We start from the raw sequence: 57421 nt of genomic DNA, 5'->3' as shown, positions 1-57421 counted from the left end.
AGGCAATGTCCTGCGTCCGGCTATAGGCACACACGTGCTCATTGAACATGTAGATGATGTCGATCAGCTTCAACTTGTCCTTGGTAACCATAATCAGCGGGACGATGATGTAGTTCTGGTTTGAATTGGAATGCGAACTCTCGATCGCGAGGATGTCATCATTGGCGCCGACGGCGAGCTTGCCGGGTTCGCGGAAATAGGTGCTGCGGTCGAGGGCGACATTGGCAGCGTCGAGCAATTTCGGCTTGCCCGTAATGTCGTACAACGCCAGCACCGCATAGCCCTCGGCGCTATCGGAGGAATCACCGAGATCGAACAGCATGGTCAAGCGGTCCTTGCCGCCAGCCCTGATGGCAAGCACCGCGGCGTTGGAAAAGCCCGAGGTCTCGGGAGGCGAGCCGCCGCTGCCGGGCCCCTCGATATGGCGCATCTTGATCGGCAGCCCGCCCCTGTAAAAGCCATTCTTGTCGGCGGCAAGATCAGGAATGACCATCCTGGCGAGGTCGAGATAGGTGACGTCTTTTTGGCCGGGCAGTGGGCTGCCGAGTTCCGGAAGGCTGGCATCTTGGGCAAGCGCTGCGGTCCATAGCAATGGCAGCAGCATCACGGCGAGGATGAAGCGAAGCAGGTTCGTTGGCATGGTCGTCGCCTCAGGCTGTCGGGCGCGGAACGTAGCACAGCCCACCAAGCCGTCCAGTCGGGACGATGATCAGTGGATCGGCACCAGCCCGGCCAGTTCGCGCATGTCGTCGAACAGGATGCCGCCGGCCTGGATCAGGCCGTCGCGGTCGGAATAGGGATCGGCATGGTAAGAAAACACCCGCATGCCGGCGGCAATGCCGGCCTGCGTGCCGGCGACGCTGTCCTCGATGACGATACAGTCGGCGGGCGCGAAGCCCATGGTCTTGGCCGCAAGTAGGAACAGGTCGGGAAACGGCTTGCCGCGCCCGACCATGGTCGAAGAAAACATCGCGTGTTCGAACAGCGGCAACAGCCCGGTCTGGCCAAGCGTGATGTGCATCTTCGACACCCGGGCCGAGGTGGCGACGCAATAGGCGATACCGGCGGAACGCACGGCTTCGACAAACTCGCGGACGTAAGGGATCGCCTCGACGCCATGGGCGAACAGGTCCGGCAGGCCGGCATTCCAGCGATCGACGAAATCGGCGCCGAGCCTGACGCTGGTCTCTGCTTCGATCTCTTTCTGCACCGACGCCATGCTGCGGCCGGAGAAATTCTTGCGGCAATATTCGAAGCTTGTCGGGTAGCCGGCAGCGGTCAGCCATTCGGCGAGGCGCCGATTGGCCAAGTTCTCTGTATCGACCAGGATACCGTCGCAGTCGAAGATGACAAGTCTAGGCAGTTCAGACATCAGGCGGTGCCGGTCGATCCGAACCCGCCCGCGCCACGCGCCGTGCCGCCGGCCAGAGTGCGCTCTTCCACGGCAGCCTGGGACACCGCCGCGAAGACGATCTGAGCGATGCGCATGCCGCGCGTCACGGCAAAGTCCTCGTCGCCGAGATTGATCAGCAGTACCTTCACTTCGCCGCGATAGTCGCTGTCGATGGTGCCGGGCGTGTTGAGAACGGTAAGCCCATGTTTGAAAGCGAGGCCCGAGCGCGGCCGTACCTGACCTTCCATGCCTTCCGGAATTTCCAGGATCAGCCCGGTCGGCACCAGAGCGCGCTTTCCTGGCAGGATCAGCAGCGGCCGGTCGTCGGGCACCGCGGCGCGCAGATCCATGCCGGCCGCACCGGTGCTTTCATAGGCAGGGAGGGGAAGTCCTTCACCATGCGGCAACCTGACGAAGCCGACGGTCGGACCGATGACGGAGGGAGTTTGAAGGGCTGGGCGCATAAAATCGATCCTATCGGCGCGAACGGCGATTCGGTCAACTCGACTGTAATTCTATCAACGGCTTTCTTTTGGGCGGCACTGTGACCCGGTTTCGGGCACAGGAGTTTTGATAAGTTTGTTGCGCTGAAGGATTGCGTGCTTTGGCGATTGGCGAAACGTTCATGCTTCGTCATCCTCGGGCGGAGCAAGGAGCGTAGCGACGCGGCGCAGACCCGAGGATCCATGCCGCGACTTCAAAGCGTCGCTACGGTGCAGAGTTCTGCTCCGCTGCATTCCTTGGTCAAGGTCGCGGCATGGATCCTCGGGTCTCCGCGACGGACCTTCGCTCCTGCTCCGCCCGTGGATGACGAAGGTGGAGAGGCTTTGGCTAATTTCGAACGTCTGAGATGGTTGGCTGGAAATGACGAGATGTTGGCTGCCGACAGCGTCCAACCTGTCGTCCCAGGTGCACCGCCATTACCTCAGTTCCATCGGAACCACCGTAGTCTCCTTGATCTCCTCCATCACGAACGACGCGGAAACGTCGGACAGCGCCACCTTGGCGATCAGCCGCTGGTAGAGCCGATCATAGGCCTTCACGTCGGCGACGCGGGCGCGCAAGACATAGTCTAGGTCTCCGGACATGCGGTAGACGCCGGTGATCTCGGGAAAGCCGGTCACCGCCGCCCGGAATCTCTGCAGCCACTCCGGATCGTGGTTGGACGTGCGGATCAGGATGAAGACGGAAAGGCCAAGCCCGAGCTTTTCGGCATCGACAAGCGCCACCCGGCCGGTGATGACGCCATCTTCCTCCAGCCGCTTCACCCGGCGCCAGCAGGCATTGCGCGACAGCGCCACCCGTTCCGACAGCTGGTCGACCGACAGCGTACCGTCGCGTTGCAACTCGGTGAGCAATTTTCGGTCGATTTCGTCGATTTCTAACGCCATGTGGGATGTTTGTCCCAACAATAGGCTGATTACAAGGATAATTTGAGACCAATGAACCGTCGAAGCGTGTCAGGATACTCATATCAGGAACTTCCAGCGCTGAAGGGGAACCAGCATGTCGGTCGCAAGCATCTTCACCTCTCACCCGGCCAAGGTCGGCGAAACCTATTTCGGTCACATGGCTTTTGCCGCCTGGTTCTCGTCGCGCCTGTTGCTGGCGGCGGGCGCCGCGCTCGTTCATGCTTTCTTGCCATTTCTGTTTGAAACTACCGCCAGCCGAATCGTTCGCGAACTTTACGAGCGGACGCACAACAGAGGCACACACGCGACCAAGGAGCCTTCGGCTCTTATGGATCGCGCCTAGAGGACGACAGAAGCGATGTGCCGGTGGGCGGCCTATCTGGGTGAAGCGGTCTTTCTCGAAGACATCCTCACCGCGCCCTGTCACTCGCTGATTGCCCAGAGCCATTGCGCCCAGGAAGCGAAATCGCCGACCAATGGCGACGGCTTCGGCCTTGCCTGGTATGGCGACCGCCCGGAGCCGGGTCTCTATCGCGATATCCTGCCGGCCTGGTCGGACCCCAATCTGAAGAGCCTGTGCCGGCAGATCAAATCCGGCCTGTTCCTCGCCCATGTGCGTGCGTCGACAGGCGGCGCCACCAGCCGTATGAACTGCCATCCGTTCATCGCAGGTCCCTGGTCGTTCATGCATAACGGCCAGATCGGCGGCTTCGAAAAGATCCGCCGCGCGCTGGAGAACTCGCTATCCGACGCCGTCTTCGACCAGCGCGAAGGCACCACCGATTCCGAACTCTTTTTCCTGCTGATGATCGACGAGGGATTGGCCACCGATCCGCAAGGCGCCGTCTCCCGCGCCACCAGCCGCGTGCTCGAAGCCTCGCGTCGCGCCGGCCTCGAACCGGCGCTGAAACTCACCGCCGCCTTTTCCGACGGGCAGGCGCTGCATGCGGTGCGCTACGCCACCGACGCTCATGCGCCGACGCTCTACACTTCTGTCCTCCGCAAGGGGGGCGGCCGCTGCATCGTGTCCGAACCCTTCGATCGCGAGGGCGGCGACTGGCAGGCGATCCCGCCGGCAAGTTTTGTGACGATGACGCGGGACGGCATCAGCATACGCCCGTTTGCTCCGGCTGCGACGAAGCTGGCGCTGGTCGGGTAGGCGCTATTTGCGGCAACACCGCGGGACAGCGCCCCCCTCTGGCCTGCCGGACGTTCGTCGTTCGGAAAGCCAAGCAATTGGCTTTCCGTCCGCTACGCGGACCACTCCTCAACCCCCACAAGTGGGGAGATTGGCTGTTATCGCGGCTTTCGCCAATCTCCAACGTTTGAAAGATGACGCGGCCAGCGAAGCTGCCGATCTCCCCACTTGTGGGGGAGATGTCCGGCAGGACAGAGGGGGGCGCCGTAGAGCGCCGACATTGGCAGCACAATTCCGATCAAACGCCGTAGACTCTCGAATGCTCAACTCCGCTTGAAATCGCGGCGCTATCCGCCATCTTGATCAGGCGAGCGCGGCCAAGCTGGAGCATTCGCATGGACCTCGTCTTCTCCTCAACCGTCGATCTCGCCGCCGCCATCGCCACGCGCAAAATCTCCGCCGTGGAAGCACTCGACGCGCATCTGGCGCAGATCGATGCGCACAACCAGGCCGTTAACGCCGTCATCTCGCTCGACAGGGAAGGGGCTCGCAGCCAAGCCAGAAAGGCCGACGCAGCCCTGGCGCGCGGCGAGGCCCTCGGACCTCTGCATGGCGTGCCGTTCACGCTGAAGGACATGCACGAGACGGCAGGCATGAAGACCACGGTCGGCTTCCCACCCTTCGCCGATTATGTCGCCAGGCAGGACAGCCCGGTCGTTATCAGGTTGAGGGCGGCCGGCGGCGTGCTGATGGCCAAGACCAATGTCGCCACGATGCTTTCGGACTGGCAGTCGAACAATCCGCTGTTCGGCCGCACCAGCAATCCCTGGAATCTCCAGCACACGGCAGGCGGTTCCAGCGGCGGCGCGGCGGCGGCACTTTGCTCGGGGATGACGACGTTCGATGTCGGCACCGACATGCAGGATTCGATCCGGCTGCCGGCCTCTTTCTGCGGTGTCTACGGCCTGAAGCCAACGGAGCATCGCGTCTCGCTGGCCGGCGCCTTCCCCGATCCGGGAGGTGCTGCACGCAGCGTGCGGCTGATGTCCTGCCTCGGGCCGCTGGCGCGCAGCGTGGAAGATTTGGCGCTGATCTACCAAATCATCGCCGGTCCGGACGGAAGCGACACCGATCTTGCGCAGGTGCCGGTCGAGGACATGTCGAAGCTCGACCTCAGGACATTGCGCATCGCCTTCGCGCCGTCCTTTCCCGGCTTTCCGGTAGCCGGTGACATCAGTGCCGCGGTCGAAAACCTCGCAAGGCAGCTGCAGGGCGCCGGCGCCGTCGTCGAAGCAGCAAAACTGCCGAAACTAGATCTGCACGACGATCTGGAGCAGGGCGGCGCGCTGATCGGCATGATGATGGAGGCCGCCCAGCCGGAGCCGCCAGAGGAACCGACACCGGTTTCGCGCTGGTTCGAGGCGCTCGCCCGCCGCGACGGGTCCATTCTCGCCTGGGAGCGGTTTTTCGAAACCTATGACGCGCTGCTTTGCCCGGTCGCCATGACAACAGCTTTCCCGCATTGCGAGCCAGGCACGCCGATCGAGGTCGACGGCACGGAGCAGAGCTACTGGATGCTGCCGGCCTATGGCGCCGTGTTCAACTATAGCGGCCATCCAGCCCTTTCCATCCCATGCGGACAGGACAGCGATGGCTTGCCGATCGGCCCTGCAACTGGTCGGCAGACGCTGGTCGGAGTCGCGGCTGCTCGGCATCGCCAAGGCAATCGAATCTTTGGCCGGCGGCTTTCGTCGTCCACTCGGCTATTGAGCGAAGCGCGACAATCCATAGGGAGCAAGCAGCGGGTCGCGCTCGCCGTCGAGGATTTCCCTTGCGGCGAACAGTCCGACGGCCGGCGCCAGCGTGATGCCGGAATGCATGACCGCGACATAGACACCGTCCACGCCCTCGGCGCGGCCGATGATCGGAAAGCCGTCGATCGGCGTCGGCCGGTAGCCGACAGTGTGGAAATCGAGTTTCAGCCCGTCGCTGTCGCGCAGCATGGCTTTCATGGCCGCAAACAGCGCATGGGCGGTGGCTTCGGCATCCATTCCCGGGTCGGCTCCGCCGAAATCCGAGCCGGCGATGATGCGACCTTCCGGTGTCTGGCGCATGTGCAGCCGCTCGGCCAGCACCAGTCCGTTGAGCAGCTTTTTGGAGGGCCGCGAATGGACGATCAGGCCGGGCGGTGTTTCGATCGGCAGGTTGATCCCGGCCGTCGCGGCAATCTCCGGCGAGCCGACGCCGGCAGCGATCACCACCTCGTCTGATGCAATCAGGCCATGCGATGTGTCGACGCCGGTAATCCTGCCGCCGGTCTGGACCAGCGCCGTCGCCGTGCTGGAGATGACGCGAGCGCCGCGTCCTTCGGCATCTGCCAGCAGTGCTTTCGTGGCTGCGACAGGCTCGGCCACACCCTCTTCAGCGACGTGCAAGGCAAAATCCGGAAGCTCGGTGAGATTGGGCTCGATGCGCGCAGCCTCTGCGCGGTCGACTTGGCTGATGCCGTAGCCCCAGGCGGAATGCCCGGTGGCATAGGCTTCCATATCGGCCGCCGACAAATCCCAGCACAGGCCGCCGCACCAGGACAACGGCAGGCCCGGCAGGTCCCGTGCCAGCCGCGTCCACTCAGCCATCGCGCGGGTTCGCAGCCGGAAATAGGGCTCCGGATTGCCCCAGCTGGCGTTGATCCAGGCAAACGAATTTGGCGTCGCCACGCCACCGGCAGGACTGTCGGCGATGACCGTCACCCGCGCACCCGCCCGGCTCAGATGCCAGGCGATGGAGGCGCCGATGATGCCGGCACCGATGACGATCACTTGTTTCGCCGCAGTCATGCTTGCTCCTCTTCCTCGTGACGCACACCCAAGTGCCACCGTGTTCGCCACTTGCCAACATCGAGCAGCGCAAAATATTCGGCAATGCGCCGGCCTCAGCCACAGTGTGACGAGCTGCATGGCTGTAACGGAGAGGGTGGTCCGCGCCGGACCGGTCGACAGCCCGGCACTGCGCTGCTAGAAGCCCGGCCTGTCACACGGAAATCCCAGAGAATGCCCGAAGCAATAGAAGAAGAAGTGGCGCGCCGCCGCACCTTCGCGATCATCGCGCACCCGGACGCCGGCAAGACCACGCTCACCGAAAAGCTGCTGCTGTTCGGCGGCGCCATCCAGCTCGCCGGCGAGGTCAAGGCCAAGAAGGACAAGATCCAGACCCGGTCGGACTGGATGAAGATCGAGCGCGAGCGCGGCATTTCGGTCGTCACCTCGGTGATGACCTTCGAGTATGAGGACAATGTCTTCAACCTGCTCGACACGCCCGGCCACGAGGATTTCGCCGACGACACCTACCGCACGCTATCGGCGGTCGACTCGGCCGTCATGGTCATCGACGCCGCCAAGGGCATCGAGCCGCGCACGCTGAAACTGTTCGAGGTCTGCCGGCTGCGCGACATCCCGATCATCACCTTCGTCAACAAGATGGACCGCGAAAGCCGCGATCCGTTCGAGATTCTCGACGAAATCGAACAGAAGCTGGCGCTCGACACCGCGCCGATCACTTGGCCGATCGGCCGCGGCAAGACCTTTTCCGGCACCTATCACCTTGCGCTGAACGCCGTGCGCAAGGGCGACGATGAGAAGGAACGCACACCGGTCAACGGCCCCGATTCCAACCGCGTCGCCGGGCTGCTGCCGGAAAACGAGCGCGAGGCCTTCATCGAGGAACTGGAGCTCGCGCGCGAAGCCTGCCGGCCGCTCGACATCGAAGCCTTCCGCGAGGGTCACCTGACGCCGGTCTATTTCGGCTCGGCGCTGCGCAATTATGGCGTCCGCGACCTGATCGAGGCGCTCGGTGCCTTCGGCCCGCCGCCGCGTGCGCAGGAGGCCGACACCCGCAAGGTCGAGGCGACGGAGGAGAAGATGACGTCCTTCGTCTTCAAGATCCAGGCCAACATGGACCCCAACCACCGCGACCGTATCGCCTTCGTCCGCGTCTGCTCGGGCAAGCTCGAGCGCGGCATGAAGGCCAAGCTGGTGCGCACGGGAAAGCCGATGTCGCTGTCGGCGCCGCAGTTCTTCTTTGCCCGCACCCGCGTCACCGCCGACGAGGCTTTCGCCGGTGACGTCGTCGGCATTCCCAACCACGGTACGTTGCGCATCGGCGACACGCTGACCGAAGGCGAGGAGATATTGTTCCGCGGCGTACCGAATTTCGCCCCGGAAATCCTGCGCCGCGTCCGCCTGGGCGATGCCATGAAGGCCAAGAAGCTCAAGGAAGCGCTGCACCAGATGGCCGAGGAGGGCGTCGTGCAGCTGTTTTCGCCCGAGGATGGATCGCCTGCCATCGTCGGCGTCGTCGGTGCGCTGCAGCTCGACGTGTTGAAGGAGCGGCTGAACTTCGAATACACGCTGCCGGTCGAATTCGAGATGTCGCGCTTTTCCGTGTGCCGCTGGATTTCGGCCGACGACAAGGCCGAGGTCCTGCGCTTCATCGAGGCGCATCGTGGCGACATCGCCCGCGACCTCGACAACGACCCGGTGTTTTTGGCCCAGCACGCCTTTTCATTGAACTACGAAGCCGAACGCTGGAAAGCGATCCGCTTCGCCACGATCAAGGACTATCAGGTCCGCGACAAGGCGGCTTGAAGTTCTCCCTTCTCCCCGTTTTACGGGGAGGTGAGGAGAGGCCCGCGCAGCGGGGGAAAAGCCAATTGCTTGGCTTTTCGAACGACGAACGCCCGAAGAGCGGATGAGGGGCAGCGCCGACCTCAAGGACCAATGGGCTCCTATGCCCCCGGCCCGTCGCAGGCTCCCAGCCCTTCGGGCTGAAAGCGGACCGGGTCTTCACCGTTCGAAGCTCGAAAAGCCAAGCAATTGGCTTTTCGTCCGCTACGCGGACCGCTTCTTACCCCTTCGCTGCCTCTTCGATCTTGGCGATGTCGATCTTGCTCATCTGCATCATCGCCGACATCACGCGGCCGGCCTTGGCCCGGTCCGGATCCAGAAGCAGGCGCGGCAGTTGCTCCGGCACGACTTGCCAGGAGATGCCGAACTTGTCCTTCAGCCAGCTGCATTGCGACGGTTCGCCGCCACCTTCGATGAGCTTGTCCCAGAAATAATCGACCTCTTCCTGCGTCTTGCAGTCGATCGACTGCGACATCGCTTCGGTGTGCTTGAATTGCGGTCCGCCATTGAGCGCCTGGAACTGCACCCCGTCGAGTTCGAACGTGGTCACCAGCACTTTGCCTTCATCGCCGTGGCCTTCGGGCCAACGCATCACGCTCAGCACCTTCGAATTCTTGAAGATGGACACGTAGAAATTCATCGCCTCTTCGGCCTGGTCGTCGAACCACAGGCAGGTGGTGATCTTTTGCATGTCGTGCTCCTCGGGATGTTTTGGTTGCGGTTACGGTGAAACGGCTGACTCCGGGAATGGTGCCATTCCTTGCCGTCTGCCCCAAGGACGGCCATGCGCGGCGCGATCCGACAGCGGCCTGCAATTTTTTTCGGCATCCGGTTTTTGGAGGAATCTGGCGCATTGCAAAATTGTGGCCAGGCCGGGCTTGCGCGTCTATAACGCCTGCGGTCCGAATTCAGCTCCGCCGCGCCATTCCCAGGCTGCGGCCAGCCACCAAGGAAAAAACATGCCTGCCTATCGTTCCCGCACCACCACCCATGGCCGCAACATGGCCGGCGCCCGCGGCCTCTGGCGCGCCACCGGCATGAAGGACTCGGATTTCGGCAAGCCTATCATCGCGGTGGTCAATTCCTTCACCCAGTTCGTGCCGGGCCATGTCCACCTGAAAGACCTCGGCCAGCTGGTCGCGCGCGAGATCGAGAAGGCCGGCGGCGTCGCCAAGGAGTTCAACACAATCGCCGTCGATGACGGCATCGCCATGGGCCATGACGGCATGCTCTATTCGCTGCCGTCGCGCGAGTTGATCGCCGATTCCGTCGAATACATGGTCAACGCGCACTGCGCCGACGCCATGGTCTGCATCTCCAATTGCGACAAGATCACGCCCGGCATGCTGATGGCGTCGTTGCGCCTCAACATCCCGACCGTCTTCGTTTCCGGCGGGCCGATGGAAGCCGGCAAGGTGGTGCTGGCCGGCAAGACGCAGGCGCTCGACCTGGTCGACGCCATGGTCGCGGCCGCAGACGACAAGATCTCCGACGAGGACGTCAAGGTCATCGAGCGCTCGGCCTGCCCGACCTGCGGCTCCTGCTCGGGCATGTTCACCGCCAATTCGATGAATTGTCTGACCGAGGCGCTTGGCCTGTCGCTGCCCGGCAACGGTTCGACATTGGCGACGCATGCCGACCGCAAGCGGCTGTTCGTCGAGGCCGGCCATCTCATCGTCGATCTCGCCCAGCGCTATTACGAGCAGGACGACGAGACGGCGCTGCCGCGCAACATCGCCTCGAAGGGCGCCTTCGAGAACGCCATGACGTTGGACATCGCCATGGGTGGTTCGACCAACACCGTGCTGCACATCCTGGCCGCCGCGCATGAGGGCGAAATCGACTTCGATCAGGATGACATCGACGCGCTGTCGCGCAAGGTGCCGGTGCTGTGCAAGGTTGCTCCGGCCAAGTCCGACGTCCACATGGAGGACGTCCATCGCGCCGGCGGCATCATGGCCATCCTTGGCCAGCTCGACAACGCCGGCCTGCTCAACCGCGACCTGCCGACGGTGCATACGTCAACGCTCGGCGAAGCGCTCGATCACTGGGATATTTCGCGCACGACCAGCCAGAGTGTGCGCGATTTCTTCCTCGCCGCGCCTGGCGGCGTGCCGACGCAGGTCGCCTTCAGCCAGGACCGCCGCTGGGACGAGCTCGACCTCGACCGCGAGAAAGGCGTCATCCGCTCGGCAGAACACCCCTTTTCCAAGGATGGCGGCCTCGCCGTGCTGAAGGGCAATCTGGCGCTCGACGGCTGCATCGTGAAGACGGCCGGCGTCGATGAATCGATCTTGAAGTTCACCGGCCCGGCCCGCGTGTTCGAAAGCCAGGACGCCAGCGTCAAGGCGATCCTGTCCAACGAGATCAAGGCCGGCGATGTCGTCGTCATTCGCTATGAAGGACCGCGCGGCGGCCCCGGCATGCAGGAAATGCTCTATCCGACCAGCTATCTGAAGTCGAAAGGCCTCGGCAAGGCCTGCGCGCTGGTCACCGACGGGCGCTTCTCCGGCGGCACGTCGGGCCTGTCGATCGGCCATGCGTCGCCGGAAGCCGCCGAAGGCGGGCTGATCGGGCTGGTGCAGGAAGGCGATACGATCGAGATCGACATCCCGAACCGCAGCATCCGCCTCGCTGTCGATGACGCGGAACTCGCTGCCCGCCGGGCGGCGATGGAGGCCAGGGGCGCCCTGGCCTGGAAGCCCGAGGAAAAGCGCAAGCGCAAAGTGACGACCGCCTTGCGCGCCTATGCCGCCATGGCGACCAGCGCGGCCAAGGGCGCTGTCAGGTTCGTGCCGGAATAAATTAGGCTGCGGTCCGACCTCCCCCTTGTGGGGAGGTCGGACCGAAGGTCCGGGTGGGGGGTGGCGCCGCCCCCCGCTGCTTCGCAGCTACCCTCCCCACAAGGGGGAGGGTAGGCTCGTCTCACGGCATCAGCTGATACTCGTAAAGCTTCTGGTAAAGCCCGCCCTGCTTGAGCAATGCCTTGTGCGAGCCGCTTTCCACCACCTTGCCGGCTTCGAGCACCACGATGGTGTCGGCCTGGTGCACGGTCGACAGACGGTGCGCGATGACGATCGTCGTGCGGCCTTCCGTCAATTGCTGCAGCGCGTCGCGGAACAGCGCTTCCGATTCGGCGTCGAGCGCGCTGGTCGCTTCGTCCAAGAGCAGGATCTCGGCATTGCGCAGCATGGCGCGTGCGATCGAGATGCGTTGGCGCTGGCCGCCCGACAGCAGGCCGCCATTCTCGCCGACATCCGTCTCGTAGCCTTTCGCCTGAGCGCTGATGAAGTCATGGGCGTTGGCCGCCTTGGCGGCGGCGATCACCTCTTCGTCGGTCGCGCCCTCGCGCCCAAGCCGGATGTTGTGCATGATGGTGCCGGCAAACAGGAACGTATCCTGGCTGACATAGGCGATCTTTTCCCGCAGCGACGCGAGCGTCGCATGGGAGATGTCCTGGCCATCGAACAGCACCTTGCCGCTCTGCGGATCATACATGCGCATGATCAGGTTCAGAACGGTCGACTTGCCGCCGCCGGAAGGCCCGACCAGCGCCGTCATCTTGCCGGGCGCAAGCGTCAGGTCGAACCTGTCCAGCACCGGCGGGCCATTCTGGTAGGCGAAGTCGACGGCGTCGAACCGGATCTCGCCCGGCCCGGCCAGAAGCGGCTTCGCGTCCGCCTTCTCGACCAGGGTCAGCGGCTGGTCGGCGAGCTCGAACATCATGCGCACGCCGACAATGCCGCTTTCCAACGCTATGCGCACGCGCGCAAGGCGCTTTGCCGGCTCATAGGCAAACAGGAGCGCTCCGATGAAGGCCATGATGTTTCCCGGCATCTGGCCGCCCTGCAAGACCAGGAAGCCGCTGACGAAGATTGCCCCGGCGATCGCCAGTCCGGCCAGCGTCTCCATCACCGGGCTTGTCGCAGCCTCCAGCGTCGCGATGTTGTTGGCCCGGTTCTCGACGTCCGACACGGCCTTGTACATCCGGTTGCGCATTGCACCTTCGAGGTTGAAGGATTTGACGACGCGCACGCCCATTGCCGTTTCCTGCATCACCTGCACGATCTGGCCGACCGAGCGAAACTCCATCGCGGCGAACTTGCGAACACGTTTCAGGATGCGGTTGACCCCGTAGATAGCCAAGGGGCCGACGACGAAGCAGATGAGAGACAGGGCTGGCTGCTGCCAGACCATGACCCCTACCAGGACAACCAGCGACACCAGGTCGCGCACATAGGACGTGACAACGAGGTCGAGCACGTTGCGCGCCGCCTGCGCATTGTTGGTCATGCGGGTGATCAGGTCGGACGACGAGGTCGAATGGTAGAATTCGATGCCTTGCGCCAGGACGCGATCGTAGATCTTGCGCTGCCGCTCGGCGATGATGGCGTTGCCGACCCGGCTCATGAAATAGGCCTGGATGAAATTGGCGAGGCCCTTGAGGATGAAGATCGCGGCGACCCCCGCCGCAATCAGGTTGACGCGGTCCATCCGCTTGAAGACCACGAATTCGTCGGTGATCTCTTTGAGAATCCAGGCGCTGGCGCCGGTCGTCGCGGCCACCACGAGCATCGACAAGATCGCGGCGCCGTAGCCAAACCTGTGCTGGTAAAAGGATTCCCGAAGCAGCCTGGCAACAAGGCGCTGGTTTTCCGTCGAGCGGAAGAAACGAAACAAACGGCGGATCCTTGAAACCGGGACAACGAAGGCGGCTTATAGAGGGAGTTGCGGCCGGATGGAACCATGCGCGGCCGCCGCGGACAAACCGCTGTTGCAAGCGGCATCGACGGGATGCGATTTTCAGCCTCGGCCATATCAGATGATTCTTTTGACGGGATGACGACAGATGGATTTCGACCTTATCGTTCGCGGCGGCACACTGCCTGATGGCAGGGTTGCCGATATCGGCATCAGCGGCGAGACGATCGCGGCGATCGAGCCCAGTCTGCAGGGTTCCGCGCGGACCGAGGTTGACGCCCATGGCAATCTGGTCTCGCCGCCCTTCGTCGATCCGCATTTCCACATGGACGCGACGCTCTCCTACGGCATTCCGCGCATCAACGCGTCGGGCACGCTGCTCGAAGGCATTTCACTGTGGGGCGAATTGAAGCCGCTTTTGACGCATGACGCGGTGCGCGACCGTGCGCTTGCCTATTGCGACTGGGCGGTGTCGATGGGCCTGCTCGCCATCCGCACCCATGTCGATGTCTGCGATGACCGCCTGCTGGCGGTCGAGGCGCTGCTCGAGGTCAAGAAGACGGTCGCCCCCTACATCGATCTGCAACTGGTCGCCTTCCCGCAGGACGGGTTTTATCGCTCGCCGACGGCACGTGAAAACACCATCCGCGCGCTCGACATGGGCGTCGACATCGTCGGCGGTATTCCGCATTTCGAGCGCACCATGGCCGACGGCACGCGTTCGGTAACGGAGCTGTGCGAGATCGCGGCCAGGCGCGGCCTGATGGTCGACCTGCATTGCGACGAGACCGACGACCCGCTGTCGCGTCACATCGAACAGCTTGCCTATGAGACGCAGCGTCTTGGCCTGCACGGCAGGGTGGTCGGCTCGCACCTCACCTCGATGCATTCGATGGACAATTACTATGTCTCGAAGCTGCTGCCGCTGATCGCCGAAGCGGGTGTCTCGGCCATCCCCAACCCGTTGATAAACATCATGCTGCAGGGCCGCCATGACACCTTCCCGAAGCGCCGGGGTATGACTCGGGTCAAGGAAATGCAGGCGCTCGGCATCCGCGTCGGCTGGGGTCAGGATTGCGTGCTCGATCCCTGGTATTCGCTGGGCACCGCCGACATGCTCGACGTCGCCTTCATGGGCCTGCATGTCGCGCAAATGTCGAGCCCGGCCGACATGGCGCGCTGCTTCGACATGGTCACCAACGTCAACGCGTCGATCATGGGGCTCGATCATCTCGGCCTGGCGGTCGGCAAGCGCGCCAGCCTTGTCGTCCTCGACGCCGGCAATCCGGTCGAGGCCTTGCGCCTGCGCGCCGAGCGCCTGTGCGTCATCGCCAGGGGCAAGGTGGTGGCGGAGCGGACGAAGCAGGAGACCAGGCTGTCCATCGGTGGAAGGCCGGGAATGGTGAACCGGCGGCACATATCCGCCTAGATCCAGCCGAATCCCGGCGCTGGCCTTGCCGATTTTCGGATTTCGCCTCGTCAAAGCCGCCGCTTCCGTCTACGACGCGGCTTACGCAAGGGAGGAATCGGGGTCGGCATGACGCAGCCCGTGGCGCAGAATTCGATGATCAGGAACGTGCTTTTGGCCGGCATTCTGTTGATGCTGGCCGGCGACTTCCTGTTTGCGCTGAACGACGCCATGGGCAAGTGGCTGGTCGCCAGCTTCTCCGTCGGCCAGGTCGTGCTGATCCGCTCCATCGGCGCCTTCTTCGTGCTTGGCCCGATGATCGCCCATCAGGGCACGGCCAAGCTGTTTCGCATGGAACGCCTGGAACTGCAGCTGCTGCGCGTTGTCATGACCACGCTCGACACCGCGCTCTTCTACGCCGCCGTGGTCTATCTGCCGCTTGCCGACGTGATGAGTTTCTACATGGCGGGGCCGATCTACGTTGCGGCACTCTCGCATCTGTTGCTTGGCGAAAAGGTCGGATGGCGCCGCTGGATGGCGATCCTGCTCGGCTTCTGCGGCGTGCTGATCATGCTGAAACCGTCCTCGGCGGCGTTCTCGCTGTCATCGGGCTTTGCGTTGGTGGGGAGTATCTCCTTTGCCTTCGCCATCATCCTCAACCGGCGGCTGCGTGGCACCAGCGACACCAATCTGGTGACATGGCAGACCATCGGCACGCTGCTGGTCGGCGGTGTGCTGACCATCGGCGCCTGGCAGACGCCGTCGACGCTCGACCTTGGCGCCATGCTGCTGCTCGGCATCGTCTCCTGCGGCGCGCATCTGATGATCACCAGGGCGCTCAAGCTGGCACCGGCCTCGACGCTGGCGCCGCTGCACTACACGCTTCTGCTGTGGGCGGTGGTGTTCGGGCTGGTGTTCTTCGGCGACGTTCCCGGCCCGCGCATCCTGATCGGCTCGGCTATTGTCGTCCTCGCCGGCATGTTCATCTTCCACCGCCAGAAGGTGGTCGAGACCACGGTGCCACCGGAGAACGTGCCGAAGGGCGTGAACTAGGGGTCAGGCTCAACCCTGACGTATAGCCGCCAGGTGCCGTGAAAACTCCGACGTCTCCATCAGCGCCTTGCAGCGCGCAAACCGCCCGTCGGCATAGGCACGGAAATCGTCGACCGGGTTGTTGTTGGCGAGCTGGATCAGGCCCCACAGCGTCCACAACAGGTCGCACATCGCCTTGTAGATGACGATGCGGCCGCGCTCCGCCGGCCTGGCCTCGCCGCCGAAATAGGCGCGCATCATCTCTTCGTCCTGCACAGGATCGAATTTGCCTTCCACGGAGAGGTCGCCAAGGTCCCAGAGCGGATCGTTCATGCCCGAATATTCCCAGTCGACGATCCACATCCGCTCGCCGGTGTCGAGGAAGTTCTCGCACAGCGGATCGCAGTGACAGGCGACGAGAGGCAGCGGATGGGCGGCCAGCGCCGACCGCACCGTCTCGGCCTCGCGCACCACGTCATGATAACCGGTGGGCAGGGCGACATCCCTCGTCGACAGCACTTTGAGATAGTCGTCGATCATCGCAAACAATTCGAAGCGGAAGGGAAACACCGCGCCTGAATCGTGCAGCTTGCGAAAAGCCTCGCCGGCTCGCGCCGGACTGCCGGCTCGTGTCTTGAATTTTTCCGGTGACATCGTCTCGGCGCTGGCGATGAAACGCGTCACCATCACTCCGGTGCCGGGGTCGACATGCAGCACCTGCGGGCTGACCCCCGCTTTTGCCGCTTCGCGTGCGGCCACCGCTTCGTTGGCCCGGTTGATGTATTCCTCGGTGCCCTTGCCGGGAATGCGCAGGCAGAATTCGCCGGCCTTGAAGACCAGATTGGTGAGGCCGCCGAGCCGTTCCAGCGGCCCGGTGTAGCCGGTCAGCATCGGAATGGCGGCCAATGCCGCACGCGCCTCGTCTGTCACCATGCCTGCGCCCCCACGCTGTTATTTGTCGCGGCGACGGTTCCACAATTTTCGTGCTTTGGCTATCATCCCTGTGAGACCCAAGGAATGGTGGACAGGACAAAAGTGGCGGACAGCAAACATCATGGCGCGCTTGGCGCTGCCTATGCGGCGAAGCGACCCGAAGAGGTGGCGGCACTCTATGACCGCTGGTCGCAAACCTATGACGCCGACATGTCGGCCGCCGGCTATCGTCATCCGACGATCTGCCTGGCACTGCTGGCCCGCCATCTGCCGCGCGGTGCCGCACCGCTGCTCGATGCCGGGGCCGGCACTGGACTGATCGGCGAATGGTTGAACATTGCCGGCTATCCCCAGGTCGAGGCGCTAGACATTTCTGAAGGCATGCTGGCCCAGGCCGCACGCAAGGGCGTCTATTCGGCGCTTCATTGCCTGGCGCTGGGCGGTCATCTGCCCTTTGCCGACGATGCCTATGCCGGAGTGATCTCGGCTGGCGTCTTCACCTCGGGTCATGTCGGCGTCGAGGGGCTGGACGAACTGATCCGCATCTGCCGGCCGGGCGGGGTGATCGTGCTCACGGTCAAGAACACGTTGTGGGATCAGGGCTTTGCCGCGCGCATTGCCGAACTCGAGGCGCAAGGCCTCGTCACCCGCGTCGAGGAAACGCGCCCCTACGTCTCCATGCCGGGCGAGGCCGACACCGTGCCAAGCCGCGGTCTCGCTTTGCGCGTGAACTAAATTAGGCTTTCACCTTGGCGCCTGCCGGATCGTACATCGGCTCGAGATGGATCTTGGCCGGTGTCCGCTCCATCGCGACCACCAGTTCGTAGTCGCCCGAGGTGAGAAAATCGTCGCTCACCCCGTCGGCGTTGCGCACATAGCCGTAGCCGATGTTCCTGCCCAGCGTGTAGCCATAACCGCCGCTGGTGAGATAACCGACGGGCTGGCCATTGCGCAGGATGGTTTCGCGGCCGAGCAGCACGATCTCGGGATCGTCGACCGTGAAGCCGGCAAAGCGTTTCTTCAACGCCGCGCCGCTGGCCGTCTCGATCGCGCGCCGTCCAATGAAATCGGTGTTCTTGCGCAGCTTGACCGCCCAGCCGAGTCCGGCTTCCTGCGGCGTGTCGTTGGGCGTGATGTCGGAGCCCCAGGCGCGATAGCCCTTTTCCAGACGCAGCGATTCCAGCGCCCTGTAGCCGACCGGGCGGATGCCGTGCTTTTTGCCCGCCGCCATCAGCGCGTCGAAGACTTCGCCGGTGGCCGCAATCGGCACATGCAGTTCCCAGCCGAGCTCGCCGACATAGGTGACGCGCAGCGCCCGAATTGTGTGGCCGGCTATGGCGATCTCGCGCACATGGCCGAATGGGAATGCCGCATTCGACACGTCGGCCTCGGTCACGGCCGAAAGCACGTCGCGCGCTCGAGGACCCATCAGCGACAGCGTGCCGAAGTCTTCAGTGACATCGACAAGCGTGGCCCTGAGCCCTTCGCCGATATGGTCGCTGATCCATGAGGAATCATGCGTGCGGAAACCGGTGCCGGTGACGATGTAGAATGTCTCCTCGGCCAGCCGCGCCACGGTGAGATCCGCTTCGATGCCGCCGCGCGTGTTGAGAAGCTGGGTATAGGTCAGCCGGCCGACCGGCTTGCTGACATCGTTGGCGCAGATCCAGTCCAGCGCCTTCAGCGCGTCGGGTCCGCTCAACTCGTATTTGGCGAAGGACGATTGGTCGAAGATGCCGACCTCTTCGCGCACGTGGCGATGTTCGTCGCCGACTGCCGCGAGCCAGTTCTGCCGACCCATCGAATAGATGTCCTGCGGCTCGACGCCTTGCGGCGCGAACCAGTTCGGCCGCTCCCAGCCGAGCTTCGAGCCGAACACGGCATTTTGCTGTTTCAGCCTGTCGTAGAGCGGCGAAACGATGTGCGGCCGCCCGCTGGCATACTCCTCATGTGGGAAGCCGATCGTATAGTGCTTGCCATAGGCCTCCAGCGTGCGGTCGCGGACCCACTGCCGGTCGCGGTGCAGGCTGGAAAAGCGCCTGATGTCGACAACCCACAGGTCGAGCGGCGCTTCGCCATCGACCACCCACTGCGCCAGCACCCAGCCGGCGCCGCCACCCGAGGCGATGCCGAAGGCGTTGAAGCCGGCGCCGACAAACATGTTCGCGCATTCGGGCGCTGTGCCGAGAATGAAATTGCCGTCCGGCGTAAAGCTCTCCGGCCCGTTGATCATCTGCTTGACGCCGACGGTTTCCAGCGCCGGTACGCGCGCGATCGCCTGGCTCATATGCTGTTCGAAATGGTCGTAATCGTCGTCGAACAGCCGGAACTCCCAATCGTTAGGCACGTCGCCCCCCGGGAGACCGGTCGTCCAGGCCTGCGGGTTCGGCTCGTAGCCGCCCATCACCAGCCCGCCGACCTCCTCCTTGAAATAGGTGCGCCGGTCCGGGTCGCGGATGGTCGGCGCGTCGGTCGCCAGTCCGTCGATCTTCTCGGTGATGATGTACTGGTGTTTCACCGGCTGCAGCGGCACGTTGATGCCGGCCATTGCCCCGACCTGCCGCGCCCATTGGCCGGCGCAGTTGACCACCTTGTCGCAGGCGATGTCGCCCTTGCTGGTCTTGACCACCGTGATGCGGCCGTCCTTCATCTCGAAGCCGGTGACGCGCACATCCTCGAACAGTTTGGCGCCATGCATGCGCGCGCCCTTGGCCAATGACTGCGTGATGTCGGAGGGGCTCGCCTGGCCATCGGTCGGCAGCCAGGAGGCGCCGACGAGATCGCCGGTTTCCATGAGCGGCCACATCGCCTTGACTTCCGCCGGCGACAGCAATTGCATGTCCATGCCGAAGCTTTTTGCCGTCGTCGCCAGCCTTTTGTACTCGGTCCAGCGGTCGGCATTGGTGGCGAGCCGCAGGCACCCGGTCATCTTCCAGCCGGTGGCGAGGCCAGTCTCGGCCTCCAGTCCCTTGTAGAGGTCGACGGAGTATTTCAGCACGCGGGTGATCGAGGCCGATGAGCGCAGCTGCCCGACGAGTCCTGCGGCGTGCCAGGTCGAGCCCGACGTCAGCTTGCCCTGCTCCAGCAGCACCACATCGGCCTTGTGGTCGCGCGCCAGATGATAGGCCGTCGAGCAGCCGATGATGCCGCCGCCGATGACGACGATCGCGGCCTGGCTGGGCAATGTCATGATTTCTGTATCCCGTACTTCGTTCTGTAGTTTTCCAGCGCCGCGTCGAGCCGCGTCAGGTTTTCCTCGGTGTAGGCGACGTAGTCGATGCCGGGCGCGTCGAGATAAAGCTCGGACACCATGCTCCACATCGCCTCGCGCAGCAGCGAGGCGCATTGCATGGCCGCGTGCGAACGGCGGATCGCTTCGTCCGGTTCCTTCATGAAATAGGCGGTCAGGAAGGCGAAGGATTCCTCATCGCTCATGCCGGCGTTGGAGGCCACGCCGGCGAGGTCGAACATCGCCGTGTTGAAGCCGGCATATTCGAAGTCGATCAGCCACAGCCTGTTGCCGTCGTCGAGAATGTTGGCCGGCAACAGATCATTGTGGCCAAAGACGATCGGCAACAGTTTCTGCGCGCGCTCCAGTTCGTCGGCCAGCGTCAGCAGGCATGGCAAGTCGCTGCGCTTGCGGCTGCCGCCTTCTTCAAGCGTGCGCGCATAGTCGCGAATGACATGGAACACCCAGAACATGAAGCCGGCGCCCGAGACGTGATTGGGCATATCCCGGTGGAAGGCGCGCATCAGGGCAGCGACGCGGCCGAGATTGGCGCGCACATCCTCGGCGAGATAGGTCTTGGCGCCGAGAAACTCCGTCACCAGGATGCCCGGTTCGGCATGGCGGACGGCTGGCGCGAAACCGGCGGCATGCGCCGCCCGCGCCGTCATGACCTCGCGCTCGCGAAAGACATGGTGGAACGGATAGTCCTTGCCGAAGCGCACGACATGTTTGCCGGCAGCGTCCTTGACGACATAATTGGCATTGCTGAGGCCGCCGGGCAGCGGCGCGATCTCGATGCTGCCGGTCCAGCAAGGCAGGGCGCGGATGCGATCTTCGGCGGTCACGGAATCATTCCTGGTTTGCTGGGCTTCGACAAGGCGCCATGGACAGCGCGACGGCAGCAGGGTGAAACACAAAAAATCTCGTCGGTGCGGGATGCCAGGATCGGTATCCCGCACCGCACCGACGAGCCCCTTGGCCAGGTTTTTGAGCCCGGCATCCGCCCCCGCGGATCTGAAAATTCCTTGCACCAGGCACGTTCCAAACGGCCTGATCACTGAGTTCCGGCTCTGCCATCACCCTCCAGTCGGAGATCCGAACTCTGTTGATGTCCTTGATTTCACGCCAGGGTTGCCCGCTTGTCAACAAAAAGATGTGACTTTTTTTGGGTATTTTGCCCGAAATCAAAAGATAGTTCCTTTAAAAGAACTCGAATTACCTTAGAATCGGTCAAAAGCCTCAGTTCGGGAAACCAGATGGCCCAGTCCAAACGACACGGCGAGATCCTGCGGCTCGTGCAGGAAGAGGGCACCGTCACCATCGCCAGTCTGGCCGACCGGCTGGGCGTGTCGCTCGAAACCGTGCGCCGAGACGTCAAGCCGCTCACCGGTGACGGCTCGGTCCTCAAGATGCATGGCGCCATCGGCCTGCCGTCGATGGTCGGCGAAGCACCGTTCGAGCGGCGCATGCGTGAGAACGCCGACGCCAAGCGCGTCATCGCCCGCATGGTCGCCGCCACCATCCGCGACGGGGAATCGATCATGCTCGACACCGGTACGACGACCTCGTTCCTTGCCCGCGAACTGCTTGGCCACCGGCGCCTGACGGTCGTCACCAACTCGTCTGATATCGCCCGCACGCTGGCCACCATCAACGGCAACAAGGTCTACATGGCCGGCGGCGAGCTGCGCAGCGATTCCGGCGCTGCCTTCGGCGCCTCGGCGATCGACTTCGTCAGCCGCTTCTCGGTCAGCCACGCTATCATTTCCACCGGCGCCATCGATGCGGTGATGGGCGTCATGGACTATGATCTGGAAGAGGCCGAGTTCGCCCGCATGGTGCTGTCGCGCGGCCAGCGTTCACTCGTCATCACCGACCACTCGAAGTTCGGCCGCCTTGGTCTGGTCCAGGTCTGCGGCTTCGACAGCTTTTCCGAACTCGCCAGCGACCGCTCGCCGCCGCGCGACATAGCTGCCGCCCTGGCACAGGCCGGCGCGCGGCTCAGCATTGCCGGCGAGGAAGCCGGGTTTTAGCCGAAGACCGTCTTAGCCGAAGACCAGCGACTGGTGGGCGCACACGCCCGCAAAGGTGCCACCCGATACCGCAAAGGCGATGTTGTGCATCGAGCGTGCCGCGTCGCCGGCGGCGTAGACGCCGGGTACGGTCGTCTGCTGCCTGTCATCGACTGATATCACCGGGCCGAGAAGGCCTTCCGTGAAGCCGCAGCCAAGCTGTTCGGCAAGCGGGCTGGCCATGGTGTTGCGCGGCGCCGTGAACATCGCCCTGACGCCGGCCTTTCTGCCGTCGTCGAGGTGGACGATCAATCCGCCGGAGCCGTCTTCACGCAGCTCGGTCACATCGGTGGGCTCAAACCGCACCTTTCGACTCTCCAGGGCGCGTATCTGCTCGGAGTCGGGTTCGAACAGGCCGTTGCCGAACAAAGTGACATCGCCCCAATCGGCGATCAGCTGTGCCTGATGCAGGGACATCTGACCGGTTGCGAGCACACCGAGCGGCCCGCCGGAAACTTCGTAGCCGTGGCAATAGGGACAGTGCAGCACGCTCTTTCCCCAGAGCTCGGCAAGTCCGGCCACCTCCGGCAGGATGTCGCGCACGCCGGTGGCCAGCACCAGCCGTGCGGCGCCGAATGTCTCGCCGCCATCGGTGGTGATTTCGAAATCGCTGCTGCCGGCGGCAACGGCCTTGTCCGCGCGCCCGTCGACAACCCTTGCTGTCGGATAGGCCAGCAATTGCCGCCTTGCGTCGTCGAGGATCGCGCCCGGCGCGCGCCCGTCCTGTCCGAGGAAGCCGTGCGAATGCGCGGCAAACCGGTTGCGCGGCTGGCCGGCGTCGATCACCAGCACCTTGCGTCCTGCCCGCGCCACCTGGATGGCGGCGGACAGGCCCGCAAAGCTGCCGCCGACGATGGCAAGATCATACTGCATGGCTGGAGACTCCAACGAGATCAAAACGGCGGCGGAAATCGGCGGTCAGGTCGGCTAGCGTTATGCGGCTCAGCTTCTCCGCCAGCAGCCTTTCGGCGGCGATGCGAAAATCGTCGAGCACGGCGATCACCGCTTGCTCGACGAGGCAGCCGGGGCTTTCCGGCTCAGTGCTGAACGGCAGCAGCGTCTCGCCAAGGGCGACGCTGATCTCGGCCAGGGATATTTTCTCGGGTGCCCGCCCGAGCAGCCAGCCGCCGCCATGCCCGCGTGACGAGGTGACGATGCCGGCATCGCGCAAGCCTGCGATGGTGCGGCGGACCACCACCGGATTGGTGTGGATGAAGGTGGCTAACTGCTCGGAGGTCAGTGCCTGTTCGGGCTTCTCGGCCATGTGGACGAGAATATGCAGGGTCGAGGACAGTCTGCTGTTGCGTTTCATGTAACTTAGTTAGTTACGATTCGAACCGATGTCAAACGTGCCTGCACTCACGCGGTCGCCTATGGGGAGCCTAGGCTGGCAAAAGGGCGAAAACTCATCCGGAAGCAGGCGCCATTCGGCCTGCCGTCGAGGATCTCGATACGCCCGCCATGCAATTGCATGATCTCCTGCACCAGGTTGAGGCCGAGCCCCGCGCCGTGATCCTGCGGGCGCAGCCGGTAGAAGGGCTCGAAGACGCGTTCCCGCTCGCTCAGTGGCACGCCGCCGCCTTCGTCCCGCACTTCGATGACGGCGGGAGCTGTAATGCCGACGGTGATCTTGCCCGAGCGGCCGCCATGCTCGATGGCGTTCTGGACGAGATTGGTCACTGCGCGTTCGATCGCGGTGCGGTCACCGGAGGCGAAAACTGTTTCTGCTTCGGGTTCGAACGACACCTCGTATCCGGCCGAAAACGCCATCGGCGCGAGGTCGACAATGACGCCGCGCGCGATCGCCACGAGGTCCACCTTTTCAAAAGACGCGGCCTGCCGGTCGAGACGCTGCAGGTCGAGCAACTGGTCGGTCAGCGTCGAAAGCCTCGCTGCGTCCTGCAGCAGCCGCGCCCGTTCCGGTGTCGCCGGCAGCGCGGCGAGGCGCGTGTTGAGGATGGCGACCGGTGTTCGCAGTTCATGCGCCGCGTCGGTCAGGAAACGCTTGTGGCGCTCGTAGCCCTTGTCGAGGCGCGATAACGCCGCATTCACCGCCTTCACCAGCGGTGTCACCTCCAAGGGCACGTCCTTCAGCGGCAGCTGCACGCCGCGTTGGTCGACGTCGATGCGCCCGGCCTCGGCCGCCGCATGGCCAAGGCCTGAAAGTGCGCCGCGCACCACCCAGGGCGTCGCGAACAGCGTCGCCAGTGCCATAAGCCCGGCGAGCGGCAGTATCCCTTGTAGGAAAAATTGCGGCGCTTGCCCAAGCAGGCGCATGAGCGAAAGCCCGCCCTTGGTGCCGCTGAAGATCTGGACGTTGCCGGCTGCCGTATCGGTCCAGCGGATCTTTCCTCCGGGTGGCGCGGCTTGCCCGAGGGCCTGGTCGATACGGGCATCGCTGATGGTGTCCAGCAGTCCGACAAAGGGCTGGAAGATGGTCGGCACCGTTCCTTCCTGCAGCCGCTGTCCTTGCTTGTCGCGAATGATGAACCAGAGGTCCGGAACTCCAGATCGCAGCTTTGCCATATCCGCCGTCTCGCTGATGACAAGCTTGCCGCCGGCATCGCGCGCCACCGCATCCGCCAGCACGTCCATCGTGCCGTCCTCATAGTCGTGCGGGATGAGGCCGGTGGCCAGCATGGCGCCAAGAATTCCGACGATGATCAGTGTCAGCATCGCGCATTGCAGCAACGCGATGCGCAGCACCAGGCTCCATTTCAGCGAACGCGGGCGCTTGATGGTCATGTCGTCTCGCGCAAGAGATAGCCGACGCCGCGAATGCCGTTGACCGTCACGCCGCCATCGGCGTCGGCGAGCTTGCGGCGCAGGCGCGAGACGTGGGTGTCGAGCGCGTTGGACTGGATCTCGTCGTCGAGGCCGAACACTGCTTCCATCAGCGCCTCGCGCTGCACCATGCGGCCGGTTCGCCGCATCAGTGCCTCCAGCACCAGGAGTTCGCGGCGCGGCAGGCTGAGCGGCTCGCCGCGGATCGACACCTCGCGATGCCCGACATCGAGCACCAGATGGCCGGCGCGGATGAATTGCGACTGCATCGGCACCGGGCGCCTGAGCAGCGCGCGCAACCGGGCCAGCAATTCCTCGAAGGCGAACGGCTTCGCCAGATAATCGTCCGCACCCATGTTCAGCCCGTCGACCTTGTCCGACGTGTCGCCCTTTGCTGTCAGCATCAGCACGGGCGTGGTGTTCTTCGCTGCGCGCAGTCTGGGCACCAGCGACAGTCCGTCGCCATCCGGCAACTGGCGGTCGAGAAGGATGGCGTCGTAGCTGTCGGCGGCAACGAAGCCCTCCGCTTCGATGAGCGAGCCGGCGTGGTCGACCACCATGTCGTGGCGCTTCAGCGCGGCACGCAAGGCCGAGACCATTTCAGGCTCGTCTTCGACCAGCAAGATACGCATCCGCCATCCTCTTACATAGACCACTGCTCGGGCGCTACAGCGCCAACATTGCGCAAGCATGGCAAATCCTGGCGGCGGGCGTCGACGCGCCCTTTCTTTGCATCTGCCACCTTGCGCAATGTCTATGCAATCCAGTCGCGGCAAACAGCGCCGGTCGGCACGAACCGCCATGCCGGCATCAAGGCGTCGGGCCCGACTATGCAACAGGTTCGGGTCCGGCGCTGAAACGAAATCAAATGGCCGCACCAAACTGATTGTCGCGCTGCTGTCCGGATTGAGGTTAGCTATGTCTGCAAATGATGCTCTGTCTTTTCTCATGGCGTGGACCGTGGCGCCGTTCAGGATCGGCTCCGTCACGCCGTCCAGTTCCAGCCTGGCGGCATTGATGACGCGCGACATCGGTCCCGACACCGGCCCCGTGCTGGAGCTTGGTCCCGGAACCGGCCCCTTCACCCGGGCGCTGCTGGCGCGCGGGGTCAGTGAAGAGGATTTGACGCTGATCGAATCCGATCCGGATTTCGCCGCACTGCTCAAGCGCCGCTTTCCGGCCGCCCGGGTCGTCGAAATGGATGCCGTCGGTCTGCGCCACCTGTCGCTATTCCAGGGGCCGGCGGTCGGCGCCGCCATCAGCGGTCTGCCCTTCCGCCTGATCTCACCGCGCAAGACGCTCGCCATTCTCGACGGGGTTTTCGCTAATCTTCGACCGGGCGGCGCGCTCTATCAGTTCACGCTCGGCCGGCGCTGTCCGTTCGACCAGTCGCTGCTCGATCGGCTCGATCTCGAAGTCACGCGGGTTGGCCACACCTTTCGCAACTTCCCGCCGGCGACGGTCTATCGCATCGCCAGGATCAAAACGCCCAGCATCTATGACTGGCGCTTCGCGTGACGGGGCCGCTGGCGGCCATCCTCGGCTTCGGTCTGTTCGGTGTCTTCTGCCTCGCCTTCACCGAAAAGCTCCTGCCAATCCCGCCCTCGCATGTGCTGCTGCTGTTCCTCGGCATGACGGCGGCGCCGGATGGTTCGACGCTGGCGATCCTGCTGCTGGTGACGACGCTTGCCTCCACCAGCGGCTGCCTGGTCTGGTATGCGGTCGGCCGCCGGATTGGACCTGACCGTGCCGACAGGCTGGTCGAGCACTTCGGCAGATACGTCTTCCTGCGCCATGCGACCTACCGCAAGCTCGGCCAGGCCTACCGCCGCAATCATGTCCGGGTCTCCCTGTTGGCGCAGTTCATCCCGACGGTGCGCAATTACCTGCCGATCGCAGCCGGCGCGCTCTGTCTGCCGGCCTTCCCCTTTGCGGCCGCGACGCTGCTCGGCGCCACGCTCTGGAACGCGGGCTTTCTCACCACCGGCTACCTGCTGCGCGGCAGCGGCCGGGATTCGTTCGCGGTGGGCCTGCGCATCATTGTCATCGTCGTGGCTCTGGAGACGGCATTCATGCTTGCGCTGCGCTACGGCCCCGCATGCCGGCGGCGCATCAAGTTGGCGCTCGACTGAGCGCCAACCCGCCGGTCATGGGATAAGCACGGCCGTCGGCTTTCCTTCCCCGGCGTGCCGGTGTTTAGTCCGGCCATGGCCTTCACCATCCGCCAATTGCAGTTCTTCATCGCCGTTGCCGAGCAAGGCACGGTCTCGGGCGCAGCACAAAACCTCTCGATCTCGCAATCGTCGGTCACCGAAGCGATCAAGGAACTCGAAAGCGATCTCGGCGTTGAACTGTTCGAACGCCATCCGCGCGGCCTCAACATCACCCACAAGGGTCATCAGTTCCTGCGCCACGCCACCAAGATCCTCGCCGACGTTTCCGACGCGCGCCGCTCTTTCTCTGGCGAGCAGGCGGTGGCGGGCGGTCGGCTGCAGCTCGGCGTCACCTCGCTGGTCGCCGGTTATGTGCTGTCGGATCTGCTCGCCCGCTACCGTCGCGCCTATCCTGGTGTCGAGGTCTCGGCCATCGAGGACAATGGCGACTACCTCGAGCATCTCTTGATCGGCGGCAAGCTCGACATTGCTGTCATGGTCACCTCCAATTTGCGCGACCGCACCGCGTTGCAGTCGGAAATCCTCGAAGTCTCGGCCTACCGGCTGTGGCTGCCGCTCGGCCATCCGCTTGCCAGCGCCGACATCATCAGCATCGGCGACATTGCCTCCGAAACGCTGATCATGCTGACTGTCGACGAGATCGAGGAAAACACCGGCAAGCTGCTGACGGCGATCGGCGCCAAGCCGCATGTCGCTTTCCGCACCCGTTCCGTGGAGGCCGTCCGCAGTCTGGTCGCGACCGGCGCCGGTGTGGCGCTGCTGCCCGATCTCGTCTACCGGCCCTGGTCGCTGGAAGGCGACCGCATCGAATCGCGCGATATTTCGGGCTCCTTGCCTGTGGTCCAGGTCGGCATGGTCTGGCGGCGTGGCTCCGGCCTTCCGCAGGCGGCGCGCGATTTCATCGGCCTTGCGCAATCGCAGCGGACGGTCCGTCAGCGTCCCTGAGGCATCGGCTGCCGACCTATCGGAAAAACCGATATCGCCTTTCTGATAAATGAATTTGCGAAACCGGAATTTTCAAAGCACCTTTCGGTCCAGGGACCAAAGCCGCCATCAGAGCGGCATCAAGCCCAACGGACGAACTGACAGTTTTTCAGTCCGCGCGTGCCCCCTAGCGAAGACCGAAACCGGCTTTCGGGGTCAGGCGCCAAATGGGAGATCGACAATGAATTCATTCCTGAAGTCATGCACTGCACTGACGGTCGCGCTGACCTTTTCCGGTCAGGCCGTCGCCCAGGTCAAGGAGCTTGGCAAGGGCGAAGGCCAGGTCAACATCGTTGCCTGGCCGGGCTACATCGAGCGCGGCGAAACCGACAAGGGCTATGACTGGGTAACCTCCTTCGAGAAGGAGACCGGCTGCAAGGTCAACGTCAAGACCGCCAACACCTCCGACGAGATGGTCTCGTTGATGAATGAGGGCGGCTTCGACCTCGTCACCGCTTCGGGCGATGCCTCGCTGCGCCTCGTTGCCGGCAAGCGCGTGCAGCCGATCAACACCGATCTCATCCCAAGCTGGAAGACGGTCGACGAGCGCCTCAAGGACGCGCCATGGTTTACCGTCGGCGGCGCCCACTACGGCGTTCCCTACCAGTGGGGTCCCAACGTCCTGATGTACAACACCGACGTGTTCAAGGAGGCTCCCAAGAGCTGGAGCATCGTCTTCGAGGAAATGAAGCTGCCGGACGGCAAGTCCAACAAGGGCCGCGTCCAGGCCTATGACGGGCCGATCCACATTGCGGATGCCGCCAACTATCTGATGTTCCACAAGCCGGAACTCGGCATCAAGGATCCCTATGAACTGAACGAGGACCAGTACAAGGCGGCGCTCGAATTGTTGCGCGTCCAGCGCACGCTGGTTGGCCGCTACTGGCATGACGCCGCCATCCAGGTCGACGATTTCCAGAACGAAGGCGTCGTCGCTTCCGGCTCGTGGCCGTATCAGGTCAATACGTTGGTCGCCGCCAAGAAGCCGGTCGCGTCCACCATCCCGGAGGAGGGCGCCACCGGTTGGGCCGACACCACCATGATGGAGGCCGACTCGGCCAATCCCAACTGCGCCTATATGTGGATGGAACATTCGCTGTCGCCCAAGGTGCAGGGCGATGTCTCGGCCTGGTTCGGTTCGCTGCCGGTCGTACCCGCCGCCTGCAAGGGCAACGAGCTTTTGACCGACGAGGGCTGCAAGACCAACGGCTACGAGAATTTCGACAAGATCAAGTTCTGGAAGACGCCGGTGTCGAAATGCACCACCCAGAACGATCAGTGCGTGCCCTATTACCGCTGGGTATCTGACTATATCGGCGTCATCGGCGGGCGGTGATTTTTCTTACCCTCCCCCTTGTGGGGAGGGTCGACGCACAGCGTCGGGGTGGGGGCTGCTCGGCATTTTTCGAGGCACCTCCACACGCGGCTTCGCCGCGACCTCCCCACAAGGGGGAGGTAGGACGTCGCGCGATATCAACACATCTAAACCGGCAACAGACTGACAGCCCATGACCTCCGCCGTTTCCTTCCAGAAAGCCTCGCGCCATTTCGGCAGCGTGCGCGCCGTCGACGCGGTCGATCTCGACATCGCGCCGGGCGAATTCTTCGCCATGCTCGGGCCGTCCGGCTCCGGCAAGACCACCTGCCTGCGCCTCATCGCCGGCTTCGAGCAGCCGACATCGGGCTCGATCTCGATCTTCGGCGAACGCGCCGAGGGCGTTCCGCCCTATCGCCGCAACGTCAACACCGTGTTCCAGGACTATGCGCTGTTCCCGCATTTGAACGTGCTCGACAACGTCGCCTACGGGCTGATGGTCAAGGGCGTCGGCAAGGCTCAGCGGCACAAGGCGGCGGAAGAAGCGCTGTCACTGGTGCGGCTGCCCGGCTATGGCGCCCGCCGCCCCGGCCAGCTTTCCGGCGGCCAGCGCCAGCGCGTGGCACTCGCCCGTGCGCTGGTCAACCAGCCAAAGGTGCTGTTGCTCGACGAGCCGCTCGGCGCGCTCGACCTAAAATTGCGCGAGAACATGCAAGAGGAGCTGAAGTCGCTGCAGAAGGCGCTTGGCATCACTTTCGTCTTCGTCACCCACGACCAGGGCGAGGCGCTGTCGATGGCCGACCGCGTCGCCGTCTTCAACGACGGCAAGATCATGCAGATCGGCACGCCGGAGGATATCTACCAGCGGCCGAAGACCCGCTTCGTCGCAGATTTCGTCGGCTCCTCCAACGTGCTGCCGCCGGATTTCGTCCAGCGCTATTCCGGCCAGCATCGCTGGGGCAGCCTCCGCCCTGAATCCATTCGCGTCGGGCGCGCGGCCAGCGGTGAAGGCGTTGCTGCCCGCCTTATCTCGACCAATTATCTCGGCGCCACGACCAAGCTGGCGCTCGACGCCGACGGGCTGCGCCTGCACGCCATCGTACCGGCCGGCACCGCCTTGCCGGCCGAAGGCGAGGCGGTCGTGCTCACCTTCAACCGCGAGCACCTGCATTTGATAGACGAGCCGGCATGAGCCTCGACGCCGCCATGATGCGTGCAACGGCGCCCGCCATCCTGCCGGGCAGCGGCGGCTTGCGCGGCGCGCTGTCGGACCTCTTCTGGCGCAAGCCGAAGGTCCTGCTGCTGCTCATGCTGCTGCCGCCCGTGCTATGGCTGGGCATCGTCTATATCGGCTCGCTGTTTGCGCTGCTGGCGCAGAGCTTTTTCTCCATCGACGAGTTTTCCGGCCTCATCAATCGCGAGTTCACGTTGAAGACCTATGGCGACCTGTTCCAGGCTGCCAATCTCGACATCATCCTGCGCACGGTGACGATGGCGGCCCTGGTCACGCTGGCCTCGGCCGTCATCGCCTTCCCGATCGCCTACTACGCGGCGCGTTATGCGCGCGGCCGCTGGAAGGCGCTGTTCTATCTCGGCATCATGCTGCCGCTGTGGTCGAGCTACCTGGTCAAGATCTACGCCTGGAAGCTGATCCTCGCCAAGGAGGGCATCCTCACCTGGCTGCTCGCCAAGCTGCATCTGTTGTGGCTGCTTGACGCCTGGCTGTCGCTGCCGGTCGTCGGCGGCAATTCGCTGTCGGTGTCGTTCACCGGCACCTTCATCGTCTTCGTCTATGTCTGGCTGCCGTTCATGATCCTCCCCGTGCAGGCGGCGCTCGAGCGTGTACCCGGCAATCTGGTCGAGGCCTCGTCCGATCTCGGTGCTTCACCTGGACAGACCTTTCGCAACGTGCTGTTCCCGCTGGCGTTGCCGGGCATCGTCGCTGGCTCGATCTTCACCTTCTCGCTGACGCTCGGCGACTACATCATCCCGCAGATCATCGGCACCTCGCGTCTGTTCATCGGCCAGGCGGTCTATTCGCAGCAAGGCACCGCCGGCAACATCCCGCTCGCCGCCGCCTTCACCGTGGTGCCGATCGTCATCATGGGCTTCTACCTTTGGGGCGCCAAGCGCATGGGGGCCTTCGATGCGCTCTGATGGTTCCCAGTCGGCTCCGCTCGGCCTGAAGATAGCCGCCGCCTGCGGCCTGCTGTTCCTGCATCTGCCGATCCTCTTGATCTTCGTTTATGCCTTCACCACCGAGGAGAAGAGTTTCGTCTGGCCGCCGCCCGGCCTGACGACGCAATGGTTCGCCGTCACCTGGAACCGGCCGGATGTCTGGCAGGCGCTGTCGCTGTCGGTCAGGGTTGCCGCGATCTCGACCGCAATCGCGCTCGTCCTCGGCACGCTCTGTTCGGCGGCGGTGTCGCGGACAAAATTCTTCGGCCGCGAAACCATCTCGCTGCTGGTCATCCTGCCGATCGCGCTGCCCGGGATCATCACCGGCATCGCGCTGCGCTCGGCCTTTTCGTTGGCCGACATCCCGTTCTCGTTCTGGACGATCGTGCTTGGCCACGCCACTTTCTGCGTGGTCGTCGTCTACAACAACGCCGTCGCCCGTTTCCGCCGCAGCTCCGGTTCGATGATCGAGGCATCGATGGATCTCGGCGCCGACGGTTTTCAGACCTTCCGCCACGTCGTGCTGCCCAACATTGCCACGGCGCTGCTTGCCGGCGGCATGCTGGCCTTCGCGCTGTCCTTCGACGAGGTGATCGTCACCACCTTCACTGCCGGCCAGCAGCAGACGTTGCCGATCTGGATGCTGGAAGAGCTGATCCGCCCGCGCCAACGCCCGGTCACCAATGTCGTCGCCATGGTCGTGGTGCTGGTGACGCTGCTGCCGATCCTTGCCGCCTATTACCTCACCCGCGACGGCGACCAGATCGCTGGTTCGGGCAAATAGATTCCTGAGTTCACAAGGGAGAGATGTCCATGGACACCCAGATGCTGATCGGCTCGAAATTCGAGAAGGGCACCGAAACCGAGGAGCCGATCCTCAATCCAAAGACCGGGGCGACCATCCTCAACCTGCCTGAAGCCAGCCAGGCACAGATCGAGGCGGCGGTCACCGCCGCCGAACAAGCGTTCGTCTTGTGGTCGCGCACCACGCCGGCGCAGCGTTCCGGTTATCTCCTGAAGATCGCCGACCGCATCGAGGCCGACGCGAAGGAGTTCGCGACGCTCGAGGCGCTCAATTGCGGCAAGCCGATCAACGCCGTGCTCAATGACGAGATCCCGGCCATCGTCGATTGCTACCGCTTCTTCGCCGGCGCCGTCCGCTCCATGCCGGGCGTCGTTGCCGGCGAATACATTCCCGGCCACACCTCGATGGTTCGCCGCGACGCCATCGGCATCGTCGCTTCCATCGCGCCGTGGAACTACCCGTTGATGATGATGGCCTGGAAGCTGGCGCCGGCGATCGCCGGCGGCAACACCGTGGTCTTCAAGCCGTCCGAGCAGACACCGCTGACGGCGCTGAAGCTTGCCAAGATCCTGGCGGAAATCCTGCCCGAGGGCGTGGTCAATGTCGTGCTTGGCCGCGGCGACAGCGTCGGCAACACGCTGATCAACCATCCCAAGGTCAACATGATTTCAATCACCGGTGATGTCGCCACCGGCAAGAAGGTGCTGCAGGCTGCTGCCAAGTCAGTCAAGCGCACGCATCTCGAACTCGGCGGCAAGGCGCCGGTCATCGTCTTCGATGACGCCGACCTCGGCGCCGTGGTCAGCGGCCTGCGCGCCTTCGGCTATTACAATGCCGGCCAGGACTGCACCGCCGCTTGCCGCATCTACGCCGGCAAGAAGATCTACGACAAGCTCGTCGCCGATCTCTCGTCGGCCGTCTCGACCATCAAGTACAACCGCCCCGACGACACTGAAAACGAGATCGGTCCGCTGATTTCGCGCCGCCAGCGCGACCGCGTGTCGAGCTTCGTCGAACGCGCCGCGGAACTGAAGCACATCGAGATCACCACCGGCGGCAAGCCGGGCGAGGGCTCCGGTTTCTACTACCAACCGACCGTCGTTGCCGGTGCCCTGCAGGAAGACGAGATCGTGCGCCGTGAAGTGTTCGGGCCTGTCGTCTCCATCACCCGTTTCACGGAGGTCGACGAGGCGGTGAACTGGGCCAACGACAGCGACTACGGCCTTGCATCCTCGGTGTGGACCAAGGACGTATCGCGCGCCATGGCGACGGCCGCCCGCCTGCAATATGGCTGCACCTGGATCAACACCCATTTCATGCTGACCAACGAGATGCCGCATGGCGGATTGAAGCAATCCGGCTACGGCAAGGACATGTCGCTCTACGCGCTGGAGGACTACACCGCCGTCCGGCATGTCATGGTGGCCCACGGCTAGCGTCTTTCTTCTCCCCGTGAACGGGGAGAAGAACGCTGATCACTACTCGACAATGCGATAGATGTTCCACAGGCTGGTGCCCGACACGACATAGGGCTCCATCTCCTTGCCCCATTTGGCATGCGCGTCGATTTTGCCGATCTTGGCGAAGAACGCCTCCAACTGGGCCAGGCTTTCGACCTGGTGATGCGACTCGACCGTCGCCTCACGCGCGCCGATCGAACCGGTCATGATCTGGAATTCCAGCTCGTCGATGCCGACCTGCGAGCCGATCTCGCGTTCCCATTTCTTCAACAGGTCGAGCACGGTCTGCTTGTGTCCGAACTTGGCGTCGATCTGCCATCTGGCGCTGAACATCGTCTTCTCCTCCAGGGGTTAAACAGAGCCCCATTCCGATTCAATCGGGATGGACAGGCCCCGCGGTTGACTACTCGTCCCAGGCCTGCACGACGGTCTGCCGTGCGATCCGCCCGTTCTTCAGCTCCAGCATCGCCGCGCAAAACACCTGGGTGCCGTCCGGATAGGCGCAGGCCTGGGTGAAGGCCAGACTGTCGCCGTCGGCGATGGTGGTGTCGACCTTGTGGGTCATCGCCCGGCTGCAGATATCGTCCCAGAATGTCGTGATCGCAGCGCGCCCACGGATCTCGCGCGGCTTGCTCGGTGGGTTGTTGCGGTCGATCACCCGCACCAGGGCGTCGTCGGCATAGAAGCTCGACAGCATCTTGCCGTCACGGGTTTCGATGGCCTTCTTGATCGCCGCGCCATCCACTGTTTGGGTCTTGGTCAGCATTTCATCCTCCATTGGCCCGTCGACCGGGCAGTTGATGGTCGAGTGCTGCCCGGTGCTCATCGCCGGGCAGTGGTTTTACTGCGACTTCGCCTTGACGGCCGCGAACACGTCGTCGGCCTGCTTCTTGAAGGTCGCGAGATCGACCTGGCTGCCGTTGAGCATCGTCGACCAGTGGCGCACGATCGCAGCCATCGCCACCGCCTCCTTGATCTCCTCGTCGCTGGCGCCATTGAGCTTGGCCGCCTCGGTGTGGAAATAGATGCAGTACTGGCATGGGATCTGCGCCGCGACGGCGAGGCCCAGAAGTTCCTTGGTCTTGCCGTTAAGCGCGGTCTTTGGGTTGACAGCCGCTTCAGGAGGCGGCTGTAGCCTTTCGTCTTCCCACTGCAGGTCGAGATTGGAAATGAAGCCCGGCACGAAGACGAGATCGAACGAACCCTGGCCGACCACCTGATAGGCGATCCGCACATCGCCGCTATGGGCGTATCGGGTCCCGATAGGCCTCACGAGGTTTTCCGCCCGGCCTGACGATTTCTGATCGTCAACCATAGCAGAACAGCGCCGACTGCGGCAGCTTAAACTTAGCGATAGCGAATATAAGCCGGTGCGGCTCGACGACTATTCTTGCGAGGCGGCGACGTCGGCAGGGGAGGGCTCGAGCCCGAGTTTGAGGTCGGCCTCAGCCGGCGTGATCGGTCGTCTGATCCTGGCGGAGGCGGCCACCACCAACTCGTTGAAGTTCTGGGTGCCGTCATCCAGCATCTCGAACAGCTGCCGCCGCATCCTCGGCTCCCAGAACTTGTTGATGTGCTCAGCGACGCCGGCAATGCCTTCCTCGCGCGGCTTGGAATGGAAGAAGTCGGCGATCTGGTTCGCCATGCGCACCAGCTTCTCGCCGGTGCTCATAATGTGTTCTTCGTCATGCGACATGCTTGGCAACTCCGCAAACCACCCGGTCGGGGTGGGTGAAAATATCAAAATCGTCGCCGCGAACCAGCGCCACCAGCGTCAGGCCGGCCTCTTGCGCCGTTCGGATGGCAAGTGCGGTCGGCGCCGAGACGGCGATGATGAAGGCCGAGCCGATAGAAGCCGTCTTCTGCACCATTTCGACCGAAACCCTGGATGTCACCACGACAGCACCGGACGCGCCATCGATGCCGGCTTTGGCCAGCGCGCCGGCCAGCTTGTCGAGCGCATTGTGACGGCCGACATCTTCGCGCGCCATGACAATGCCCTTACCAGGCACATAGAAACCAGCGGCGTGCACCGCCCCGGTCTCGGCGTGAAGCGGCTGCACCTTCGACAAGAGCTTGACCGAGCGGACAATATCATTGGCATCAAGCGTAAGCTTTGACGCACCAACCGCATCGACCGAGCGCATCGCTTCCTCGATCGATTCGATACCGCAGAGCCCGCAGCCGACCGGGCCGGCGAGCCTTCGCCGCCGCGCTTCGAAGCGCGTGTTGGCGGTGTCCTTCAACCGGATCTGGATGTCGATGCCAGCGCCATGGTCCTCGACCTCGATCGCTTCGATCTCGTCCGGTAACGAGATGATGCCTTCGGTCAGCGAGAAGCCGAGCGCGAAATCCTCGAAATCGGCCGGGCTTGCCATCATCACCGCATGCGTGGTGCCGGCAAAGGAGAACGCCACCGGCGTCTCTTCCGGCACCATGCGGTCGGCAGCAGCCGTGCCGCTGGCGCGATGCGCCAAGCGGGAAATTTGGCTGAGAGGCTGGCGGGAGCGTGTCACAAGCCGCCACCGTCTGGTCTGCTGGTTATTTCACTTAGGAAGCGTCGAAGGTTTCTTGCTTCAATTGGCGGTTGCTCTCCCAGGCCATCCCCCACTCCGTCGCTGCTGCGCAGCGCCACCTCTCCCCCTCCGGAGGGAGAGGAAGGGTGCCTCCCGGCAAAGGCTCGCGCCTTTCCTCTCCCCCGTCGATCGGGGGAGAGGTGTCGAGCGAAGCTCGACGGAGTGGGGGTCGACCAACCGTCGAGATTGAAGCTCTTGCTGTCGAATGCCTCGACACGGCTACTCCGCTGCTTCCAGCTTCGCGATGCGCCGGCTCTGCTTGGCCTGCTCGTCATAGTCGCGCTGCCATTCAGACGGCCCGTTGGAGGCGCCGACCTGCACCGCCGTCACCTTGTACTCCGGACAATTGGTCGCCCAGTCGGAGAAGTCGGTGGTGATCACGTTGGCCTGTGTGTCGGGATGGTGGAAGGTCGTGTAGACCACACCGGGCGACACCCGGTCGGTGATCAGCGCGCGCAGCGTCGTCTCGCCCGAGCGGCTCGTCAGCCGGACCCAGTCGCCGTCGCGCAAGCCCCGGTTCTCGGCATCGTGCGGATGGATCTCCAGCCGGTCCTCCGAGTGCCACATGCTGTTGTCGGTGCGCCTTGTCTGCGCGCCGACATTGTACTGGCTGAGGATGCGGCCGGTGGTGAGCAGCAGCGGGAAGCGCGGCCCCGTCCTTTCGTCGGTCGCCACATATTCGGTGCGGATGAACTTGCCCTTGCCGCGCACGAACCCATCGATGTGCATGATCGGGGTGCCGAGCGGCGCCTTCTCGTTGCAGGGCCATTGCACGGATCCGACACGGTCGAGCAACTCGAAGGAGACGCCAGCGAAGCTCGGCGTCGTCATCGCGATCTCGTCCATGATCTGCGAGGGATGCTGATAGTTCCAGTCCAGTCCGATGGCGCGGGCAAGCTCTTGCGTCGCCTCCCAATCGGCGTAGCGCGCCTTCGGCTCCAGAACCTTGCGCACCATGTTGATGCGGCGCTCTGCGTTGGTGAAGGTGCCGTCTTTCTCCAGGAAGGTCGAGCCCGGCAGGAAGACATGCGCGTAGTTTGCCGTCTCGTTGAGGAAGAGGTCGTGCACGACGACGCATTCCATCGCGGCGAGGCCGGCGGCGACATGCTTGGTGTCCGGATCGGACTGCAGAATGTCCTCGCCCTGGATGTAGATGCCCTTGAAGCTGCCGTCGACGGCGGCATCCAGCATGTTGGGGATGCGCAGGCCGGGTTCGTCGTCCAGCTTCACACCCCACAGGCTCTCATAGATGTCGCGCACGGCTTCGCCCGAGATGTGGCGATAGCCAGGCAGTTCGTGCGGGAAGGAGCCCATGTCGCACGAGCCCTGCACGTTGTTCTGGCCACGCAGCGGGTTCACACCGACGCCGGGCCGGCCGATATTGCCGGTGGCCATGGCGAGATTGGCGATCGCCATCACCGTGGTCGAACCCTGGCTGTGTTCGGTCACGCCGAGGCCGTAATAGATCGCGCCGTTGCCGCCGGTGGCGTAGAGACGGGCAGCACCCCGGATCAGCTCGGGATCGACACCGGACAATTTGCCGACGGTTTCGGGGCTGTTTTCCGGCAAGGCGACGAACGATGCCCAATCCTGGAACTCCGTCCAGTCACAGCGTTCGCGGATGAAGGCTTCGTTGAAAAGACCTTCGGTGACGATGACATGCGCCAGCGCCGTCAGCACGGCCACATTGGTGCCGGGCTTCAGCGGCAGGTGATAATCCGCTTCAACATGCGCTGACTTGACCATCTCGGTGCGGCGCGGATCGAGCACGATCAGCTTGGCGCCCTGGCGCAGCCGCTTCTTCAGCCGCGAGGCGAACACCGGGTGGGCCGAGGCGGGATTGGCACCGATGATGACGGCGACGTCGGTGTAATCGACCGAGTCGAAATCCTGCGTGCCGGCCGAGGTGCCATAAGTCTGGCCGAGCCCATAGCCCGTCGGCGAGTGGCAGACGCGCGCGCAGGTGTCGACATTGTTGTTGCGAAAGCCCTGCCGCACCATCTTCTGGACGAGGTAGGTTTCCTCGTTGGTGCAGCGCGACGAGGTGATCCCGCCGATCGCGGTGCGTCCGTACTGGTACTGGATGCGGCGGAATTCTTTCGCCGTATGGGCGACCGCCTCTTCCCAACTCACTTCGCGCCAAGGATCGGTGACCTTTTCGCGGATCATCGGCGACAGGATGCGGTCCTTGTGGGTGGCGTAGCCATAGGCGAAACGGCCTTTGACGCAGGAATGGCCATGGTTCGCCTTGCCCTCCTTATAGGGCATCATGCGAATGACCTCGTCGTCCTTCACTTCGGCCTTGAACGAGCAGCCGACGCCGCAATAGGCACAGGTGGTGACGGCCGAGCGTTCCGGCAGGCCCTTGGCAAGCACTGCCTTCTCGCGCAGCGCATCGGTCGGGCAGGCCTGCACGCAGGCGCCGCAGGACACGCATTCCGAATCGATGAACGCCTCGTGCATTCCCGCCGAAACCCGGGATTCGAAGCCACGGCCTTCGATGGTCAGCGCGAAAGTGCCCTGCACCTCTTCGCAGGCCCGCACGCAGCGCGAGCAGACGATGCATTGCGAGGCATCATAGGTGAAATAGGGGTTGGACTCGTCGCGGGCGATGTAGTCGACCGCCAGCGAGCCATGGCCGGGCGCCACGCCGCCTTCCGGCTTGACGTGGTTGCGGCCCTCGATGCCGTAGCGGTTCTCGGTCAGGCCGATCGACTTCGCCACCGCATCGAACTCGCTGGCCCCGGTTCCGGCCTTTTCATTCCAGCCGGTCGGATGGTCGGAGACGTAGAGTTCCATGACGCCGCGACGAATGGCGTCGAGCCGCTCGGTCTGCGTACGCACGATCATGCCTTCGCCGACGGGCGTCGTGCAGGAGGCCGGCGTGCCGCCGCGTCCTTCGATCTCGACAAGGCAGACACGGCACGAACCGAAGGAGTCCAGCATGTCGGTGGCGCAAAGCTTCGGGATCTCGACCCCGCCTTCCATCGCGGCACGCATGATCGAGGTGCCTTCCGGGACGGTGATGCTGCGCCCGTCGACGTTCAGCGTGACCTGCTTCTGCGCCTTCGATTGCGGGGTTCCGTAGTCGATCTCTTCGACGAGGGAAGGGAAGTCGGCCTTGATGTTCATCTGCCAGCTCCTATTCGGCAGCCACGCGCACGGGCGCTGGCTTGAAGTCGTCGGGGAAATGGGTGATCGAGCTCATGACAGGGTAGGGCGTGAAGCCGCCCAGCGCGCACAGCGAGCCGAATTTCATCGTGTTGCAGAGGTCGGTGACCAGAGCGAGGTTCTTCTCCGGCTCGATGCCGGCTGCGAGCTTGTCGATGGTCTCGACACCGCGCGTCGAGCCAATGCGGCAGGGCGTGCACTTGCCGCAGCTTTCGATGGCGCAGAACTCCATGGCGAAGCGGGCCTGTTTCAGCATGTCGGCGGTGTCGTCGAACACCACGATGCCGGCATGGCCGATCAGTCCGTCCTTGGCCGCGAAAGCTTCATAGTCGAATGGCGTGTCGAACAGCGCGCGCGGAAAATAGGCGCCGAGCGGGCCGCCGACCTGCACGGCCTTGACCGGACGCCCCGTGGCAGTGCCGCCGCCGATCTCGTCGACGATCTCGCCAAGCGTCATGCCGAAAGCGGCTTCGAACAGGCCTGCATATTTGACGTTGCCGGCTATCTGGATCGGGATCGTGCCGCGCGAGCGGCCCATGCCGAAATCTTTGTAGAAGGCGGCACCCTTGTCCATGATGATGGGCACAGAGGCTAGGCTGATGACGTTGTTGATCACTGTCGGCTTGCCGAACAGCCCCTTATGCGCCGGCAGCGGCGGCTTTGCCCGCACCATGCCGCGCTTGCCTTCGAGCGAGTCGAGCAGCGCCGTCTCCTCGCCGCAGACATAGGCGCCTGCGCCGACCCGGATCTCCATGTCGAAAGCGTAGGGTGACCCCAGCACGTTGGCGCCAAGAATGCCGGCCTTGCGGGCGGTCTCGACGGCCTTGTTCATCACCGCCACCGCATGCGGATATTCCGAGCGGACATAGACAAAGCCTTTAGTCGCGCCTGTCGCGATACCGGCGATCGTCATGCCTTCGATCAGCACGAAGGGATCGCCCTCCATGATCATGCGGTCGGCGAAGGTGCCGGAATCGCCTTCATCGGCGTTGCAGACGATGTATTTGCGGTCGCCAACGGTATCGAGCACCGTTTTCCACTTGATGCCGGTCGGGAAACCCGCGCCACCCCGCCCGCGCAGTCCGGATTCGGTCACCTGGGCGACAATGGCCGCAGGCGTCAGTCCCAACGCGGTCGTCAGTCCGTTCAACCCGCCATGTTTCTTGTAGGATTCCAGCGACAGCGGATCCGTGACGCCGCAGCGCGCGAAGGTCAGCCGCGTCTGCTTGGCGAGGAAAGGGATCTTGTCCGGCGCGCCCAGCCAGCGCTTGTGATGGCCGCCGGTGAGGAAGCCGCTGTCGAACAGGCTTTTGACGTCGGAGGTTTTCACCGGCCCATAGGCGACGCGGCCATTGGCTGTAGCAACTTCGACCATCGGTTCGAGGAAATAGGCGCCGCGCGAACCGTTGCGCACGATCTTGGCCTCGATCCCGCGCTCGGCGAGTTCACTGGCGATCGCCTTGGCGACCTTTTCGGCGCCAAGCGCCAGAGCACCGGAATCGCCGGGGATGTAGATACGCGGGATCATGAGCGCACCTCGGCAACGATCTCATCGAGCTTTTCATCGTCGAGCCGCCCGATCACCTGGCCATCGAGCATTGCGGCGGGCGAACAGGCGCACAGGCCGAGGCAATAGACCGGCTCCAGCGTCACCGAACCATCGCGGGTCGTCTCATGAAGGCCGATGCCCAGCAACTGCTTCAGTTTGGCGGCGATGGCGTCCGAACCCATCGACTGGCAGGATTCAGCCTGGCAGAGCTTCAGCACATGCCGGCCCGCCGGATGGCTGCGGTAATCGTGATAGAAACTGACGACGCCGTGCACCTCGGCCCTGGAAATGTTCAACGCCTCGGCGATGACCGGCAGTGCATCCTTGGGCACATGGCCGAACTCTTCCTGGATGCCGTGAAGGATCGGCAGCAGCGGGCCTTCAAGGCCTTTCAGCTCCTGGATGATCGCGGCCGTGCGCGACGTGATCTCGGTACTTGCAGGCTGCATCGTCACGCAGCGCCCTCCCTGGTCGATAGCTTTTTATCGCTAAGTCTTTACAAAATCAGAGGAAACCCGCGAAATCAATAAAGCTGTTTCGTTGATCGATAGAAATTTTCTATCAAACCTCATCGGTTCCCATTTCTATATCAGCGATGGGCGTGGAAATCGTCCGCCAGCGCCATTGCCTCGTCCAGCAGCGCCGAGACCAGCGGCGTGTGCGGTTCGCGCGGCGCCGCCACCAGGCCGACCGTGTGGCTGGCATCCGGTTCGACGATTGGAATGGCTCGTATCGGTTCGGAAAAGCCGAATGTTTCCGCAAGGTTGAGTGGCATGATCGAGGACCATTTGCCGGTGCGGATGTGGGAAAACAGCACGATCATCGAATTGGATTCCAGCGTCGGCCGCACCTGTACGCCGGCTTCGGCCAGATGCTGGTCGATGATGCGGCGGTTCTGCATGTCCGGCGTCAACAGGCACAGCGGCAGGCTTGAGAGCTCCGCCCATGTCACTTTGTCGCGATCGGAATAGGGATTTCCCATCGCTGTGATCAGTTGGTAGCGCTCGTCATAGAGCGGCACGCTGGTCACCCGCCCCAGCGGCTCGTTGTCGAGATAGGTGATGCCGGCATCGATGTCGAAATTGCCGAGCAGCGACAGCACCTCGATCGAGGTCCGCGACAGCACCGAGAAGGTGACGCCGGGATGCTTTGCCCGAAACGGTGTCGTCAGCCGCGCCACCATGGCCAGAGCGGTCGGTATGGCGGCGATGCGGATGCGGCCGGAAAGGCCATGGCGCGCCGCGCGCATCTCTTCGCGCATGGAGCGGGTGTCGCCGACGATGCGGCGCGCCCACACCAGCACCTGCTTGCCCTCCGGCGTCAGCCCCTGGAAGCGCGAGCCGCGCAGAACCAGCATGACGCCAAGCTGGCCCTCCAGCTGCTTGATGCCGGCCGACAGCGTCGGCTGGGTCACGCCGCACACCTCCGCTGCCCGGCCGAAATGCTCCTCCCTGGCGAGCGCGATGAAGAATTCCAGCTTGTCGATCATGAAGAGGGCGGCCTACTGCTATTTGATGAGAATGATTTGCATTGTCGCTGTTATTGGGATGTTCGTGTCCCGGACGTGATCTAGTTCGGCGGCAGGCAAGCCACCTGCACGGCGCTGTAGCGAGCGAGCGGCCTTGCGGTGGTCATAGGTGCTTCCGGTAAGAGTCCGATTGAACACCAGCTCGACCCCGGAAGGACGGCTGATGACATGATGCACCGGCGCAATCTCGTGGAGAAGAGTCCCAACGTCGATATCCTGGAAATGATCGGCCGCCGAACGACTGATGGAACTGAAGGTTTGGCGCGTCGACGGACGCCGCTGTGGGACACGATCCTCGAAGTTGCGAAACCGTGAATTCGCGCTATACATCGGAAGCTTCCTGCCTTTGGTTCGGCTTCCATGACATTGTCCGTCGCTACAGATTGCCCCAGCAATTGTGTCGTAAATTACCAAAAGAATAGAGCTTGTCGTTGCAAATCCCTATGAGTGATTTATTGACGCCCCGCATTGCAGTTATCCTGCCCTGCTACAACGAGGCGGCCACAATCGCGCAGGTGATTGCCGACTTTCGCCTTTATTTGCCGGCAGCAAACATTTTTGTGTTTGACAACAACTCATCCGACGACACTGGGCGAATTGCAGCCGCAGCGGGTGCCCAGGTCCTGACGGTGCCTATGCCAGGCAAAGGCAACGTGGTGCGGCGGATGTTCGCCGACATCGAAGCCGATGTCTATGTAATGACGGACGGCGATGCCACGTACAGCATTGCCGATGCTCCGCGCATGATCGATCGCTTGCTTTCGGAGCGGCTCGACATGGTGGTCGGCATTCGGACCAGTGAACTGCCCCAGGGCAGCGAAGCCTATCGCTTCGGCCACCGCTTCGGCAACCGGATGCTAACCCGCTGTGTGGCGGTACTGTTCGGCAGAACGTTTTCGGATATGCTGTCAGGCTATCGCGTGTTTTCCCGCAGATATGTGAAATCTTTTCCAGCACATTCCACGGGCTTTGAGATCGAAACAGAATTGACGGTCCACGCTCTCGAGCTACGCATGCCGGTGGCGGAGATGGTCACGGCCTATGGTGCTCGCCCGAAGGGTTCACAGAGCAAGCTTCGGACGTATCGTGATGGAATTCGCATCCTGACAACGATAGTGAGACTGTTTAAGGCAGAGAAGCCGCTTATTTTCTTTTCACTGGGTTCCGTCGCGACAACATTGTTGGCGATCGTCCTGGCTGTCCCGCTATTGGAGACATATGCCGAGACGGGACTGGTACCCCGGCAGCCTACAGCGCTGCTTTGCGTTGCGCTTGTTCTGTTGGGCGGAATTCTATTCGCATGCGGGCTTGTTCTCGACACCGTTACGCGGGGTCGAACCGAGGTCAAGACGATAGCCTATCTGAGGATCCCCGGAATTGGCGCACTGCGGTCGCCGGTACCATGATCCATAAGCAGATCGGCTGGTTCGCCATTGTTGGGGTTGTTGGCTTTGCCGCGGATGCCGGTGTACTATATCTGCTGCTTGCCTTTGGTCTCGGCCCCTTCGCCAGCCGGGCATTTTCATTCCTGACCGCAGTATTTGTGACTTGGCAACTTAATCGTCGCAAGACTTTTGCGGTACAGCCCGGCGAGCCTTTGTGGCGCGAGGGCCTGCGTTACCTTGCGGCGATGACGTTTGGTGGTGCTGCCAACTACGCAGTCTATGGCGCTTTCATCATGACAAGGTGGCCGCCGATATTAGGCTTGGTCGCGGGCACTGGCATTGGAACAGTCTTGAATTTCCTGTCGGCTCGATCCTGGGTGTTCCGGGATCGCTCGCAAACCGCACGCCGAGGGTTGTTTCGGTCGTGGATCGGCGGCTTAAACCGCGCGCTCAGCCACCCTCATGCGGCGACGCGTGCGATGTGGCTCGCGCCCCTCCTGGGTGGGATGATCGCGCTGCTGCTGGGGCAAGACAGCAACTGGGACTTGCTCAACTATCACTTCTACAATCCTTACGCGCTGCTGGGCGAGCGTATCGGCTTGGACTTGGCCGCAGCGCAGTTCCAGAGCTACTTCAATCCCCTGCTCGATCTACCATACTACGCGATGGTGACGCACGCGCCAGCGATGGTGGCAGGCTTTGTCATGGGCGCCATCCACGGTCTCAATTTTGTGCTGCTACTTTGCATTGTTCGTGTTGTGCTTGGCAGCTCCGGCAAGCCTGACGATGCCACCTCAATCCTGCTTTCGCTGGCCGGATGCATGGGGCCGGCATTCCTGTCGGAATTGGGCAATAGCATGGGCGACAACACGACCGCAGTGTTTGTGCTGTGCGCTCTTGCGCTCATTATGTGGCAGTTGCGACATGTTGTGGAGGCCGGTTGGCGGGGTGTCATATCAGTAGCAGCGGGGGGACTGCTGATGGGTGCTGGCGTTGGACTGAAACTCACCAACGCGGTATTTGCCGTCGCCCTGTGCTTGGCCCTCTTGGCTCTTCCGGCACCATGGCTGCGGCGGCCAGTCCTTGCCTTCGCTTTTGGCTTGGGTGTCCTCGGGGGAATTGCGACGACAGCCGGCTATTGGTTCGCCACGTTGCTGCGGGTCTTTGGAAATCCGCTGTTCCCGCAATTCAATGCCTGGCTTGGTTCGCCACTGGCTGCGCCAATCGCGATTGCGGACACGCGATGGTTGCCGAAAAGCATTTGGGAAGCGCTGCTGTTCCCCTTTGCAATGGTCACCGACGCCACCCGTGTCGGTGAACTGGCAATGCGACCATTTGTCTGGCCGGTTTTGTGGCTTCTGATGGTTTTGTGGGTCGGTGCCGCCGCCATGCGCAAATCCAGCCTGATGCTGTCGGTTCCTGAACGCTTAGTCGTGTTGTTCGTGAGCTTGGCCTTCGTGATCTGGATGGCGACTTTTAGCATCTACCGTTATGCCGTCTCGATGGAGATGCTTGCGCCTCTGGTCGTTTGGATTGTGGTGCACAAGCTCCTCAGCGGCGACATGGCGAAACGGGTCGCTGCTGTAACGCTCGCCCTGGTCGCGACCTACGCACTGGTTGATACCCGCTCATGGGGTCACCAAGCGTGGGACACACAGGCGTTTCGCGTTGTGGTACCAGACCTCCCGGTATCGGGGACACTATTGCTCGTTGCGGAGGAGGAGCCAAATGGCTGGATGGTCCCCTTTTTTCCGCCTGCGATGGCGGCCGTTGGCCTAGGGACGAACTTTCCGGAAGGACCAGCATACGGTGCGCGTGTCCGTGAAATCGTCGAGCGGTCAGGTGGCAAGGCGTGGGCCGTGATGCCAGCCCACACTGACGAAGGGGCAGTGCGTGCAGCGCAGATGAACGACATCCTTGCGCCCTTGACGTTGTCTGTGTCGGGGTGGCCCTGCCGCGAGCTGTCAGCGCTGCTGCAACGCGTCAGCAAGCACTTGCGGGTGGACGAAGCCTCGAACACGGGGAATTGTCGCCTGGTGGCGTTGCCTCCAGGCGGTATGAGTTTGGCTGAAGCCGATCTCGGGACCATTCAGCGATCGGATACGATCATTGCGCGTTATGGTCTTGCCCTCCACGCGGCAAGCTGCCGAACCTATGAAGCCTGGGTGGGCGCGACGCCACGTCCTTATCAGCTGTGCGAAGTTGGCCTTTGATCGGGCCTGATGAGGTGACGCGGGCACCACGGCGCTTGGAGTCGCCTTCGATCTGCACTATGTGAGCCGCAGACGAACCCAAGGAAAATTGCGATGCCCGCCGTCCAGCAAAATGTCACCAAGGAAATCGTCACCGAGCGTCTGAAGACGGTCAACGGGCCGGATTTCACCAGCAACATTGTCGATCTCGGCATGGTTTCGGAGATTTTCATCGCCGACGGGAAGGTGTTCTTCTCGATCACCGTTCCCGCCGCCCGGGCCCAGGAGATGGAGCCGCTGCGTGCGGCCGCCGAGCGTGTCGTCAAGGCGATCCCCGGTGTCGCCGGCGCCGTCGTCGCGCTGACGGCCGAGAAGAAGGGCGGTGGCATGGAAGCGCCGGTTCCGTCCCGCCCCGCACCCAGGCCGGCGCCGCCTGCTCCTCCCGCTGCCGCGGCGCCGCGCGCCGCTCCCCATGCTCCCGCTTCGCAAAGCTCGGGCAAACGTGGCGTGCCCGGCATAGAGGCGATCATTGCCGTTGCTTCCGGCAAGGGCGGCGTCGGCAAGTCGACCACCGCCGTCAACATCGCCCTTGGCCTCGCCGCCAACGGACTGCGGGTCGGCGTGCTCGATGCCGACATCTACGGCCCGTCCATGCCGAGGTTGTTGAACATCCACGGCCGGCCACAGACCGTCGACGGCAAGATCCTGAAACCGATGGAGAATTACGGCCTGAAGGTGATGTCGATGGGCTTCCTCGTCGATGAGGAAACACCGATGATCTGGCGTGGCCCGATGGTGATGTCGGCGCTGACGCAGATGCTGCGCGAGGTCGAGTGGGGGCGGCTCGACGTGCTCGTCGTCGACATGCCGCCCGGGACCGGCGACGCGCAGCTGACCATGGCCCAGCAAGTGCCGCTGGCCGGCGCCGTCATCGTCTCGACGCCGCAGGATCTGGCCCTGATCGACGCGCGAAAAGGCCTCAACATGTTCAAGAAGGTCGACGTGCCGTTGCTCGGCATCGTCGAGAACATGAGCTATTTCATCGCTCCGGACACCGGCAAGCGCTATGACATCTTCGGCCATGGTGGCGCCCGCCGCGAGGCAGAGCGTCTCGGCGTCACCTTCCTCGGTGAGGTGCCGCTCGAAATGGGCATTCGCGAAAGTTCGGATGCCGGCACGCCGGTTGTCGTCTCGAAGCCCGACGGTCCCGAGGCGAAAATCTACCGCGACATTGCCTCGAAGGTCTGGGACAGGGTCAACGAAGAGCGTGGTGCGGCCGCAGCCGCCGTCCCGAGTATTGTGTTCGAGTAATCTTCGTTCGGTCTGCGCTGCCCCTCATCCGCCTGCCGGCACCTTCTCCCCGTATAGTGACGGGGAGAAGGGAGCTGTCGCGACTTCGCCGTTTTTCCTGCGTCGCTGAAAATTGGCGAAATCGTCGGACATGGCGTCTTTCTCCCCGTCACTATACGGGGAGAAATGTCCGGCAGGACAATGAGGGGCGGCGCTGGCGCTGGATAAACCGGGCACCGCTCAAGCGAGGCTCAACCTAAGCCGCGCCGACCTTTTCGCCAAACGACGAAAAAAACTGTCCGGCCAGTTTCTTCGAGGTCGATTCGATCAGCCGGCTGCCAAGCTGGGCGATCTTGCCGCCGACATCGGCCTTGGCGGCGTATTTCAACACCGTGGCATCCGGTCCATCTTCGGTCAGTGTCACGTCGGCGCCGCCCTTGGCGAAGCCGGCAATGCCGCCCTTGCCTTCGCCCTGGATGGTGTAGGAATGCGGCGGCTTCAGGTTCTTCAGCGTCACCTCGCCGTTGAATGTCGCCTTGATCGGCCCGATCTTGACCACCACGGTCGCCGCCATTTCGGTCGGCGACTTCATCTCCAGGCTCTGGCAGCCGGGGATGGTCGCCTTCAAGACCTCGGGATCGTTCAGCGCTTCCCACACTTTTTGCAGGGGTGCGGCAATGCGCTCCTCGCCTTCGATCACCAAAGCCATGAAAACCTCCCGGACAAGACTGCCTGAAGCCCTAACGCACGGCTGGGTGCGTGTCTATCACACCAAAGTCCGGTTGCGACCGCACGCCCTCTTGCCTGCTTACGCGCGTTGCCATATCGATTTGTCTTACAAATACGGAGACCACGATGGCAGGCGCCCCCACCAGGAAGAAAATGTTTCGCTCGCAGGAGTGGTTCGACAATCCCGACAATCCGGGCATGACGGCGCTCTATCTCGAGCGCTACCTGAATTACGGCCTGACGCGCGCCGAACTGATGTCCGGCAAACCGCTGATCGGCATCGCCCAGACCGGCTCCGATCTCTCACCTTGCAACCGCCACCATATCGAACTGGCCAAGCGCGTGCGCGAAGGCATTGTTTCGATGGGCGGCATTCCGTTCGAATTCCCTTGCCATCCGATCCAGGAGACCGGCAAGCGCCCGACCGCGGCACTCGACCGCAACCTTGCCTATCTCAGCCTGGTCGAGGTGCTGTACGGCTATCCGCTCGATGGCGTCGTGCTGACCATCGGTTGCGACAAGACGACGCCGGCGCTGCTGATGGCGGCGGCCACGGTCAACATTCCGGCCATTGCGCTGTCGGTCGGCCCGATGCTCAATGGCTGGCACAAGGGCAAGCGCACCGGCTCCGGCACCATCGTCTGGGAATCGCGCCAGCGCCTTTCGGCCGGCGAGATCGGCTATGACGAGTTCATGGACATCGTCGCCTCGTCGGCGCCGTCCACCGGCTATTGCAACACCATGGGCACCGCCACCACCATGAACTCGCTGGCCGAGGCGCTCGGCATGCAGCTGCCTGGCTCGGCCGCCATTCCCGCGCCCTACCGCGAGCGTGGCCAGATTTCCTATGAGACCGGAAAACGCATCGTCGAGATGGTGCATGAGGATTTGAAGCCGTCCGATATCATGACGAGAGAGGCTTTCGAGAACGCCATCGTCGTCAATTCGGCCATTGGCGGCTCGACCAACGCGCCGATCCATCTCAACGCCATCGCTCGTCACCTTGGAGTCAAGCTCGACAATGACGACTGGCAGACAGTCGGCCTCAATGTGCCGCTGCTGGTCAATTTGCAGCCTACGGGCGAATATCTGGGCGAAGACTACCATCATGCCGGCGGCGTGCCGGCGGTCATTGCCGAACTGATGAAGGGCGGGCTGTTGCCGCATCCCGGCGCGCGCACCGTCAACGGCAAGTCGATCGGTGAGAACAGCGAGGGCGTCGCCAACGAAAACCCCGACGTCATCCGCTCCGTGGCCAAGCCGTTGAAGGCCAATGCCGGCTTCATCAACCTCAGGGGCAACCTGTTCGATTCGGCGATCATGAAGACCAGCGGCATCTCGCCGGAATTCCGCGAGCGCTATTTATCCAACCCCAAGGATCCAGAGGCTTTCGAAGGCAACGCCATGGTTTTCGATGGGCCGGAGGACTACCACGCCCGCATCGACGACCCGGCGCAAGGCATCGACGAACACACCATCCTGTTCATGCGCGGCGCTGGCCCGGTCGGCTATCCCGGCGGTGCCGAGGTCGTCAACATGCAGCCGCCGGCCTACCTCATCAAGAAGGGCATCCACGCGCTTGCCTGCATTGGCGATGGCCGCCAGTCGGGCACGTCGGGTTCGCCGTCGATCCTCAACGCCTCGCCGGAAGCCGCCATCGGCGGCGGACTGGCGCTGCTCAAGACCGGCGACCGTGTCCGCATCGACCTGCGCAAGGGCACGGCCGATATCCTCGTCACCGACGACGAGATCACCCGGCGCCGTGCCGAACTGCAGAACAATGGCGGCTATCACTATCCCAAGCACCAGACGCCCTGGCAGGAGATCCAGCGCGGCATGGTCGCGCAGTTCTCAGAGGGAATGGTGCTGAAGCCGGCGGTGAAATACCAGGATGTCGCCCACACCAGCGGCGTCCCCAGGGACAATCACTGACACGCATCGACAACTGGCGGCTTGATCAATCGGGTCGCCAGTCCCGACCAATAGGTCGAGCCCGTCACCATCCTTGACAAGCCCGCGCGTTGTATCCACCATGATGACAAGGGGTGCATCGCGACGACCCCGTGAGGCGTCAGCCCAACGTTCGCGTCCAAGCTTCTCTTCCAGGAGGTGGACGCCATGCCGTCAACAACTGCTATCACTGTATCGCAACTGTCCCGTCTGATCGGCCTGCCGGGTGCGCCTGTCATCATCGATGTCCGCGTCGATGACGATTTCGAGGCCGATCCGCGCCTGTTGCCGGCCTCGTGCCGGCGCGATTTCAAAACCGTTTCGGCCTGGGCCGCCGGGTTCGCCGGCAAGCCGGTGGCCGTCGTCTGCCAGAAGGGGCAAAAGCTCTCGCAAGGCGTCGCCGCATGGCTGCGCCATGAGGGGATATCAGCCGAATCCCTTGAAGGCGGCTTTGAGGCCTGGCGCGATGCCGGGGGACTTCTGGTCCGCACCGACAAGATGCCGCCACGCAATGAAAAGGGCGCTACCGTCTGGGTGACGCGGGCACGCCCGAAGGTCGACCGCATCGCTTGCCCATGGCTGATCCGGCGTTTCCTCGACCCCGACGCGGTGTTCCTGTTTGTCGAACCCGCTGAAGTATCGGCTGTGGCCGACCGCTTTCAGGCCGCGCCTTTCGACATCGACAATGTGTTCTGGAGCCATCGCGGCGAACGCTGCACCTTCGACACGATGATCGAGGAGTTCGGGCTGGGATCCGAGGCGCTCGATCGTCTCGCCGCAATCGTGCGCGCGGCCGACACCGCAAGCCTCGACCTGGTGCCCCAGGCGGCGGGCTTTCTGGCTGCCTCGCTTGGCCTGTCGCGGATGTTCCGCGACGATCTGGAACAACTGGAAGCAGGCATGCTGCTCTACGATGCGTTCTTCCGCTGGTGTCGCGACGCCACCGAAGAAACGCACAACTGGCCGGCCGCGGGTAAATCGACATGAGTGCTCTTTCCCCGGCAGATAAGGTTACGAGCGTCGAGGCGCCGGCTGCACCGACCTTTACCGAGGCCACGAAGGTCTGGGCGAAGATCGGACTGCTCAGTTTCGGCGGACCGGCCGGGCAGATCGCCTTGATGCACAAGGAACTGGTCGAGGAACGGCGCTGGATCGGCGAGCAGCGTTTCCTGCATGCGCTGAACTACTGCATGCTGCTGCCCGGCCCGGAAGCCCAGCAACTCGCCATCTACATCGGCTGGCTGCTGCACAGGACGATTGGTGGCCTTGTCGCCGGCATCCTGTTCGTGGTGCCGGGTGCGCTCGTCATGCTCGCCTTGAGCAGCCTCTACGTCCTCTATGGCGACATGCCTCTCGTCGCGGCGCTGTTTTTCGGGGTGAAGGCGGCGGTGCTTGCCATCGTCATCGAGGCGGTGATCCGGATCGGACGGCGCGCCCTCAAGAACCGCGTCATGATGTCGATAGCGGTCGCGGCCTTCATCGCCATCTATGCCTTGAATGTGCCGTTCCCACTCATCGTCCTGCTCGCCGGCCTGACGGGATGGCTGGGGGACCGCATTGCTCCCGGCCTGTTTGCCGGCTCGGTACATGGCAAGGGCGATGTTGCCGACTTCAAGGGAGCGGTCGACCTGATGTTCGAACGCGGCGAACTGGCCCATGTCAAACCGACCAGATGGCATGCACCGCGCACCGTCGCCATCTGGCTGCCGATCTGGCTTGGGCCCGTTCTAGTGGTCTGGTGGTTCACCGGCTCAGCAAGCGTCTGGACCGAGATAGGCCGGTTCTTCAGTCTCATGGCTGTCGTCACCTTCGGCGGCGCCTATGCGGTCCTCGCCTATGTCGCACAGGCAGCCGTCCAGTCCTTCGGCTGGCTGGCGCCTGGCGAAATGGTCGATGGTCTTGGGCTTGCCGAAACGACGCCGGGTCCGCTCATCCTGGTGCTGCAGTTCGTCGGCTTCATCGCCGCGTTCCGCCACGCCGGGTCGCTGGACCCGTTGCTTGCCGGATCGCTGGGGGCGTTGCTCACTTTGTGGGTGACGTTCACGCCGTGCTTCTTCTGGATATTCCTCGGCGCGCCCTACATCGAGGCCCTGCGCGGCAACAAGGCCTTGTCGGCAGCACTTGGCGCGATCACCGCCGCAATTGTCGGCGTCATCATGAACCTCGCTCTGTGGTTTGCCTTGCACGTCATCTTCCGTGAGGTGCACGCGACGGGCCTCGGCATGAACGTACCGGTGGTTTCGTCGATCGACTGGTGCGCGGCGCTGCTTTCCGGCGCCGCCATGATCGCCATCCTGAAGCTGAAAATCGGCATGCTGCCAACGCTTGCCGGATCCGCCCTTGCCGGTGTCTTGCTGTTGGCGGCGGGTGGCTAATGCCTGTCGCCCAAAAGTGGCCCCGGTTTTGGGAGAACGACATGCATGAAGAAAAGATCTAAAGCGCGTCGTCTGAATTCATTCAGACGACGCGCTTTAGATGCCGCCTTCCTTTGTATTCCGATTGCTAACCACCTAAGTGGTTGGAAACGGATTGGGACTCATGGCGGGACGACGCTCTTCTCTCGGCTTCCTCGGACTATTCGGCCGCTCGGGCGACTTGAGGCAGCTCGACGCCGCGTTGCGTGGCGCCGACCTTCACCCCGCCCTCGTGCCGGAGGGCGTGAAACTCACCATCGTCAATCTGATGAAGGATCATTGGCCCGACGAGCCGCCCAGCCAAGCTTATGCGGAAGTGGCGCGGCTGTTCAGCTATTGCATCGCCGGGCCTGAAACCTTCGAAAGCTCGCATGGCTTGCAGCAGCGGCAGGAGGTGGAGCGCCGGGTCGAGGCCGCGGTGCAGGCTGGCGACAGTTTCGATGCGCAAATCGTGCTGATGGCGCTGCACGCCAAACTGATCAATGCCGAGGTCGTCGAGCGCTACGGGCTGAGTGCCGAATAACTGTTCCGGCGAGCGTTCTTTAGCCGCCCATGCTGCCGCGCGGCAGTTTGATCATTTCGCCAAAGCGGGCGCGCAGTTTGTCGTCGATCAGCTTCGGCACATGGCGCGGAAAGCGCTCGGCGAGCACGCGTTTCTTCTCGATGATCGCCCGCTGCAAGATGTCGGGCCGGCCCTTTTCGTTCCATTCCTTGGGCGAAAAGCGATCGCCGACTGCGGGGTAAAAATACTCGGTCTGCATCAGCCGCAGCGTCTGCTCATTGCCGAGATAGTGCCCCGGTCCCTTCAGGCAGACATCGGCGATGGTGTCGATCGACAGCGCCTCGTCCGTCACCTCGATGCCGCGCACGCAGCGCAGGCAGTGGCCGAGCATGTCATTGTCGATAATCAGGCTTTCCAGGCAGAAGCCGAGCAGCGAGGCGTGCATGCCGGCCGATTCGTAGACAAGATTAAGCCCGGCAAGGCCGGCCATCACATCGGTGATGCCCTTTTCGTAGCCGGACTGGATGTCCGGCAATTTTGAATCCGTCATGCCTGCGGCCGAGCCGCCCGGCAGATCGTAGAATTGCGCCATCTGCGCGCAGGCCGAGGTCAGCACTGCCTGCTCGGCCGAACCGCCGGACATGGCGCCGGTGCGCAGATCCGACACGAACGGCCAGGTGCCGAAGATCGCCGGATGGCCCGGCTTGATGGCGTTGACGTAGACGAGGCCGGCCAGCACTTCGGCCACCGCCTGCACCACCGCACCGGCAATCGCCGCCGGCGCCGTGGCGCCGGCTTGTCCGGCCGAGAGCAACAGGATCGGGATGCCGCCCTCGACGCAGGCTTCGAGCACGCCGCAGGCGTCCTCGGCGAACTTCATCGGCGGCACGACGAAGCAGTTGGAATTCGACACGAACGGCCGGGCGCGGAAATTCTCCTCGCCGCCGGCAATGGCATAAAGCATTTCGAGCGCCGGCTGCACGTTCTCGCGCACCGTGAATGAGGTGCCGACATGCTTGGACGTGCCCATCACGCAGGCATAGAGCGTGTTGAAGTCCATTTCGAGCGGGTCGGGAATGTCGCGCGGCACCATCGGCCGCTGGAAGAAATGGATGTTGTCGAGCCCTTCGACGAGGCGGGCGGCGTCATAGATGTCCTGCAGCAGCGATTCGCGGTATTCGCGCTTTTCGACATCGACCAGATGCACGGCAGCGCCCGCCGTGCCGTAATGCACGCGTTTGCCCTTGATCAGCATGTCGTGCTTGGGGTCCTGGCCGTGCAGCGTGAAATGCCGCGCCGCTCGTCTTATCGTGTCGAGCACGAGTGCGCGCGGGAAACGGATGCGGCCATCGTCGCCATAGCTGGCGCCGGCCTCTGTCAGGGCCTCGATGCAGGAGGGAATGGCGTTGGCGAAGCCGACCGTTTCCAGCAGCGTCAGCACCGCTTCGTGGATGCGTTCCTGGTCGTTCCGGGTCAGCGGTCCGTAGCTGCCGCCTTCGAGGCCGGCACGTACCGGCTTGATGTCGTCGGCCAACGGTGCTGCCCGCATGGCGCGGCGCGCTTCGCGCCCGCCGGAGCGGCGCGAACGCTGATCCGCCGCCGCTTCCTGCTTTTCAAGAACTGACATGGAGGCACTCCACCTTTCTGAGAAACAGAGCGCGGCGGTTGGTCCACCATCGGCTGCTTCTTCCCCTTATGCCCTCGACTATGCCGCCGGCATTGGCACAGCCTATGGGCCAGCCGGTCCGGTTGCATATGCCAGAGGGCTAAAGGACGGAACCACGTTGGCGCGGCTCCGTCCAAGGGGCAGGCGATGGATCAGGCGGCCGCGGGCCTGCGTCCAGCAGCGGTGGCCAGTTCGCGGATGCCTGGCTCGATGTGCTGCAGCGCGATCGACGAGATGCCCAGCCGCATGAAACGCGAAGGTTTTTCAGTGCGATCGAAGAAACGGTCGCCCGGTTCGATGATGACACTGCGCGAGGCTGCCGCCTCGGCCAGCCCGCGCGCATCGGTGCCGCGCGGCCCTTCGAGCCACAGCGACGTGCCACCGGCCGAATCGGTCGAGCGCCACTCCGGCAGGAAAGCGGAAATCGCATGGACCAGCCGCTTGCGCCGCTCGTCGAAGGCCGACGACAGCCGCCGCACCAGTGCCTCGTGATGGCCGAGCGACAGGAACAGCGCGACGGCGCGCTGGTTGTTGGCCGGCGGATGACGCAGCATGAAGCGGCGCAACGCCCTGAGCTCGGAGATCAGGCCAGCGGAAGCGACGATGTAGCCGAGCCGCAGCCCCGGAGCCAGCGTCTTCGACATCGAGCCGACATAGACGACGCGGCCGGAGCGGTCGAGGCTCTTCAGCGCCTGCTGCGGGGCTTCGTCGAGAAGCTGGCTGTCGTAGCCGTCCTCGATGATGATCTGGTTATAGCGGTTCGCCCGCGCCAGAAGGTCCTGCCGCCGTTCCGCCGACAGCGGCACCATGGTCGGGCAATGATGGCTTGGGGTGACGAAGACGAACCCGGAATCATTGGGAATAGAAGCGGTTACGATGCCGGACTGGTCGACCGGCACCGGCTGTATCTCGGCACCAGCGAGACGGAAGATCGAGCGTGCGTCGGGGTAGCCGGGGTCCTCCATCGCCACCTTCGAGCCCTTGGACATCAGCAGCGTCGCCAGCATGTACAGCGCGTTCTGGGCGCCCAGCGTGACGATGATCTCGTCGGGATTGGCGAAGATGCCGCGCCGGGGCAAGAGCCGCGCCTGGATCTGCTCGATCAGCAGCGGATCGTCGCGGTCGACCATGTCGGACGCCCAGTTGCGGATCTCGAGCACGGCAAGCGCCATGCGGTTGCACTCGCGCCACTCGGCGGTCGGGAACAGCGCCGGATCGAACTGGCCGTAGACGAAGGGGTAGGACGACTTGATCCAGTTCTCGTGCTTGGCCGGCGGCGGCATGTCGCTGGCGGCGATCTTGCGGCGTGCCTTCCAGTCGATCTCGTTGGCCTGGTCGGGCGCCTTCTGGTGCGGCTTGGCCGGCGTCGCCAGCACATCGGGATTGACGAAATGGCCACGCCGCTCGCGTGCCACCAGGAAGCCCTGGTCGACGAGCTGCTGGAACGCCAGCACGACGGTTCCGCGCGCCACGCCGAGTTTTTCGGCCAGGATCCGGCACGAAGGAAGCGGCATCGAGGCGGCGATCTGGCGGTCGAGAATGGCGGCCACGATGGCCTGGCGGATCTGCGCCTGCAGGGTTTGGCCGGATTCAGCCGAAATCCGGAACAGGCCGGACCAGATCGCCGTGTCGTTTCGCTGTGGCATGGGAGATGTTCCTCGATGGCCAACCTTTTTCGCTTGGCTGGACCAGCCGAACGTAACCGTGGCACAAGGGGTTGCGCCAATCAATTTTTCTGATCGTTGGGATTTATGCCAGTGATCCTTCACGCCATTTTGATGCTGCGCTGCGACCTCGCTGCGTGACTCCGTGCGTCATCGCTGCGCATTGAAACGAGCGGAATTCGGCTCAATAGATTGTCGCGACGACACGCGCCGGAAACATCCGGTCCGTAATGATGGCTCGAGGTTTCGGAGTTTGGCAGTGGATCAATCGTCCTTTCAAAAACAGCTCGCCGCGTTGCGCGATCATCGCGCCGCGGCGCCCGCCAGCATGCGCCAGGCCTTCGCCGCCGACCCCAAGCGGTTCGTGACATTCTCCGCCACTGACGGCGACCTTCTGCTCGACTGGTCGAAATGCGCGGTCGACGCGACCACCATGGATCTGCTGGAAAAGCTCGCCAGGGCGGCCGATCTCGAAGGCCGCCGCGCCGCCATGTTCGCCGGCAAGAAGATCAACGTCACCGAGGACCGCGCCGTGCTGCACACGGCACTGCGCAACCTGACCGGCAAGGGCGTCACGGTGGATGGCCAGGACGTCAAGGCGGACGTCATCGCCGTGCTCGACGCCATGAGCGCCTTTGCCGACGCCGTGCGTTCCGGCAAGGCGCCCGGCGCCACCGGCAAGAAGATCACCGACATCGTCAACATCGGTATCGGCGGTTCCGATCTCGGCCCGGCCATGGCGACGCTGGCGCTGGCGCCCTATCATGACGGGCCGCGCGCGCATTACGTCTCCAACATCGACGGCGCCCATATCCACGACACGCTGAAGGGCCTGTCCGCCGAAACCACGCTGTTCATCATCGCCTCCAAGACCTTCACCACCGTCGAGACGATGACCAATGCGCAGACGGCGCGCGACTGGGTGCAGAAGGCGCTTGGCAAGGAAGCCGTCGGCAAGCATTTCGCCGCCGTCTCGACCGCGCTCGACCTGGTGGCCAAGTTCGGCATCGCGCCCGATCGCGTCTTCGGCTTCTGGGACTGGGTCGGCGGCCGCTATTCGCTCTGGGGCGCGATCGGCCTGCCGGTGATGATCGCTATCGGCCCG

At 63.4% G+C, this 57421-nt stretch carries 50 protein-coding genes, 1 tRNA gene and 4 pseudogenes (2 of these 55 running past the window's edge); 26 read left to right on the top strand and 29 right to left on the bottom strand.

Going from position 1 to position 57421, the window contains the following annotated elements:
* The 4 genes from HB777_26090 to HB777_26075 form a co-directional block, all read right to left on the bottom strand.
* Positions 1 to 640: the 5' portion of a hypothetical protein gene (locus tag HB777_26090; GenBank protein QND67050.1), read on the bottom strand. The gene continues 215 nt to the left of window position 1, outside the view; 640 of the gene's 855 nt are visible here — the first part of the coding sequence; it begins with the start codon at positions 638 to 640; its stop codon lies beyond the left edge, outside the window.
* 69 nt (positions 641 to 709) lie between these two features.
* Positions 710 to 1372: an HAD family phosphatase gene (locus HB777_26085; protein QND67049.1), complete on the bottom strand. Its 663-nt coding sequence runs from the start codon at positions 1370 to 1372 to the stop codon at positions 710 to 712.
* Positions 1372 to 1857, bottom strand: a complete 486-nt coding sequence (dut, locus tag HB777_26080) for a dUTP diphosphatase (GenBank protein QND67048.1) — start codon at positions 1855 to 1857, stop codon at positions 1372 to 1374. Before dut ends, HB777_26085 begins: the two co-directional genes overlap by 1 nt.
* 456 nt (positions 1858 to 2313) lie before the next feature.
* Positions 2314 to 2784, bottom strand: coding sequence for an Lrp/AsnC family transcriptional regulator (locus HB777_26075; GenBank protein ID QND67047.1), 471 nt, complete (start codon positions 2782 to 2784; stop codon positions 2314 to 2316).
* Between the two features lie 115 nt (positions 2785 to 2899).
* Between HB777_26075 and HB777_26070 the strand changes: the two genes are divergently transcribed.
* Both HB777_26070 and HB777_26065 read left to right on the top strand, forming a co-directional pair.
* A complete protein-coding gene (locus HB777_26070; GenBank protein ID QND67046.1) occupies positions 2900 to 3148 on the top strand; it encodes a hypothetical protein in 249 nt (82 codons plus the stop codon).
* Between the two features lie 15 nt (positions 3149 to 3163).
* Positions 3164 to 3697: pseudogene (locus HB777_26065) on the top strand (class II glutamine amidotransferase).
* Here the strand turns inward: HB777_26065 and HB777_26060 are convergent.
* Positions 3684 to 3774, bottom strand: a tRNA-OTHER gene (locus tag HB777_26060). The pseudogene HB777_26065 and the gene HB777_26060 overlap by 14 nt on opposite strands.
* On the opposite strand from HB777_26060, the gene HB777_26055 reads away from it, so the two are divergent.
* Together HB777_26055 and HB777_26050 are read left to right on the top strand one after the other, a co-directional pair.
* Positions 3755 to 3964, top strand: a complete 210-nt coding sequence (locus HB777_26055) for a hypothetical protein (GenBank protein QND67045.1) — start codon at positions 3755 to 3757, stop codon at positions 3962 to 3964. The two genes, HB777_26060 and HB777_26055, sit on opposite strands and share 20 nt — an antisense overlap.
* A gap of 374 nt (positions 3965 to 4338) precedes the next feature.
* Positions 4339 to 5713, top strand: a pseudogene (locus HB777_26050) (amidase).
* Here HB777_26050 and HB777_26045 read toward each other — a convergent pair.
* Positions 5707 to 6780: an FAD-binding oxidoreductase gene (locus HB777_26045; GenBank protein QND67044.1), complete on the bottom strand. Its 1074-nt coding sequence runs from the start codon at positions 6778 to 6780 to the stop codon at positions 5707 to 5709. The pseudogene HB777_26050 and the gene HB777_26045 sit on opposite strands and share 7 nt — an antisense overlap.
* 213 nt (positions 6781 to 6993) lie before the next feature.
* Between HB777_26045 and HB777_26040 the strand changes: the two genes are divergently transcribed.
* On the top strand, positions 6994 to 8586 hold the full coding sequence (locus HB777_26040) for a peptide chain release factor 3 (protein QND67043.1): 1593 nt from the start codon (positions 6994 to 6996) through the stop codon (positions 8584 to 8586).
* A 259-nt stretch (positions 8587 to 8845) separates the two neighbouring features.
* On the opposite strand, the gene HB777_26035 is transcribed toward HB777_26040, so the two are convergent.
* Positions 8846 to 9316, bottom strand: a complete 471-nt coding sequence (locus tag HB777_26035) for a VOC family protein (GenBank protein QND67042.1) — start codon at positions 9314 to 9316, stop codon at positions 8846 to 8848.
* Between the two features lie 268 nt (positions 9317 to 9584).
* Here HB777_26035 and ilvD point away from each other — a divergent pair, with 268 nt between their 5' ends.
* The gene (gene ilvD / locus HB777_26030; GenBank protein QND67041.1) at positions 9585 to 11429 is read left to right on the top strand and encodes a dihydroxy-acid dehydratase; all 1845 of its coding nucleotides are present in this window, start codon (positions 9585 to 9587) and stop codon (positions 11427 to 11429) included.
* Between the two features lie 121 nt (positions 11430 to 11550).
* On the opposite strand, the gene HB777_26025 is transcribed toward ilvD, so the two are convergent.
* A complete protein-coding gene (locus HB777_26025; GenBank protein QND67040.1) occupies positions 11551 to 13305 on the bottom strand; it encodes an ABC transporter ATP-binding protein in 1755 nt (584 codons plus the stop codon).
* 169 nt (positions 13306 to 13474) lie between these two features.
* On the opposite strand from HB777_26025, the gene HB777_26020 reads away from it, so the two are divergent.
* Positions 13475 to 14755, top strand: a complete 1281-nt coding sequence (locus HB777_26020) for an amidohydrolase family protein (protein ID QND67039.1) — start codon at positions 13475 to 13477, stop codon at positions 14753 to 14755.
* A gap of 108 nt (positions 14756 to 14863) precedes the next feature.
* Positions 14864 to 15787 (top strand): DMT family transporter, encoded by a 924-nt coding sequence (locus tag HB777_26015; GenBank protein ID QND67038.1) that lies wholly within the window; start codon positions 14864 to 14866, stop codon positions 15785 to 15787.
* Between the two features lie 9 nt (positions 15788 to 15796).
* Here HB777_26015 and HB777_26010 read toward each other — a convergent pair whose 3' ends face one another.
* Positions 15797 to 16699: a phosphotransferase family protein gene (locus tag HB777_26010; GenBank protein ID QND67037.1), complete on the bottom strand. Its 903-nt coding sequence runs from the start codon at positions 16697 to 16699 to the stop codon at positions 15797 to 15799.
* 102 nt (positions 16700 to 16801) lie between these two features.
* On the opposite strand from HB777_26010, the gene HB777_26005 reads away from it, so the two are divergent.
* Entirely contained in the window at positions 16802 to 17434 is a 633-nt protein-coding gene (locus HB777_26005; protein QND67036.1) for a class I SAM-dependent methyltransferase, read from the top strand.
* Position 17435: 1 nt separating this feature from the next.
* On the opposite strand, the gene HB777_26000 is transcribed toward HB777_26005, so the two are convergent.
* Both HB777_26000 and HB777_25995 read right to left on the bottom strand, forming a co-directional pair.
* A complete protein-coding gene (locus tag HB777_26000) occupies positions 17436 to 19889 on the bottom strand; it encodes an FAD-dependent oxidoreductase (GenBank protein ID QND67035.1) in 2454 nt (817 codons plus the stop codon).
* Positions 19886 to 20773 (bottom strand): phosphotransferase family protein, encoded by an 888-nt coding sequence (locus HB777_25995; GenBank protein QND67034.1) that lies wholly within the window; start codon positions 20771 to 20773, stop codon positions 19886 to 19888. The genes HB777_26000 and HB777_25995 overlap by 4 nt, the downstream gene beginning before the upstream one ends.
* A gap of 411 nt (positions 20774 to 21184) precedes the next feature.
* Between HB777_25995 and HB777_25990 the strand changes: the two genes are divergently transcribed.
* Positions 21185 to 21961: a DeoR/GlpR transcriptional regulator gene (locus HB777_25990; GenBank protein ID QND67033.1), complete on the top strand. Its 777-nt coding sequence runs from the start codon at positions 21185 to 21187 to the stop codon at positions 21959 to 21961.
* A gap of 12 nt (positions 21962 to 21973) precedes the next feature.
* Here the strand turns inward: HB777_25990 and HB777_25985 are convergent, their stop codons facing one another.
* From HB777_25985 to HB777_25970, 4 genes are read right to left on the bottom strand one after another with little or no spacing between them, the layout of a single operon-like run.
* Entirely contained in the window at positions 21974 to 22873 is a 900-nt protein-coding gene (locus HB777_25985; protein ID QND67032.1) for an NAD(P)/FAD-dependent oxidoreductase, read from the bottom strand.
* Positions 22863 to 23312 (bottom strand): Rrf2 family transcriptional regulator, encoded by a 450-nt coding sequence (locus HB777_25980; protein ID QND67031.1) that lies wholly within the window; start codon positions 23310 to 23312, stop codon positions 22863 to 22865. The genes HB777_25985 and HB777_25980 overlap by 11 nt, the downstream gene beginning before the upstream one ends.
* Before the next feature lie 59 nt (positions 23313 to 23371).
* Positions 23372 to 24745 carry a HAMP domain-containing histidine kinase gene (locus tag HB777_25975; GenBank protein QND67030.1) on the bottom strand — a complete coding sequence of 458 codons (1374 nt, stop codon included), beginning with the start codon at positions 24743 to 24745 and terminating at the stop codon, positions 23372 to 23374.
* A complete protein-coding gene (locus HB777_25970; protein QND67029.1) occupies positions 24742 to 25416 on the bottom strand; it encodes a response regulator transcription factor in 675 nt (224 codons plus the stop codon). The genes HB777_25975 and HB777_25970 overlap by 4 nt, the downstream gene beginning before the upstream one ends.
* A gap of 286 nt (positions 25417 to 25702) precedes the next feature.
* Here HB777_25970 and HB777_25965 point away from each other — a divergent pair, with 286 nt between their 5' ends.
* The 8 genes from HB777_25965 (at position 25703) to HB777_25930 (ending at position 33676) form a co-directional block, all read left to right on the top strand.
* On the top strand, positions 25703 to 26302 hold the full coding sequence (locus HB777_25965; GenBank protein QND67028.1) for a methyltransferase domain-containing protein: 600 nt from the start codon (positions 25703 to 25705) through the stop codon (positions 26300 to 26302).
* On the top strand, positions 26299 to 26916 hold the full coding sequence (locus HB777_25960) for a DedA family protein (GenBank protein ID QND67027.1): 618 nt from the start codon (positions 26299 to 26301) through the stop codon (positions 26914 to 26916). The genes HB777_25965 and HB777_25960 overlap by 4 nt, the downstream gene beginning before the upstream one ends.
* Positions 26917 to 26991: 75 nt before the next feature.
* Positions 26992 to 27903 carry a LysR family transcriptional regulator gene (locus HB777_25955; GenBank protein QND67026.1) on the top strand — a complete coding sequence of 304 codons (912 nt, stop codon included), beginning with the start codon at positions 26992 to 26994 and terminating at the stop codon, positions 27901 to 27903.
* A 220-nt stretch (positions 27904 to 28123) separates the two neighbouring features.
* Positions 28124 to 29278: an ABC transporter substrate-binding protein gene (locus HB777_25950; protein ID QND67025.1), complete on the top strand. Its 1155-nt coding sequence runs from the start codon at positions 28124 to 28126 to the stop codon at positions 29276 to 29278.
* Positions 29279 to 29450: 172 nt separating this feature from the next.
* Complete coding sequence (locus HB777_25945) at positions 29451 to 30449, top strand: ABC transporter ATP-binding protein (GenBank protein ID QND67024.1); 999 nt, start codon at positions 29451 to 29453, stop codon at positions 30447 to 30449.
* On the top strand, positions 30446 to 31414 hold the full coding sequence (locus tag HB777_25940; protein ID QND67023.1) for an ABC transporter permease: 969 nt from the start codon (positions 30446 to 30448) through the stop codon (positions 31412 to 31414). The genes HB777_25945 and HB777_25940 overlap by 4 nt, the downstream gene beginning before the upstream one ends.
* Entirely contained in the window at positions 31404 to 32219 is an 816-nt protein-coding gene (locus HB777_25935; GenBank protein QND67022.1) for an ABC transporter permease, read from the top strand. The genes HB777_25940 and HB777_25935 overlap by 11 nt, the downstream gene beginning before the upstream one ends.
* 29 nt (positions 32220 to 32248) lie before the next feature.
* Positions 32249 to 33676, top strand: a complete 1428-nt coding sequence (locus HB777_25930; GenBank protein ID QND67021.1) for a gamma-aminobutyraldehyde dehydrogenase — start codon at positions 32249 to 32251, stop codon at positions 33674 to 33676.
* 42 nt (positions 33677 to 33718) lie between these two features.
* Here HB777_25930 and HB777_25925 read toward each other — a convergent pair whose 3' ends face one another.
* From HB777_25925 to HB777_25875, 11 genes and pseudogenes are all read right to left on the bottom strand, one after another.
* A complete protein-coding gene (locus HB777_25925) occupies positions 33719 to 34033 on the bottom strand; it encodes a hypothetical protein (protein QND67020.1) in 315 nt (104 codons plus the stop codon).
* Positions 34034 to 34103: 70 nt separating this feature from the next.
* A complete protein-coding gene (locus HB777_25920) occupies positions 34104 to 34466 on the bottom strand; it encodes a nuclear transport factor 2 family protein (protein QND67019.1) in 363 nt (120 codons plus the stop codon).
* Between the two features lie 75 nt (positions 34467 to 34541).
* A pseudogene (locus HB777_25915) lies at positions 34542 to 34811 on the bottom strand (carboxymuconolactone decarboxylase family protein).
* Positions 34808 to 34973 (bottom strand): annotated as a pseudogene (locus tag HB777_25910) (LuxR family transcriptional regulator). The pseudogenes HB777_25915 and HB777_25910 overlap by 4 nt, the downstream one beginning before the upstream one ends.
* 111 nt (positions 34974 to 35084) lie before the next feature.
* Positions 35085 to 35396, bottom strand: a complete 312-nt coding sequence (locus HB777_25905) for a formate dehydrogenase subunit delta (protein QND67018.1) — start codon at positions 35394 to 35396, stop codon at positions 35085 to 35087.
* Complete coding sequence (gene fdhD / locus HB777_25900; protein ID QND67017.1) at positions 35386 to 36216, bottom strand: formate dehydrogenase accessory sulfurtransferase FdhD; 831 nt, start codon at positions 36214 to 36216, stop codon at positions 35386 to 35388. Before fdhD ends, HB777_25905 begins: the two co-directional genes overlap by 11 nt.
* 279 nt (positions 36217 to 36495) lie before the next feature.
* A complete protein-coding gene (gene fdhF, locus HB777_25895) occupies positions 36496 to 39408 on the bottom strand; it encodes a formate dehydrogenase subunit alpha (protein ID QND67016.1) in 2913 nt (970 codons plus the stop codon).
* Between the two features lie 10 nt (positions 39409 to 39418).
* Entirely contained in the window at positions 39419 to 40975 is a 1557-nt protein-coding gene (locus HB777_25890) for an NADH-quinone oxidoreductase subunit NuoF (GenBank protein QND67015.1), read from the bottom strand.
* Positions 40972 to 41451: a formate dehydrogenase subunit gamma gene (locus tag HB777_25885; GenBank protein ID QND67014.1), complete on the bottom strand. Its 480-nt coding sequence runs from the start codon at positions 41449 to 41451 to the stop codon at positions 40972 to 40974. The genes HB777_25890 and HB777_25885 overlap by 4 nt, the downstream gene beginning before the upstream one ends.
* Positions 41452 to 41585: 134 nt before the next feature.
* On the bottom strand, positions 41586 to 42485 hold the full coding sequence (locus HB777_25880; GenBank protein ID QND67013.1) for a LysR family transcriptional regulator: 900 nt from the start codon (positions 42483 to 42485) through the stop codon (positions 41586 to 41588).
* Positions 42486 to 42503: 18 nt separating this feature from the next.
* Entirely contained in the window at positions 42504 to 42854 is a 351-nt protein-coding gene (locus HB777_25875) for a hypothetical protein (GenBank protein QND67012.1), read from the bottom strand.
* A gap of 113 nt (positions 42855 to 42967) precedes the next feature.
* Here HB777_25875 and HB777_25870 point away from each other — a divergent pair, with 113 nt between their 5' ends.
* The 3 genes from HB777_25870 to HB777_25860 all read left to right on the top strand — a co-directional run bounded on the left by HB777_25870 (position 42968) and on the right by HB777_25860 (position 47412).
* Positions 42968 to 43930, top strand: a complete 963-nt coding sequence (locus tag HB777_25870; protein ID QND67011.1) for a glycosyltransferase — start codon at positions 42968 to 42970, stop codon at positions 43928 to 43930.
* Positions 43927 to 46122 (top strand): GtrA family protein, encoded by a 2196-nt coding sequence (locus HB777_25865; GenBank protein ID QND67010.1) that lies wholly within the window; start codon positions 43927 to 43929, stop codon positions 46120 to 46122. The genes HB777_25870 and HB777_25865 overlap by 4 nt, the downstream gene beginning before the upstream one ends.
* Before the next feature lie 93 nt (positions 46123 to 46215).
* Positions 46216 to 47412 carry an Mrp/NBP35 family ATP-binding protein gene (locus tag HB777_25860; GenBank protein QND67009.1) on the top strand — a complete coding sequence of 399 codons (1197 nt, stop codon included), beginning with the start codon at positions 46216 to 46218 and terminating at the stop codon, positions 47410 to 47412.
* A 235-nt stretch (positions 47413 to 47647) separates the two neighbouring features.
* Here HB777_25860 and HB777_25855 read toward each other — a convergent pair whose 3' ends face one another.
* On the bottom strand, positions 47648 to 48100 hold the full coding sequence (locus HB777_25855; GenBank protein QND67008.1) for a carbon monoxide dehydrogenase subunit G: 453 nt from the start codon (positions 48098 to 48100) through the stop codon (positions 47648 to 47650).
* Between the two features lie 146 nt (positions 48101 to 48246).
* Here HB777_25855 and HB777_25850 point away from each other — a divergent pair, with 146 nt between their 5' ends.
* The 4 genes from HB777_25850 (at position 48247) to HB777_25835 (ending at position 53007) form a co-directional block, all read left to right on the top strand.
* Entirely contained in the window at positions 48247 to 50052 is a 1806-nt protein-coding gene (locus tag HB777_25850; protein QND67007.1) for a dihydroxy-acid dehydratase family protein, read from the top strand.
* Between the two features lie 186 nt (positions 50053 to 50238).
* On the top strand, positions 50239 to 51057 hold the full coding sequence (locus HB777_25845) for a sulfurtransferase (protein ID QND67006.1): 819 nt from the start codon (positions 50239 to 50241) through the stop codon (positions 51055 to 51057).
* Positions 51054 to 52445, top strand: a complete 1392-nt coding sequence (chrA, locus tag HB777_25840) for a chromate efflux transporter (GenBank protein ID QND67005.1) — start codon at positions 51054 to 51056, stop codon at positions 52443 to 52445. Before HB777_25845 ends, chrA begins: the two co-directional genes overlap by 4 nt.
* Positions 52446 to 52608: 163 nt before the next feature.
* On the top strand, positions 52609 to 53007 hold the full coding sequence (locus HB777_25835) for a hypothetical protein (GenBank protein QND67004.1): 399 nt from the start codon (positions 52609 to 52611) through the stop codon (positions 53005 to 53007).
* A gap of 19 nt (positions 53008 to 53026) precedes the next feature.
* Here HB777_25835 and HB777_25830 read toward each other — a convergent pair whose 3' ends face one another.
* Positions 53027 to 54613: a trimethylamine methyltransferase family protein gene (locus tag HB777_25830; protein QND67003.1), complete on the bottom strand. Its 1587-nt coding sequence runs from the start codon at positions 54611 to 54613 to the stop codon at positions 53027 to 53029.
* 191 nt (positions 54614 to 54804) lie between these two features.
* Positions 54805 to 56298 carry a PLP-dependent aminotransferase family protein gene (locus tag HB777_25825; GenBank protein QND67002.1) on the bottom strand — a complete coding sequence of 498 codons (1494 nt, stop codon included), beginning with the start codon at positions 56296 to 56298 and terminating at the stop codon, positions 54805 to 54807.
* 277 nt (positions 56299 to 56575) lie between these two features.
* On the opposite strand from HB777_25825, the gene pgi reads away from it, so the two are divergent.
* Positions 56576 to 57421: the 5' portion of a glucose-6-phosphate isomerase gene (gene pgi, locus HB777_25820; protein QND67001.1), read on the top strand. The gene runs 798 nt beyond the window's last position; the window shows 846 of its 1644 coding nt (coding positions 1-846); the start codon lies at positions 56576 to 56578; the stop codon falls past the right edge of the window.

This window comes from Mesorhizobium loti, from assembly GCA_014189435.1.
Lineage (GTDB): Bacteria > Pseudomonadota > Alphaproteobacteria > Rhizobiales > Rhizobiaceae > Mesorhizobium > Mesorhizobium loti_G.
The sequence above is the reverse complement of the archived record's forward strand: the minus strand, read 5'-3'. Positions and strand labels throughout refer to the sequence as shown.

What these genes read in the sequence shown, in the direction of transcription:
- HB777_26045 (QND67044.1), bottom strand. Translation starts at nt 6,780, where the DNA reads ATGACTGCGGCGAAACAAGTGATCGTCATCGGTGCCGGCATCATCGGC.
- HB777_25905 (QND67018.1), bottom strand. Translation starts at nt 35,396, where the DNA reads ATGTCGCATGACGAAGAACACATTATGAGCACCGGCGAGAAGCTGGTG.
- HB777_25990 (QND67033.1), top strand. Translation starts at nt 21,185, where the DNA reads ATGGCCCAGTCCAAACGACACGGCGAGATCCTGCGGCTCGTGCAGGAA.
- HB777_26075 (QND67047.1), bottom strand. Translation starts at nt 2,784, where the DNA reads ATGGCGTTAGAAATCGACGAAATCGACCGAAAATTGCTCACCGAGTTG.
- HB777_26020 (QND67039.1), top strand. Translation starts at nt 13,475, where the DNA reads ATGGATTTCGACCTTATCGTTCGCGGCGGCACACTGCCTGATGGCAGG.
- HB777_25930 (QND67021.1), top strand. Translation starts at nt 32,249, where the DNA reads ATGGACACCCAGATGCTGATCGGCTCGAAATTCGAGAAGGGCACCGAA.
- HB777_25980 (QND67031.1), bottom strand. Translation starts at nt 23,312, where the DNA reads ATGAAACGCAACAGCAGACTGTCCTCGACCCTGCATATTCTCGTCCAC.
- HB777_25865 (QND67010.1), top strand. Translation starts at nt 43,927, where the DNA reads ATGATCCATAAGCAGATCGGCTGGTTCGCCATTGTTGGGGTTGTTGGC.
- HB777_25850 (QND67007.1), top strand. Translation starts at nt 48,247, where the DNA reads ATGGCAGGCGCCCCCACCAGGAAGAAAATGTTTCGCTCGCAGGAGTGG.
- HB777_25975 (QND67030.1), bottom strand. Translation starts at nt 24,745, where the DNA reads ATGACCATCAAGCGCCCGCGTTCGCTGAAATGGAGCCTGGTGCTGCGC.
- HB777_26040 (QND67043.1), top strand. Translation starts at nt 6,994, where the DNA reads ATGCCCGAAGCAATAGAAGAAGAAGTGGCGCGCCGCCGCACCTTCGCG.
- HB777_25845 (QND67006.1), top strand. Translation starts at nt 50,239, where the DNA reads ATGCCGTCAACAACTGCTATCACTGTATCGCAACTGTCCCGTCTGATC.
- HB777_26015 (QND67038.1), top strand. Translation starts at nt 14,864, where the DNA reads ATGACGCAGCCCGTGGCGCAGAATTCGATGATCAGGAACGTGCTTTTG.
- HB777_26010 (QND67037.1), bottom strand. Translation starts at nt 16,699, where the DNA reads ATGGTGACAGACGAGGCGCGTGCGGCATTGGCCGCCATTCCGATGCTG.
- HB777_25955 (QND67026.1), top strand. Translation starts at nt 26,992, where the DNA reads ATGGCCTTCACCATCCGCCAATTGCAGTTCTTCATCGCCGTTGCCGAG.
- HB777_25965 (QND67028.1), top strand. Translation starts at nt 25,703, where the DNA reads ATGTCTGCAAATGATGCTCTGTCTTTTCTCATGGCGTGGACCGTGGCG.
- HB777_25860 (QND67009.1), top strand. Translation starts at nt 46,216, where the DNA reads ATGCCCGCCGTCCAGCAAAATGTCACCAAGGAAATCGTCACCGAGCGT.
- HB777_25945 (QND67024.1), top strand. Translation starts at nt 29,451, where the DNA reads ATGACCTCCGCCGTTTCCTTCCAGAAAGCCTCGCGCCATTTCGGCAGC.
- HB777_25940 (QND67023.1), top strand. Translation starts at nt 30,446, where the DNA reads ATGAGCCTCGACGCCGCCATGATGCGTGCAACGGCGCCCGCCATCCTG.
- HB777_25950 (QND67025.1), top strand. Translation starts at nt 28,124, where the DNA reads ATGAATTCATTCCTGAAGTCATGCACTGCACTGACGGTCGCGCTGACC.
- HB777_25830 (QND67003.1), bottom strand. Translation starts at nt 54,613, where the DNA reads ATGTCAGTTCTTGAAAAGCAGGAAGCGGCGGCGGATCAGCGTTCGCGC.
- HB777_25835 (QND67004.1), top strand. Translation starts at nt 52,609, where the DNA reads ATGGCGGGACGACGCTCTTCTCTCGGCTTCCTCGGACTATTCGGCCGC.
- HB777_25935 (QND67022.1), top strand. Translation starts at nt 31,404, where the DNA reads ATGCGCTCTGATGGTTCCCAGTCGGCTCCGCTCGGCCTGAAGATAGCC.
- fdhF (QND67016.1), bottom strand. Translation starts at nt 39,408, where the DNA reads ATGAACATCAAGGCCGACTTCCCTTCCCTCGTCGAAGAGATCGACTAC.
- HB777_25925 (QND67020.1), bottom strand. Translation starts at nt 34,033, where the DNA reads ATGTTCAGCGCCAGATGGCAGATCGACGCCAAGTTCGGACACAAGCAG.
- HB777_25985 (QND67032.1), bottom strand. Translation starts at nt 22,873, where the DNA reads ATGCAGTATGATCTTGCCATCGTCGGCGGCAGCTTTGCGGGCCTGTCC.
- HB777_26035 (QND67042.1), bottom strand. Translation starts at nt 9,316, where the DNA reads ATGCAAAAGATCACCACCTGCCTGTGGTTCGACGACCAGGCCGAAGAG.
- HB777_25880 (QND67013.1), bottom strand. Translation starts at nt 42,485, where the DNA reads ATGATCGACAAGCTGGAATTCTTCATCGCGCTCGCCAGGGAGGAGCAT.
- HB777_25855 (QND67008.1), bottom strand. Translation starts at nt 48,100, where the DNA reads ATGGCTTTGGTGATCGAAGGCGAGGAGCGCATTGCCGCACCCCTGCAA.
- HB777_26000 (QND67035.1), bottom strand. Translation starts at nt 19,889, where the DNA reads ATGACATTGCCCAGCCAGGCCGCGATCGTCGTCATCGGCGGCGGCATC.
- ilvD (QND67041.1), top strand. Translation starts at nt 9,585, where the DNA reads ATGCCTGCCTATCGTTCCCGCACCACCACCCATGGCCGCAACATGGCC.
- HB777_25825 (QND67002.1), bottom strand. Translation starts at nt 56,298, where the DNA reads ATGCCACAGCGAAACGACACGGCGATCTGGTCCGGCCTGTTCCGGATT.
- dut (QND67048.1), bottom strand. Translation starts at nt 1,857, where the DNA reads ATGCGCCCAGCCCTTCAAACTCCCTCCGTCATCGGTCCGACCGTCGGC.
- HB777_25890 (QND67015.1), bottom strand. Translation starts at nt 40,975, where the DNA reads ATGATCCCGCGTATCTACATCCCCGGCGATTCCGGTGCTCTGGCGCTT.
- HB777_26070 (QND67046.1), top strand. Translation starts at nt 2,900, where the DNA reads ATGTCGGTCGCAAGCATCTTCACCTCTCACCCGGCCAAGGTCGGCGAA.
- HB777_25875 (QND67012.1), bottom strand. Translation starts at nt 42,854, where the DNA reads ATGTATAGCGCGAATTCACGGTTTCGCAACTTCGAGGATCGTGTCCCA.
- chrA (QND67005.1), top strand. Translation starts at nt 51,054, where the DNA reads ATGAGTGCTCTTTCCCCGGCAGATAAGGTTACGAGCGTCGAGGCGCCG.
- HB777_25870 (QND67011.1), top strand. Translation starts at nt 42,968, where the DNA reads ATGAGTGATTTATTGACGCCCCGCATTGCAGTTATCCTGCCCTGCTAC.
- HB777_25970 (QND67029.1), bottom strand. Translation starts at nt 25,416, where the DNA reads ATGCGTATCTTGCTGGTCGAAGACGAGCCTGAAATGGTCTCGGCCTTG.
- HB777_25920 (QND67019.1), bottom strand. Translation starts at nt 34,466, where the DNA reads ATGCTGACCAAGACCCAAACAGTGGATGGCGCGGCGATCAAGAAGGCC.
- HB777_26085 (QND67049.1), bottom strand. Translation starts at nt 1,372, where the DNA reads ATGTCTGAACTGCCTAGACTTGTCATCTTCGACTGCGACGGTATCCTG.